Below are 57,671 nucleotides of genomic sequence, written 5' to 3' on the forward strand. Positions count from 1 at the left end.
AGAAAAACGTGACTTCAATTCAGTTTCGAGGCATGAGATATGATGAGAAAAATCCAGCATGGGCGATTGCTCTTTCTTTCGAAGCCAAAGAAAAGCTGAAAGCTGAACTCGCGAAAGGCAAAGTAGAAGTTCTGGTGAAAGCCGAAACGAAGATTTATGAATCGGAAGAACTCACCGTTGTCGCGAATGTGAAAGGATCGGATTTGCCGCTGGAAAGCCTTGTTTTCTCCGCTCACATCCAAGAACCTGGAGCAAATGACAATGCTACGGGCGTGGGGACCCAACTGGAAATGGCGAAAATCACTGCTGAGTTGATGAAGCAAGGCAAACTTGATCTGAAGCGAACCTTAACTTTCCTCTGGGGAGATGAGATCATTTCGACGAGAAGATATATCGAAGAAAAAGATAAACGAGAAGCTGAAATTAACTGGGGAATCTCCCTGGATATGGTTGGTGAAAATACGGTTGTAACTGGCGGTACATTTTTGATAGAAAAAATGCCTGACCCTAGCGCCATCTGGACACGTGGAGAAGACAAGCATAGTGAATGGGGCGGTTCTCCGATGACAGTTGACCAGATGAAACCTCACTATTTGAATGATTTTATCCTCACCAATTTCGAGGCTCAAGGAGAATATGCGAATTGGGTAGTAAAGACCAATCCATTCGAAGGAGGATCTGATCATACGCCATTCCTACAGGCTGACATTCCAGGGTTATTGCTTTGGCACTTTACTGATCAGTTTTACCACACGGATAACGATCGACTGGATAAAGTCTCTCAGAAAACCATGGTCAATGTGGGCACTGCGGCTTTGGTATCTGCTTTCACTTTGCTAAATGCTGATGATAGAACCGTAGATCAACTGATGCTTATGATCGCTGCACAGGCCCAAATAAGATTGATGACGGAAGTTCAGCTTAGCAAAAAAGCGATTGCAGACGGTGGGTCCAAAGAAGATGAGCAACTCATAATCGACACTTGGGCTGATTATTACGCGAAGGCAATGGATTCAATCAAGGATTTGGTGAATGCGGATGATGAAAAAACGCTGAGAAGAATTGTATTGGCGAGAGAAGGGATAAAGGCTCATGCACCGAAGCTTTAGTATTTACTCGCGGCGACGCAGCGGTGCAACGACACTTTCTTCATTGTTATTCTCTAAACCCTGTTTTATCTCAACCAAAACTATTGGTTCTCATTATTGGTCATTGAATTTGAAAATTGATCATTGAATTTGCTCGTTTCGAAAAGCTCGTTTCGGGTTCCCTACCAGCAGCAGATCCCAATCACTTTCATCAAAACCCTGAGCATTTAAAGTCGGCATCAGCTTTTCGAAGATATTAGTAAAGGGCACAAAATCTCCTCCATCAGGCTTGGCTGGATCATACCAACCTGCATCGTGGGAAATCAGTACTTGATCTAGAAAACCATTCTTTTTTGCAAAAAGTAATCGCTCAACATATTCATCTATACTCCAACCTATTCCATCCCAACTGATCCAAACTCCAAGTTTAGCAGCATCCAGATAATTCTGGAAATCCTGCTCAGCCTGCGCATGAACCCACACAAAAGCTGAAGGGTCCACACCCAAATTTTGAAGGATTTCCACTTCCTGTATCGCAGTCTTCCAAGTTCCCGTATGGGAATAGATTTTCAAACCCGTTTCCTTAAAAGTCAATCCAGCTGCTCTGACCAATTTCGCATCCATTTCCCTTAAAGGATCCTCCTCATTAACAGATATTTTGATAAAGCCGGGCTTGATTCCTGTTTTTTCTATCTCATTTTTAAATTCATCTATCCATCTCTCCGACAACTGCTCGGCCGTTTCAGTAAATGCATAATCAGGCAAAAACTTTCCATTTTGAGTGCCATAAAGTCCAGTATTTGTGATGAGTTGAATTCCGGATTTTTCAGTCAGTTTTTTAAGCAAAACTGGATCCTTTGCCAAATAAGAAGGTGTGCAGTCAAAAATGGTCTTTACTCCATATTTCTTCACTTCGAGTAAATAAGGCAATACTTTATCGATTACCTCCTCGTGGGAATAGCGATTTGGCGAAACAGAATCTGCCCCGATAAAATCCACCAGCATATGCTCATGAATCAATGTTAGCCCCATGGAATCTGTCGAAATCAAACCAGAAACAGTATTAATGTAACTGGTTTCAGAATTAGGCTTGGAGCAGGAAAAAGAAAGGATCAGTAGACTTAGTCCAACTAGTAGAGAATGCTTCATTTAATAAATCTAAGCAACTACTCCCCGCAATGCCAAGAGATTTACAGCTTGATTTACGCTAGACTCCTTATTTTAAAGAAGACATTCCTCCGTCTATGTGCAATATCTGCCCAGTGACCCAAGATGACTTATCATCCAAAAGAAACAAAGTAGCTTCTGCGATATCCTCAGGAGTACCTATTCTACCTAAAGGATGTCTCTTATCTGAAGCAGCACGTTTTTCATCACTGCTCACCAATTGCTTTGCTAGCGGAGTATCCGTCAGAGAAGGAGCGATAGCATTTACTCTGATGCTATTCGGTGCCCATTCTGCTGCCAAGGATCTAGCTAATCCTTCAATAGCTCCTTTTGCAGATGCTATCCCAGCATGAAACCCCATTCCAGTTTGCACTGCAACAGTACTGTATAAAACCACAGAGCCTTTACCTGATTTTTTCAGGCCTTTCATACAGGCCTGAAGGGTTTTGACAGCTCCAAAAAAATTAACATCCATCTCGGCTTTAAAATCCTCCATAGAGATTCTGTGAAATGGTTTCAAATTGATCGAACCCGGACAGTAAACAAGGCCATCGATTACTTCAGGCAAATCTTGCAGTTCTGCACTTTCATCTGTTATATCGATTTTATTTTTCCCTTCACCGCTTCGGGAATAGAGAAACAGATTTACTTCTTCCTTATCTGCTAATTCTGCTACAGCTTTACCGATTCCTGAATTCCCTCCGATGATGACAATATTCTTTCCTTTCATTGCTTTTTCTTTTCTCATTAAAGCAGTTTGAACGGACTATTGTTTGAAATTTATCCTATTTCAACTCATAAAAATAAATGGTCTGGACGTCCTTTTCCACAGCTTCTGGGTCCTCACCTGGCTTAGCATAGGAATACAGCACATTGCGTACAGAGTTGAGATTTACATCCCATGTTCCTTCCCAGAGTTTTTCTTCATCTTGAAATATCTGATAGTAAGTTCTGCTTTTATATTTTTTCTCCAAAGCCATATACCGCTCATCACCTATGACATTTCTCGGTAATGCATCTACCTCCTCTTGTGGCACAGCTCCTTCGAACATGGCAACTAAATGATCATTTGAAAAGGTGAAACCGATGTACTGAGAGCCTGCTAGGTCATTGAAGAAACTATCAAAATTTTGTGTGGAAGCTGTTGGCAAAGTCTGCTTATATTCTTTAGGAGGACTCAATTCCCATGAAGACTTCAATTTTAATTCAGGAAAATTATACACATATATTTCTGGGGAATTTGGGAAAAGCACAAACATTTCATCCTTTCTAAACTGTACAATTGGATCCAAACTAAGAAACATGCCATTATGAATTGCCGGCTGGCTTTCCTTGGGAAGAGAATCTGCACTTAAGCGCTCTAAAGAAGCTAAATCCCTTATTGTCAATAAGGGGTAGGAAATATTAAGGACTCCTGAATTATAAACTTTATCCATGTCCTCAACTTCCACAGAAAATGTATACAAATAATTTCCATATGATTGAGCAGCTCTATTTTTACCTGATTTTCTGGTTAACAACGTAAACTCCAAAGGATTGCTCTCCTTCAAGCTAAAGTTGAGATCATACCTGAAATATTCTGAACTTGTAGTCAGCAGAATTTCATCATTTCCTGAAAAATTCGCCGTATAGAAATACGATGACTTGTAATTATTTTTTCCATCCCCCGTTCGGTTAGCTCTCATCAATATTTCTCCTGAACTATCGACTCTCAAAAACTCATTGGTTTTGAAATCATAAAACAGATACTCGGAATGATCTTCCTTCACATCTATCAGAGCTAATTGGGTAAGGTTATCTATCACCAAACTATCGGTAATCACCAATTCGGGAATATAGGCTTTCGATTGCGTTTCTTGTGTCTTTTCGCTGCAGGCTAGAAGTCCTGCGAAAAGAAGTAGGAGTAAAAAGTTCTTCATAGGTGTGGTTTACTAACAATTTAGATTTTCCGATAATTCGCAGTAGGTAAAGTAGTCAAATTTTTGAAAAACTAGTTTATTACCTCTTCCATATCAATTCAATGAGTTATCACCGAGTCCAAAGCACACTGAGATTGCCCCAAAGTTGAAAAAAGCTCAGCCAAGATTCCCTAAAAATAATCAAATAAAAGGACCCCATTCATTAGGCCATTTTGACGAAATTAGAATATTCACAAATTAGCTGTTTTAGACTAAATCTTTGTGTCCGTTAATTGATTCACTAGATTTAAACTTCAATTTGAGTGCTACTTGTGTCTCATGATAAATCTCTGAGTTAAAAAACTCTCTAATAAAAATAAGCTTATAGCTATGAAAAAGTATATTTTTCACCTGTTAGTAATATTTTCATTTTCATGTAATTCAGATACTAGCGAGTATTTTGTCATCGATAAAAATTCATCCAACAGGTCCATTTTCATCAGCGAAGATTCCGATGAATTGGTGAAATGGGCAGCTAATGACCTTGCAGAGGACTTAGAGTTCATACTCGGAACAGAAGTTACAATTAGTTATACTGATAAATTCAATCCAGAGGACAAAGGAATTTATATAGGGAAGTTTGATGATCCATTAATTGAATCCTTACCCGAAAAGCTCAATAGAAATTTAAACGGTGAATGGGAAAAATTCCTTATCAATAAGCATGAGGAAAATCTCTTCATAGTGGGCAGCGACATTAGAGGCACTGTATATGGGATCTTTGAACTTGCAGAGCGAATCGGTATATCACCGTGGAAATGGTGGGCAGATGTCCATCCTGAGAAAAGTGAAGGGGTCGAATTGAAATTGCCTATCGGAGGAATTGAAGCTAGTCCATCCGTGCAGTACAGAGGGATTTTTTTGAACGACGAAGATTGGGGATTACAACCTTGGGCAGCTAATACCTTCGAACCAGAAACTGGAGATATTGGCCCCAAAACATACGAAAAGATCTTTCAATTGCTGCTTCGCCTGAAGGCTAACACTATATGGCCAGCGATGCATCCTTCCACTAAGGCCTTTTTTAGCATTCCAGGAAATCGGGAAATGGCCGAAAAGTATCACATTTCCATAGGTACCTCACATGCTGAACCCATGCTCCGAAACAATGTGGATGAGTGGGATGAGGAAATTTATGGTGATTTCAATTATTTCACCAACAGTGAAAACGTCAAGCAGTATTGGCAAGAACGAATTACACAAGCCAAAAATGGGAACAACATTATTAGCATGGGCATGCGGGGAATCCATGATTCAGGAATGCAAGGAAATGCTACTCAAAAAGAGCGAGTTGAACTTCTAGAACAAATTTTTCAGGATCAGCGGAGTATTTTGTCAAGCACAATCGATAAGGCCATCGAAGAAATCCCTCAGGCATTTACAATCTACAAGGAAGTATTGGATCTGTACAATGATGGCTTACAAGTTCCAGAGGACATCACGTTGGTATGGACCGATGACAATTATGGCTACATACGGAGATTAAGTGATGAGAAAGAACAAAGTAGAAAAGGTGGCAGCGGTGTATATTATCATTTGAGCTATTGGGGTAGACCTCATGATCACCTCTGGCTCTCTACCACACAGCCTGGTTTGATTTGGTATGAAATGACCAGAGCCTATCAAAACGGAGCCAAAAAACTATGGATTGCCAATGTAGGAGATATTAAGCCTGCTGAATACGATATAGAGTTTTTCCTAGACCTAGCCTGGGACATCAATAGCATCTCTGAAACTACCATAAATTCCCATTTGAAGGCTTGGAGTTCTCGAGAGTTTGGGGAAGCCCATGGGGAAGAGATCGCCAAGATCTTTGCGGAATATTATCGTTTGGCATTTCTACGCAAACCCGAATATATGGGATGGAGCCAAACTGAGCCGACCACCACAACAAGGATCACGGAGTTTAACTCCGAGGAAGCAAACCGCAGACTAGAAGCTTATGCTAAGCTGGTTGAAAAAGTAAATGCGATAAAGTCTTCCCTATCCAAAGAGCGTCTTAACGCCTATTTCCAATTAGTAGAATACCCAATAAAAGGCGCTGCGCTAATGAATGAGAAATTTATCCTTGCTCAGGAATCATACCTCAATACAACTAGTGAACTAAAGGATAAACTCGCGAAGCAATCGCAACAAGCATACGATAATATTGTTGTGCTTACCGAAGAATATAACCTTAAAATCAGCAATGGTAAGTGGAATAAAATGATGTCTATGCATCCTCGAGACCTACCTGTTTTCTCCATGCCAAACTATCATCAGACAGACCTCTTGCCTGAGAGCAAAAATACAGCAGGAGATCCCACTCTTTCTCCGCCTATTTTTATGCAGGGAAATGAATATTCTAACGCCCAAGGTGCAGCCAATTACCAATGGAAAGCAGTGGAAGGATTAGGCTATAGCAATGCCGCTATGACGCTATTCCCTTTTGCAAACCTGCTATTTGAATCAGAAAAACCATTCTTGGAATATCAATTTGACCTGCAAAATCCAGGAAAGTATGTGGTGGAACTGCGATTATTACCTACTCATTCAAACAATTTTGATCAGAAGATATGGGTATCAATCGATGATCAGGATCCCAAAGAGTACTCTTTAAATACTCGTGGAAGAACTGAAGAGTGGAAGGAAAATGTACTGAGGAATTTTGTAAAAGTGACTTACCCGATCCTCATTGATAAACCAGAGAAACACAGTCTGAAAATATCAGTCAATCAAGTTGGAATAGTACTAGATCAACTTGCTATTAGTCAAGAGGGGCAGGAGAAATTCTATGAAATAGTGAAATGACAGAATGACCAACAGCTTCATACAGCACCTACCTTAAAATCCCAACTTCGCCCAAAGGAATGTCTACCTTATTGACCAGAAAGGAATAGTATGATAGTACTATCTAGAGACAAAACCAGTCCTACCCCTTGCTAGGCAAGACAATAAACCCAGCGCTCCTTCGCGCTTTCTTCGAGTCCTTTGTTGTAAAAAAATAAAAAAACCGAGCCTCTTAGCTCGGTTTCATGTTGGTTCTTGCTTTCTAAATTATTTTTCAAGACTAATGTATTTCAAAAACTCATTTCTGGATTGCTCGTCCTTCTCAAATTTACCTGAATAGAAAGAGGTCAGAGTAGAACTTGTCGTATCCTTCACACCCCTAGAGCTCACGCACATGTGATCTGCATCCATGATCACGGCCACATCATCTGTGCCTAGCGCTTCTACTAGTTCGTTTCCGATCTGCATGGTCAGCCGCTCCTGAACTTGCGGGCGCTGCGAAAAATACTGCACAATTCGGTTGATTTTTGATAGTCCGATTACGCTTCCATTAGATATATAAGCGACATGAGCTTTGCCATGGATCGGCACGAAGTGATGCTCGCAGTGGGAAAAGAAGGTGATATTCTTCTCCACGAGCATTTCATTGTATTTATATTTATTTTCAAAAAGCTTTGCCAGTGGCTTATTCTTTGGATTTAATCCGCTGAAAACCTCTTTCACATACATCTTTGCTACACGATGTGGAGTTCCTTTCAGACTGTCATCAGTGAGATCCAATCCCATGATATGCATGATTTCTCTGAAATGCTTCTCAATCAATTCGACTTTCAGCTCATCATCCATTTCGAAAGCATCTTCTCGAAGTGGAGTTTCCAGGGAAGTTCCCACATGCTCATCTCCAATATCCTCAGCAGATGCTCTTGCGATATTAATTCCCATCGTATTCAACAAAGTTTCTTTCTGTTTCATAAAGTCGAATTGTTAACTCGAATTTTCGATCAATTTTTTCCCTTAAAATATTCCAAACAACCACTGCAATATTCTCAGCGGTTGGGTTAAGTTCTTTGAATTCATCGGTATCCAGGTTTAAATTTTTGTGATCTAATTTTCTTAAGACATGCTCTTTGATCAAATCGCTGAGCACTTTCATATCGTAAACATATCCAGTTCGCGGATCTACTTCCCCTCTCAATTTTACGATCAATTCATAGTTGTGACCATGAAAATGGGGATTATTGCACTTACCAAAAACAGATTGATTTTGTTCGTCAGACCACTCAGGGTTATGAAGACGATGCGCTGCGTTGAAATGTTCTTTTCTATAAACTGATACTTTCATTGATTGCTGAAACAGCCACTTTTCTGTTTTTGTTTGAATTATTTTTCTTTTTATCTGTTAGACAACTGGTATGGGTCTGCTTTACAGCTTATTAATTTTGGGAACGCAAAATTACAGAATAATATGTGGTACCAAAATCGACTGTAGAACTCATCAAGCCAAGACAAGAACGGATAAAGCTATTGAGAAGGTTCCCGAAACCAAATGATGAATTTAATGATCAAAATCATAAGAGACTGATCAATTCCTCGTTTGTCCTCATAGGTTATCCTCTTAACTTTACATTATTACCCAAATGCTTATGCTTTCACAAACTCTTGCGATTACCTTCCTCCTATTCATAGGAATTTTCCCCAATCCAGATTTCAAAGAAAACAGCTTATATCCAGTTACTTCCATCAACCCAGTCTCGGTGACTTATGATGCTTTAATTGCCAAAAATGGAGTTTTACCTTCTGAGGAAGTTTTCAATTTGGCTATCCAAGGATGGGACAAAATGAAAGATAATCTCAAGTCAAAAATACTGACAGTAATTGATTTCAGCCTTCCATCTACGGCAAAAAGAATGTGGATTATAGATCCTGAAAAAGGCGAAATTCTTTTAAATTCTGTGGTTTCTCACGGAAGAAACTCAGGAGATTTGATGGCAAAAACTTTCTCAAATATTCCAGAATCCTTCAAAAGTAGCCTTGGTTTTTACAAGACTGCCGAAACATATTCAGGTAAACATGGCTATTCTCTTCGACTTGATGGACTAGAAAAAGGCTTCAATGATCAAGCAAGAAACCGGGCAATTGTGATTCATGGTGCTGATTATGCCAAAGAGGATTTTGCTAAGTCTGTCGGTAGATTGGGAAGAAGTCTAGGTTGTCCAGCACTTCCTACCGAGCTTTCTGCACAAGCTATAGATCTCATCAAAGATGGTTCTTTACTTTTTATCTTCGGAAAAGACGACAATTACTTAGCCAAATCAAGCCTCATTAAGGCTTGATTTGGTGTTTTTTAGCGCTTTCAATAGGGCTGAATCTCTTTCATATACATCAGATCGGAAATTAGCTTTCCCATCTTTTCCAGCCCAAAAAGTCATGTAAACTAACACGACAGGGATTTCTCTATCCAACTCCACTACTTCCTCATTCATCTGATGCATGGCCGTTTGGATCTTTTCATCATCCCAAGAACTATCGTTCAATAAGATTTTCGCGAATTGATCTGGATTCTGAATTCTGATACATCCGTGACTTAGTGCTCTTGTTTCCCGCTCAAATAGGTTTCTGGCAGGTGTGTCATGTATGTAAATATTGTAATCGTTAGGGAACATAAATTTCACCAGACCTAGGGAATTATCTCCTCCTGGCTTCTGTCTTACTCTATAGCCAGTTTCTTTGGCCAAATTGACTTTTGAAGCCTTTACTACTTCTCCGCTTCCGCTAACTATCTCCATGTTTTTCTGAGCCAAATAATTTGGATTTTTTTCTATTGAAGGAATTATCTCATCATTGGTAATCGATTCAGGAATGTTCCAATACGGACTAAATACGATGTAACTCATCGGTGCCATGAATGTCGGTGACTCGTTGTATTCTTTTCCCACAATCACTTTTGCGGTGAAAGCAGTATCCTGTTTTTTCAAGTAGTCCAACTGGTAGTTGGCAATGTTCACGAGTACCATCTCCTGATCCCAATCCATCTTTGGCATCCAACGCAGCCGCTCCATATTTATGGAAGCAATATCGATGAGATTTTGAGGGCTATTGTTTAATGATTCTGCAACCAAAGAGCCGATCACCCCATCAGGATTCATACCATTTGACATCTGATACTTCTGAAGACCTGCAAACATAGTAGAATCAAAAAGTGTAGGGTCTTCCATATCGTATGGCTTCAATACATCCCAAAATATCAATCGCTTTCGCAAAGCTGGAATAGCTGAATGCTTCTCTCCTACTTTAATAGCTCCTTCTACTTTAGCAAAATCCCAAGTCAGCGTATCATTTTTCTGAATCTCATAAAGCTCCTCAATGGCTTCTCTTCCTTTGGCATACAACGCTGAACTTGGATATAAACTTTCAAAAGTCTTTTCAACGGAGCTTCCATTCGCAACCTCTTCAAGAAGTGCAGTATAACTCACATCGGTTTCTTTCTCCTCAAACTTCCAGTTAGGATCCAGGCTGGATGGGTTTATTTTTCCAAATTCCAAGTCATGGGCTAAGTTGAAAAATCCATCTGTGAGCAAAAGCTCCAACTTTACTTTTTCTTCTGAGGTTAAATTTCTGAATTTCTTATCCTCGTCATCTGGATTAGACGACTTAGCATAGATCTCATTAATATTGTAGTCATCTGGCAACAAGCCATCATATTTGGAGTTTTCTATCTGGGTGAGCATTTCTTCGCCAGCACCCGAAAGTGAGCCATTAAAAAGCCAAACCTCCATATATTCTCTAGAGGCATAAAAGCTTTGAATTTCGGAAGCATAATTCGAAGTGGCTAGAACACCACTCTCTCCTCCATTAAGATTTGCCTGCAGCTCATCTTTCAAGTCAGATCTACGCTGATTAAAAAACCAGACTGATCCGATGACTAGGATAAAGACTGCCACGATTGGGATAATTATTTTCTTATTCATAAAAAGCGATTTGTATCACCTTCCATTAGACAAAGTTCGTACGCTTAAAAATTCTAATCATTAAAAGCAGTAGATCTGAATACTTCTAATTCATTTTCAACACGTTAAGAAAAATTCAAATCATAAAGTAAAATCTGCTGAGACTGATCACTGCGACTGCAATTACCCAACTTGGGGTTCGAATTAGCTCTTTGTGTTTCCTTCGCGTGCTTTGTGGTTAAAAAACTACTTCCGAAGAGCTTCCAAAACCTCAGCATCTCTATCGTAGATATCCTGACGGAAATGACCTTGTCCTTTGGAATCAGCCCAAAATGTCAAATAAAGTAACACGACTGGGATTTTCCGATCCAGCGTAACAATCTGCTCATGAGTTTGATGCATGGCCGTGTTAATCTTCGCAGGTGTCCATGCAGCATCGCTTTTCAGCAACAACGCAGCAAAATCAGCCGGGTTCTGAATCCGAATACATCCATGACTGAGTGCCCGATCTTCCCTGGTAAACAGACTTCTGGCCGGCGTATCGTGAATGTAAACACTATGCTCATTTGGAAACATAAATTTCACCAATCCCAAGGAATTTGTAGCACCTGGCTTCTGCCTAACCATGTACGGGATGGATTTCCCACTCCAATTTACCGTCGATGGGTCAACGGATTTGCCAGAGAAAGTCACCACTTCCATATTTTTCTGAGTAAGATAATTCGGATTTTTTCGCACTGCTGGCATCACTTCATTTCTCACGATGGAAGTTGGAAGATTCCAATACGGACTAAAAACGATGTAACTCATCGCAGATGAAAAAATTGGGGATTCATGATATTTCTTGCCTACGATCACTCGTGTAGAAAAAAGTGTATCTCGGTTATTCAAGTAATCCAATTGATAGTTTGCAATATTAACCAAGATCATTTCTGCACTACGAAGCGTGTCGGGAAGCCAGCGAAGTCGTTCCATATTCACCGACGCCTTGTCGATCAAAGCTGAGGGTGATTGATTTAAGGTATTAATCGTGTTTTTACCCAATGCCCCGTCAGGTTCTAGGCCATTTCTTTGTTGGAATTTCTGAACAGCCAAAAACATGGTAGAGTCATACTGCTTTTCATCTTCAAAAACGTAAGGTTCCAAAAATTTCCAAAAAGCCAAACGCTCTCTCAAGTTTGGAATTCCTCCATGAGTCTCCCCAACTTTAATAGTTTTCGAGACTTTTACTGCTTTCCAGTTTAGCGTATCCTGCTTGCGGATTTCATCCAATGCTCGAATCACCTCACGCCCTTTTTTATAGATGGTCATAATTGGGTAGAGCGTTTCAAGCGTTTGTCTGATTTGCTTTCTCTCCGCTGCAATTTCAAGCAACTCATTGTAAGAGACTTTTGCCTCTTTAGCTTTGATTTCCCAATCTCCCGCCAGAGATTGAGGATTCACTTTACCAATTTCCAAGTTTGCAGCCAGTCTGAAAAAAGCGTCAGAAAGCAACAAGTCCAAGTCTGCCAAATCATCTAAGTCATTGGAAATCTTTTGCTTCTTGTTGTACTCAAATTGAGTGAAAAATACATTTATTAGGTTCAAATGGTAATCTTCTGGATTCAGTCCGTCAAACTTGCTTTGCATAATCTCAAACCGAAGTTCATACGCCAATTCTGTAAGCGCACCTCTTTCTATCCAAGCGGGGCTGAAAAGACGATTTGAATAAAATTGATGTATTTCGCCTTTGGCAAAAAGCTCATTCTGGCGCACATTTAATGGAACATCTGGCTGGTCTAGCTCTAACCTGATTCTGATATTATCCTGTAAATCTGTAGTTTGAGCAACACAAAAAAGCCCCGGAGCAAAACTCAGGAGCAGTAATAACAGCAGGTGCTTGTGCATAAATTTGAACTGATTATTCAACTTCAAAATCCTGATACTTTCTTCCCAGCGTCCAGGCTTCTTTTAGCATTTCCAGAAATCCGCCCATTTTATGCAGTGGGATCAAATTTGGCCCATCGCTCAATGCTTTGGACGGATCTGGATGTGTTTCTATAAAGAATCCATCGATGCCCGTAGCTGCCGCGGCTCTTGCCAAAATCGGAGCAAACTCACGCTGACCTCCACTACTTCCGCCTTGTCCACCTGGCTGCTGCACAGAATGGGTAATGTCAAAAACTACGGGTGCAAACTGACGCATGATCGGTAATCCTCGCATATCAACGACAAGATTATGGTAGCCAAGAGAAAAACCTCTCTCTGTAAGACAAACATTCTCATTTCCAGTTGACCTCACTTTGCTAACAGCGTATTGCATATCCTCGGGAGCCATAAACTGTCCACGCTTGATTTTGACAGCTTTTCCACTTTCGCCGGCCGCTAAGAGCAAATCCGTCTGTCGACAAAGAAATGCTGGAATCTGAAGCACATCCACCACTTCAGCCACATCCTTCACCTGATAGCTTTCATGAATATCTGTCACCAACGGTACGTTCAAAGCATTTCCTACGCGCTGTAAAACTTCCAGCGATTTATCCATTCCTATACTTCGAAATGAACCTGAAGAAGTACGGTTTGCTTTATCAAATGAAGCTTTAAAAACATAGGAGAATCCATGCTGTTCCGCCCATTCTTTTACTTTAGTTCCTATTTCGAGGCAAATATCAAAGCTTTCTACGGCACATGGCCCAGCGAATAAAACAGGTTTCTCTTTGCCTAAAATCACCGAATCAGTGATCCGCATAGGTTTATTATTTCTTGTCATTTTCCTTTTGGGATAAAGTGTTAATTAATGGAACTAGCTGCTCGTTGGCATGAAGGAGAATATCTCCCACTTCACGAAAAACACCTTCTCCTCCTTTAAATCTAGAAACATAGTGCGCAATCGGCTTCACGTATTCCATCGCATCGCTAGAAACTACCGCCAAGCCTACACGTGATAAAATTGGCAAATCAATCAGGTCATCGCCAATATATGCCACTTCCTCAGCCTGAAGCTCAAGGGTCTCTAACACCTCATTAAACTTTTTACCCTTATTCTTAACTCCGTGGTAGTGAAAATCAAACTTGAGTTCCTCGCAGCGGTTTTGTACCACATACGATTCTCTGCCGGTGATTGCGCCCACCATAAGGCCGCTTTTCCGAAGGTGGTAAACGATCAAGCCATCTTTGACATTAAATTTTTTGAACTCCAGCTTATTATCATCATAGATAATCCCACCGTCAGTCATCACACCGTCGATGTCAGTGATGATCAATTTTATTTTAGCGGCTCTTTCCCAAACATCTTCAGAAATGTGAGCGAAGTATTCAGCTATTATTTTTTCTGTTTCCATTGGATAGAATAAAGGTCGAGTCTTCTTTGCTCGAGGTTTCGTACACTTCCTGCTTTTCTCTGCTTAGTCAAAAGATCCAAGTCTACATCGGCAACGATAATAGTTTCTTCATTTTCTGAAGCCATGGCTACTACGGCATCGTGTGGAAAAGAGAAATCTGAAGGTGAGTAAATCGCAGCCTGAGAATACTGAATATCCATATTCTCTACTTTCGGTAGATTGCCTACAGATCCTGTGATGGCCACGTAGCATTCATTCTCAATTGCCCTAGACTTTGCACAGGTATTCACACGAAGGAAGGCATTCTTAGTATCTGTCCAAAAAGGAACGAACATAATGTCCATTTCCTGCTCAGCGAGGATTCTTCCCAATTCTGGAAATTCCACATCATAACAAATTAAAATTCCAATTCTTCCTGCATCGGTATCGAAGACATTGATCCCATTTCCACCCTGTAAACCCCAGTAGGAAGCCTCATCAGGAGTGATGTGAAGCTTGTATTGCTTATCTTGCGTACCGTCTCTGCGGCAGAGGTAACTCACATTTCGTAGCTTTTTCCCATCATACTCAGGCATGGAGCCAGCGACAATATTCACGTTATAAGAAACCGCCAGATCGCTCATTCTACTGATAATCTCGTCAGTATAATCTGCCAGATTACGGATTGCTTCAGAGGCATCCATATCGTTGAATTCAGCTAAAAGCGGTGCATTGAAGAATTCAGGTAGAAGGCAAAAATCCGATTTGTATCCAGAAACTGTATCCACGAAAAACTCCACCTGCTGCATCAAATCATCCACATTGGAGAAGCGACGCATCTTCCATTGAACTAAGCCTAAGCGTACGATCGACTTCTTATTACCGATTAGCTTCTCGTCCTTTTCATAATAAATATTGATCCACTCAAGTAGTGTGGCATATGCTCTTGAATCCGTATCAGAAGGCAAATACTTAGTAATTACTTTCCGTACGTGGAATTCATTTGCCAGCTGGAAAGACAAAACCGAATCAAAAATCTCCTTGTTTTTGACCAGATCTATGTATTTCCTCGGTGTCATCTCATCGGCATAATTGGTGTATCCGGGGATTCTCCCGCCAGCAATGATAGACCGCAGATTGAGGTTCTCACAAAGCTCCTTTCGCACATCATACAATCTACGTCCAAGTCTCATACCTCTATAGTCGGTATGTACAAAAACATCCGTCCCATACAGCGTATCGCCCTCCATGTCATGTGTGTCGAATTTGCCAAAACCTGTGATCTGATCGTAGGTATGGTTGTCCCCAAACTTATTGTAATCGACCACCAAACTCATGGCAGCTGCTACTACTTTGCCGTTATCTTCTATCGCAATTTGACCTTCAGGGAATGCTTTTAGTTGGTTTTTAAGCTCTTCTTTAGTCCAAGCCCCACCTTGATTTTTATATATGGAAACCATGATTTCCCGGATATCATCGTAATCCGAGAGTTTAATATTTCTAAGCTTTAGCCTATGCTCTAGCTCTTCTTTTTGCTTGCTCATGTTTCAAAATTAGCCAAATTCAATTAAATATCTCCATTCACTCCTATCCAACAAAAAGAAAGCGAACAATGCAAATGATTGCATGTTTTAACAGAATTATGGTACATTAAATGCAATTCTGGATTTGTTGTGCTAGAAGAAAAATCAAAGTAATGAAGATTTAAATGCAGCAAGAAATAAAAGATGTGGCTGAGGAAAAAGCGCAAGGCTTTATCGAATGGATAGAGCAAGTATTCAATTATAGCCTAGTCAACCTTGGTGATTCTAAGCTAACTGTTGGTCTCGTCCTCACCTTAATTATCTCATTTGTAATACTTTTTATTGTCACTGAATGGATCAGAAGACTACTCGTCCACAAGATTTTAAACCGCTATCAGATCGATTCGGGTACCAGAGCATCTATCGGGATGATCGTCAAGTACGTACTCATTATGGCAGGCGTATTTTCCATTCTTCAGACTAACGGAGTTGACTTAAGTGCTTTCGGGATCCTGGCTGGTGCTCTTGGTGTAGGTATTGGTTTTGGTCTGCAAAACATCACAAATAATTTTATATCTGGACTTATCATCCTTTTTGAGCAGCCCATAAAAGTCGGAGATAGAATTGAAGTGGGGGATGTTTCTGGAGATGTAATTAGAATATCTGCTCGATCCACCACCATTGTGACGAATGATAACATCACCATCATAGTTCCAAACAGTCAATTTATTGACAGTCCTGTGATTAACTGGTCTCATAATGACCGAAATATTCGATTCAATTTCCCTGTAGGTGTATCTTATAAGGAGAACCCTGAAAAAATAAAAGGCATCCTTATCGAAGCCGCTAAAGAAAATGCTGGGGTTCTCAACACACCTGCTCCAGATGTACTTTTTGACAGTTATGGAGACAATAGCATCAATTTCACGCTCCGAGTATGGTCTTCAGAGTATATTAACAGGCCCAAAGTGCTGAAAAGCCAATTATATTATACAATCTTCAAAAAATTTGGTGAGCAAGGAGTTGAGATACCATTCCCTCAACGAGATCTTCACCTTAAATCGGGGTTTGATAAGTTAGAAAATTAGCCTAATTTTCAGCAACAATCCCTTTGTTGAGAATATCATGTGAAGGCTTTCTATGAAAAAATTTCTATTCATAATTCTATTTCTTTCAACGACAGGAGCCTTCTCGCAAAGTTTTTATCGTTTTCGGTTTGAAGAGCCTTGGTCATTTTCTGCAAGTGCCGGAATGACGCAGTACTACGGAGAACTGTATTCCTTTTGGAAATATAACGAAGGTATCCAACCTGACTGGAATGCGAATATTGCAGCTCATTATATCTTCGGAACTAACCTTAAAGCAAGATTAGATTTTTCCTACATTAAAATGTCAGGTCAAGATCCGCCCTCAGACCCAAGAGCCTACCGAACACCTAGAAACCTACATTTCAGAGCCCAAAATTGGGAGGTTACTGCGATGGTGGAATACTACTTAAATCCGGTAAAAGTCCCAAATATCCATCGCTCCTTATTGAATCCATATATTTTCGCAGGACTCGGTATGTCCACTAATAATCCAAAGGCTGAGCTAGATGGGGAGTGGGTAGATTTGAGACCTCTGCAACTGGAAAACAACCCTTACAATCGATATATCATTACTTTCCCGATGGGTTTGGGGTTAAAATATAAGGCAAATGTTTATATGGATTTTTTCCTTGAGGGAAATTACAGATTCACCCTGACTGATTATATGGATGATATTTCAGCCTATAATGTCAGCGAGTTTTACCTTGACCTAGTGGATGATTATGTTACTGGAAACAACCCTGACCGTCTAAGGCTGGCTATTAGAAACCCAAGTTTTATCGATGATAACGGTCTACCAGACGTGGATAAGATCCTTAGAAATAACGGCAGAGTTCGCCGGGGCTCAGGACTTACTCATCGCTATGATGGCTACATGACGATCAACTTTGGTGTGGAGATATACTTTTCTCCTGATATTTGGGACAACTTCTTCTTCAGAAATAGAGTGTTTGAAAAAGCATTCAGATTCTGGTAAAGCTTAATTTGAGGTTTGAAATTTCAAATTTGATATTCAGAGGACTAACTCCATTTTTATATCACATCTGCAATACTTCCCTTCTTCAAGTTCTGCTGGCTTAAACCCTAATTTTTGATAGATTTTTAAAGCTGGTCCCAGTTTGGAATGGGTATATAGCACAACCTTCTTCCCTCCCATTTCTTTAGCTTTTTCTAAAATCGCACTAGCCAATATCATCCCTAGTCCCTTTCCTTGCGCGTTTCTAGAGACGCCCATTTTGATGAGTTCATATTCCTCATCGCTCACTTTGTGAAGCCCTACTGTCCCGACAACTTCTTCTCCTAATTTTGCAAAAATAATTGTTCCGCCAGGCTGGATAATTGTCTCCTCTGGATGGTCAAACTGAGCCTGATCAAATGGCTCGATAGAAAAATAGTCTTCCACCCAAGCTTGGTTAATAGATTTGAAAAACGGACTTAACTCCATTGAATACGGTACTATCTCGATCTGATCCATCAGGACAACTTTTTAAAATATGAATACCAAAAGTAAAAAGAATCACTTAGCTTAGAAAAGCTAAAATCACTGTTCCTTCTTATGAAATACAAGAACTTCATCCTCATACTTCCTTTACTTTTTGTCGCTTTTCTCGCAAACGCACAGACTCCAGAGCAAAATCTGGAAAAACTTGGACTACCCCTGCCAGAAGTCGGAGCCCCAATTGCAAACTATGTGAAGTGGAAACAAGTTGGTAATCTACTTTACCTGTCAGGAACAGGACCAGATGTCTATGGGAAAGTTGGCGCAGAACTCACTATTGAAGAAGGCTATCAAGCAGCTCGGGAGACCGGACTGGAAGTTATTGCTATCCTCAAGGCTGCAACAGGTGATTTGAGTAAAGTGAAGCAGTTTGTAAAAGTATTAGGAATGGTCAATTCAGATCCAAACTTTGATAAACAACCTGCCGTCATCAATGGCTTTTCTGATTTGATGGTAGAAATCTTTGGGGAAAAAGGCAAGCATGCCCGCTCAGCAGTTGGCGTAGCGGCTTTGCCTAAAAATATGACTGTGGAGATCGAGGTTATTGTGGAGTTGGAAGATTGATTATATCGATAAGATGAATTTTCTTTTTCAAAGTCCACGACTTGGATTTCGCCTCTGGCAAGCTTCGGATCTTCCTGCTTTTACTGAAATGAATGCAGATCAGGAAACCATGACTTTTTTCCAACATCCGCTCTCTATGAAAGAGTCAGAAGCCCTGATGGATAGAATGACAAAACTCTACAAGGAGCGTGGTCATTGTTATTTCGCAGTTGATCTACTAGAAAATGGAGAATTTTTAGGCATGATAGGACTTGGCACCAAGACCTTTAAAGCCAACTTTACTCCGTGCATAGATATTGGCTGGAGAATCAGAAAAAAATTTTGGAATCAAAGATATGCCAGCGAAGGCGCTGCAAGATGCCTTGAATTCGCCAAAGAGCTAGGCATCAAAGAAGTGTATTCTCTGGCATCCTCAAAAAACCTAGCTTCAATACGAGTAATGCAAAAAATAGGTATGACGTATGAATATGACTTTGAGCATCCTGATTTAGTAGAATATCCGAGATTGCAGCCTTGTAGTCTGTATAAGATTGAGCTATGACTGCTCAATCTGAATATTGTCAGCAAACATGTAATAAGCCGAAAAAAATCTACTGAAATCTGCGAATATCTAGGGGAAATTTTAAAAGACAACCAAATACAATTCAGCTTCAAGAGAAGAAGGCTAACGATAATAAAAAGCTGCGTTCTCTGCGTCACCCTTTGTGCTCCCTGCGGCTAAGGCAAAAAAAGATGCCACCCCGAAACGGAGGTGACATCTAACCACTTAACCCCAACTAATTACTACTTCTTATGCTAGGAAAAGCGATGCAATTCCCAACACTTGATCCTTGTTAAGCGGCTCATCCCATCCTTCAGATACTGCTCCAGCATCTATTCCAGTTAGATTTACCACATTTACACCCCCGTGTGTGACATTATCTTCACCGGCATAAATACCTTGGGTAACTGCTGGGAGAGAACCTATTGAACTATTAGTAATCCAACCTTTAATTTCATCCTGACCTTTCTTTGTTCTCAATCTTCTGACCATAGAGGCGTGTCTAGCTTCCACTGAGTGTATCGAAAGCGCGGCTGTCAATACTACATCACTTTCCATCACATTACCTGCCTGACCTTTGTACGCTCGTACTCCTGTGTCTTCAAAAGCTTGAGAAAGTGCCAAAAACGTAGGGTAATCAGAGAATGGCATAAAGTTGCCACCTGCTGTGAAATCGAATTCTGGTTCTGCAACCGGCGTCCCCATTAGCACATTTGAAATTACTTCTTGAAGAAAGTTTACGTGAGCCAATTCATGGTCTCTGATTTTGGTAAAAATAGCCATGTCAGCACCATCAATTACGCCTGACTCAATTCCCATCTGGTAATATCTGTACTCCAAATGCTCCAAGGTTAAGGCATAATTCAATACACCAATCAAACTTGCAGTATCCGCCTTTGCTACTTTCGGCAAAGCTGACAGAATTCCAAGTGGCACAGCGGCCATAGCTACTTTTTTACTCATGTCTCCAAACTGGCGGAAAGCCTCTCTTCTGGAGAAAAATAGTTCTTTCTCTTCCGAACTATTGGTGTCCGGGCACATTTTATCTAGCAATTTTAATAAGTTCATATCTAGTGTTGTTTAAAGTGGTTGATTAGGATGTTGGAAGTTGACTGAAGTCAATTGGTGTAGTCACGTAAGTACTTGCGGCAGTCAATACTTGACTAAAGTTTAGGGTGCGCTCCAGACCATTTGCATCGATCAAATCATCTCCTGCAAAATCAGCAGAACCTGGATTGATCAAATCTCTGATTGCTGCGGCATGTCTAGCTTCTACAGAAACTATTTTACCTGCAATCAATAAGTAATCTACGTTCTGGATAAACTGACCAGCACCATTATATGCCGCAACTCCTAGATCTTCAAAAGTTTTTGCTGCTCCCAACACAGAAGTTCTACTACTGAAATCAATAGAGCTAAAATCAACTGATAAATCAGCAATCGCTGCATCCCCTAAAGCCGCTTTGAAAAACTCTCGGTGAGCTCTTTCGTGTTTTTCCAAATCACCCATGATAGTCTTCTCCTCTGCGCTTGCATTCGCAAAGTAGCTTCCTTGCATTACCGCTGCATAAAATGCCGCTTCTAATTGCTCAAGAGCGTAGGCATAGTTCAAAATCCCGATATCTCCTGAGCCTAGCATTACGCCATCTCCCATAGGAGGCATTGGATTCACATCTTCAATATCTTTACAGCCTGCCAAGATCAATCCTGCGGCGGCTACTGAGAGAGAGCCTGTTTTTAGGAACTGTCTGCGATTCGCATTTTTCACCAGTCCTTGAGGCTTGATTAATTCGTTTTTCATTTTCAGAGTGTTTAGGTTAATAATCCGGTTATGGTTTTCAATTGAAAAGATTCAATCACACATCGAGATTCGAAGAGGTGATTTGAAAAAGATTTACGAAGTGATTATGCCAACTGGATTTAGAAGAGGAGTTAAAAAATGAAATCAATGCGTTTCAATGAGCAGTAGGTGTTATTGAAAAATACCATAAACGATTTGGTAAAAACCCACAATTTCAGTAAATTTTGTCATTAAATAATTGATATACAATCAATTAGTTTTCGGTACCCACCAGGGTTTATGAATTTTTATTATTTCTAACTTTTCAATAAAAACCTCAATAACAATGAAAAATTACATTCCAAATTCAATTGGAGGGCTTCTGCTGTTTGCGACAGTATTACTTTCCTTTTCAGGTTGCGTGACAGATGAAGCCAATCTCAATCAACCACTAGATCAAAACTCCAGTCTCGAGAAGGTCACGGAATACCCGGATCCCTTTCCACTAGAAAACCTGAGAATGGACCCAGAAACATTAAAAATGCTCGCAGATCTCCGAGCTGCCACGGCTAAATATCATAGTATTGAAGTGGCAATGGCCGATGGTTACGAACAAGGTTCCGACTGCGTTGCCTCAGAAGATGGAGGAATGGGTTATCACTTCGTTAATTTTGCGGCTGTAGATGGGACATATGACCCTACTATGCCTGAAGCACTGCTATACGAAATGAGTAAAAATGGACAGATGAAATTAGTAGGTGTGGAATTTGTAATTGTAAAAGAATTCTGGGATCAAGAAAATGATATGATTCCATATTTTGGCATGCAGGTGTTTGATGAAGCTTTTGCTCCAAACCCACTTCCTTTCGACAACTACCAGCTTCATGTATGGATATGGAAAAACAACCCATCAGGAATTTTCACCAAATTCAATCCAAATGTTAGTTGTAACTAACATCTCCTAACTAAAGATGTCAAAGAGCAGGAATTTGAATTCCTGCTCTTTTTTTGGCAATTTTTTTATTCCTATTTCTAAAACCATTGGAATCTTTTTAGTGATTTTGCGACCCTTTAAGTTTCCAGTCATGGATTTTTTCAGCAGATCTCCTAAAAAACTCCTATTTTGAAATAAAATCCTTTCATGCAAAAGCTTCTTTTTACTTTTATTTTTAGTGGTTTATCACTTTATACTTTCGCTCAAGCGTCGATTTCAACACGTGAAATGGATAGGATCAACTGGATGGAATTTGCAGAGTTTGTTCCTGAGAAAATCACCACCGTCCTTCTACCAACTGGAACACTTGAGCCACATGGCGTGGTCAACAACGGAGCAGATAATACAGCTCCATTTGCCATGGCAAAGGACATAGCGGATGATCTAAATGCATTGATCGCACCAACGCTTAATTATGGAATAACTGGAAGCATGGCGGCTTATCCTGGTGCATTTCAAATTACTGAAGCTGCATACAGACCTTTTATTAGGGATATTCTAAAAGGTCTTGCCAAAAACGGATTTAAAAATATCATAATTTTAAACGGCCATGGTGGAGGGCAAACCAAAGTTTTACAAGAAGTCGCCGGAGAAATAGCAAACGAACTTGGAGTTAGAACTTTAGTGATCAATTGGTGGTCATTTGCTTCAGATGTGACTTTGGAGGTTTTCAAAGAAGATGGTGGCCATGCCGGTCTGAATGAAACCGCATACATCCAGGCCATCGACCCTACACTCGTACATAAAGAAAAGTATATTCCAGACATGACAACTGCCTACCCAGAGGCTGGAACTTGGTCTGCCACTCCTTTTCCTTCTTCTATTGGATTATATCAACCGGGACAAGGATATCCAAACTTTGATCAGGATCAGGCAGATGAATACTTCCAAAAAGTAAATGCAAAAGTCTCAGCCTTTATTAAGGAGGTCATCAAAAAGTGGGATATGGCTGGTTTGTAGTCTTCAGCATTCGGAATTCTAAATTGAATGGAATAAATTATAACTACTTTAATCAGTGTCTTTTTATGAAACAGTTTTTCCATGAAATCAACTCTCTTATTAGTTTTTCTGGTTCTAATTATCGCCCTTTTTGGTTGCAGTGAATCTAGAAAATCGCTCTTTGATGGGGAGACCCTGGCAGGTTGGGAAGGAGATACTGAGAATACCTGGCGAGTGGAAGATGGAATGATCGTGGGCGGTTCATTGGAAGAAACTGTCCCGAATAATGAGTTTCTGGTAACTGACCGAAACTATGAGAATTTCATTCTGACCCTAAAAATTAAGCTAACGGGCACAGAGGGATTTATCAATTCTGGAGTCCAATTTCACAGCAAAAGACTAAGCAATCCAGCCTATGAGATGGAAGGCTATCAAGCTGATTGGGGAAATGGCTATTGGGCAAGTTTGTATGATGAATCTCGGAGAAATGTAACTCTGATCGCTCCAGATTCAGCTCAGGTACTGTCTTGGATCAACATCAATGATTGGAACGACTATAAAGTACAGGCTGAAAATGGCCGAATCCAGCTTTTTATTAATGGTCATCAGACAGTTGATTATACAGAAGCAGACCAAACTATTCCCCAGTCAGGTTTAATAGGATTACAAATTCATGGTGGCGGAAAAGCTCAGGTAGCATTTAAGGATATTTTTATTGAAGAACTGCCTCAAAAAGAATAGATTAAAGGTTGATTCAGTATCTACAGATTACCAATCAACCCAAAAGCCATGATCAAAAACTGGATAGCATTCGTTTTTTGCCTTATGCTGTGCGCTAATTCTTTTCCTTCCTTCGCTTCAACAGTAATTCTCAGCGATCCTCCGAATGAAATTGAGTTCAAATTGCAAGCAACCATTCTTGGATATTTTGCTCCTGACGGAACTAGAAATCCTACGTTAAGAGCCAAAAAAGGCGATCAAATCACCATTACCATCACCAATGGGGAGATCATGACTCACGATGTAGCCATGGAAAAGCTAGGGATTAAAAGTTCCACCATTTTGGACAAAGGGGCGACCACAAGCATCACTTTCGTAGCTGTCAGTGATGACATCTACTATTGCTCTATCCCAGGTCACCGAGCGGCGGGTATGGTTGGAAAATTTGAATTGATTGAGGGTGATGAAGTCCATACCAAAATAGCCGGAATTACTCCAAAAAAGGATGGAAAACCGCTGAATCTAAACTTTGAAACCGGCACTCTCAAAGATTGGACAGCTTCAGGTGATGCTTTTGCAAATCCAATTTTCACTACTGATCCCTCTCCAGTGCATGGTGAGGAAGATAAGATAAACTTTGAGGGTAAAGATTTCCTAAGCAGTGGAGGAACTAAGAACTACAAATTGACTGGGACACTTACCTCAGTTCCATTTGAAGTAACTCAGCCATTTGCGAGCTTTTTGGTTTCTGGTGGTGCATTAGCTGATACGCGAGTTGAGTTGGTTTTATCAGAATCTGACCAAGTGATATTTACATCAACCGGGCAGGGTCGCGCGACACTACAGCCAGTGGTAGTAGATTTAAGTGAATACTTAGAAAAGCCAATTTTCATTCGCATCATCGATAACGAAACTGGCATTTCCCAAATCCCTTACATCTCTGATGATAAATGGGCACATATCAATTTTGACGATTTTGAGTTTTATGCTAGTCGCCCAAGTTTTCCAAACGAACTGAAGCAGGAAGATATAATTATCTTGCCTCCACTTGATCCAGTTTTAAATTCTGGTCTTTCAGGCATTGATGCTGCCAAAGCTATGACCCTTCCTGATGGTTTTAAAATCACACTCGCAGCAGCTGAGCCTGACATTATCCGACCGATTAGCTTTACCCTAGATCCAAAAGGAAGACTTTGGGTTGTGGAAGGTCACACCTACCCTACTCCGGCACCTGAAGGTGAAGGAAAAGATAGAATTTTGATTTTTGAAGATACTGATGGAGATGGCACCTTGGATTCCAGAAAAGTCTTTACCGAAGGGCTCAATTTGGTTAGCGGAATCGAAGTTGGGATGGGTGGAGTATGGCTGGGAGCGGCTCCTTACCTCCTATTTATTCCGGCAGATTTTGAAAGTGACAAACCTACCGGTCCTCCTGTGAAACTCCTAGATGGCTGGGGAACAGATGATACTCACGAAGTGCTGAACAATCTAAGATGGGGACCGGACGGCTGGCTTTACGGTACTCATGGGGTTTTCACCCATTCCAATGTGGGCAAACCAGGTTCCTCAGGTGCAGAACGCACAAAAATTAATGCAGGAGTTTGGCGCTACCATCCCACCAGACACGAGTTTGAAGTTTTTGCCGAAGGCAGCAGCAATCCTTGGGGCATTGACTTCAATAGCTATGGTCATCCATTCATTACGGTTTGTGTCATTCCTCATATGTATCATGTCATTCAAGGCGCACGCTACCAAAGACAAGCAGGCAAACACTTCAATCCATATACCTATGACGACATCAAGACCATCGCAGATCATGTTCATTGGGTTGGGAATCGAGGTCCGCATGCTGGCAATTTCCGTTCAGCATCCGCTGGAGGTGGACATGCCCACGCCGGGGCGATGATTTATTTGGGTGGGAATACCTGGCCGGAAAAGTATAGAAACAACATTTTCATGAACAACATAAATGGTTCTCGTCTGAATATTGATCAATTGAATAGATCGGGTTCAGGCTATGTGGCGACGCATCAAAATGACTTTATGGCCATGAACGATTCTTGGTCCCAATGGCTCAATTTCAAATATGGACCTGACGGATCTGTCTTTGCCATCGATTGGTACGATCAAAACCAATGTCACAGTCCCAATCCAGATGTGCATGATAAATCTCTTGGCAGGATTTTTAAGATTTCCCATGAAAAAGATCAATGGGTAAAAGTTGATTTGTCCAAGGAAAGCAGTGTGGCCCTTGCCAACTACCAAACACATCAAAATGAATGGTATGCAAGACAGGCTAGGACACTATTGCAAGAGCGTGGCGCTACCCCTGAAGCAAAAGCAGTTTTGAAAAACATCCTGGCAAATGCCCCTGAAACTTCGAATAGACTTCGTGCACTTTGGACCTTGCAGGTAACGAATAGTTTGGAAGACGCTGATCTGATGGAGTTGATGCAAGATGATGATGAATACCTCAGAAGCTGGGCGATACAACTTGCAGCTGAAGATAAAGCAGTGTCTGATGAGATGTTAACTCAATTTGCTAGGATGGCTGAAAGCGATCAATCAGCTTTGGTTAGACTTTATTTAGTGTCGGCCATGCTTCGATTGGAACCGGAAAAAAGTTGGGATGTCATGGAAGCCTTGGTAAAAAGAACAGAAGATCTGGAGGATCATAATATGCCGCTTATGCTTTGGTATGCTGTAGAACCTTTGGCTAGTTTGGACCCTGATAGAGCCTTGGCTTTGTGCCAAAAAGCTTCGAATCCAATGATACTAAAATACGCCGTACAGAAACTCGGAGAGCTAAACACCCCAGCAGCGATTGCAGCTTTGCAAAAACTTAAAAACTCTCTTGAAGAATCAAATTCCCATAGCAATCATGAATTGAACATGCAATTGTCTAAATTGAACTTAAGGCCTTAAAACCATCTTCCTAAAATCAAGAAATATGAAAAATGGATTTTTTAAAAGTATAGCGTTGGGATTCACTGGAGTTCTAGCTCTTTCAGTTGTCACAAGCCCAGCATTTTGTCAAAATTCGGCAGAGCCAGAATTTACCAAAACGGTGATCACCCGAGATTTTCTCTCAGAAGGAGTGGCCGTCGGAGATATGAATAAAGATGGTCAGCTGGATATAATTGCAGGATACTATTGGTTTGAAGCGCCTGATTGGACGCGACATGAAATTTCTCCCTCTAAAGTTTTTGACCCAAGAAAAGAATACAGCAATTCCTTCTTGAATCTAGGAATGGATGTAAATCTCGATGGTTGGGATGATGTAGTTATTATAGATTATCCGGGTACGCCTGCATATTGGTTTGAAAATCCAAAAACTGAAAGCAACAGCTGGAAAAAGCATATCATCGCAGACTCTGTCGGCATCTCAAATGAGTCACCTGCTTTTGTGGATGTTGATGGAGATGGGAGACTCGATATCCTGTGTGGTGACTATGCCAAAAGGCAAATTATCTGGCTCCAAGCTCCAACTACTCCTGGCACAACTGCGTGGAAGCGCTTTAATATTTCAGAAGAAAATGTCGCTGGAACTGACCGTTTTTCCCATGGCTTAGGGTATGGCGATATCAATGGAGATAAAATTGATGATGTTGTTTTGGTTGACGGTTGGTTTGAAGGCAAAGCCGATAAGAAATCCGGAGACTGGGTTTTTCACCCTGTTTTAATCAGTGAACCAGCTGCCCATATGCAAATACTAGACGTCAATGGAGATTTGGATAATGACGTGATTAGCTCATCTGCACACTCTCTGGGTATATGGTGGCACGAGTATATAAATGATTCAACATTCAAAACTCATCTCATGAGTAACATAACTGCTCAGACCCATTCAACGATAATGGCTGATCTGAACGGAAATGGAAATCTAGAAATGATCACTGGAAAGAGATACTTGGCGCACAATGGAAATGACGCGGGAGACGATGACACTCCCTACTTGGTCTATTTCGAATTCACCCCCATGTTTGGTCCATTTTTCCGTGAACACATCATCGATAATGATTCTGGTGCTGGTTTAAATATTGCTGTCGAAGACATGAATAAAGATGGCAAACCTGACATCGTGATTGCAAATAAGAACGGAGTCTTTCTTTTCCAGAACCAGATAAAGTGAAAAAAACTTCATCTCATATTTATAAGCTATAATAGCCTCTGGAATAACTTGGTAAATGAGTCCTTCTTTAACCACTAAACCTATCAAATGAGCCAAAATTCACTGGAACTGAGCCTCTATTGATTTTAACTCCCCTTTTATCATTGATCCTAATATATTTGAGGGTGCAAACCGCATAACCCGAAATAATAAACCTCTAAATATATTTTAGCATGTCTAAAATTTCAATACCAATAATTGCCCTTGTTTGTTCTTTTCTAGCTTTTGGATGCTCAAGTCCTGACACCAGAAAAACCGATTTGGAAGAGCTTACCAATTACTATCCACAGTTCCCTCTCGATACTGCAAATCATGGTGCAGATAGTACCGAATTGATCATGACCAATTTTGCTGGTCCGGATATAGTCCCTAGTCCAGCTGCTTTGTCAGTGTCGGCCGATGGAAAAGTATTCGTAGGTGTGGATATGATGGGTTCTTTAGGTAAAGAGCCTGGAAAAGGAGCAATAGTTCGTCTAGTTGACAGCGATAATGATGGAGAATTGGACTCCCATACTGAATTTGTCAAAGTAGACAATCCAAGAGGAATCATCTCAGTAAGAGACCAAGTCTTCGTTCTTCACACCCAGTTTTCCGAAGAAACAGGAAAAGCTGAAGGCATGAATTTGGTTGTTTTTGAGGATAAAGACAATGATGGCATAGCTGATGGTCCATCCAAATTGCTGATTGAAGGCATATCTTCACCGGAATCTCTACGCTCCCGTGGAACAGACCACTCAACAAATGGTATCCGAATGGGCATCGACGGATGGATTTATATCGCTGTGGGTGATTTCGGCTTCCACAATGCCACAGACAGAGATGGTACGCAAATGACTATGCTTGGTGGAGGAATAGTTCGCGTTAGACCTGATGGCACCGAAATGGAAGAATATATCCACGGAACAAGAAACATCTATGATGTGGCGATTGATCCATTTATGAATATCTATACCCGTGGTAATACAAATGATGGTGGAGGCTGGAACATCCGTTTCATCCACTACACCCAGTCCGGTGAATATGGTTACCCTAATTTTTTCAAAAATTTCACAGAAGAAATTATCCCAGCCTTGGTTGATTTAGGTGGAGGATCCGGTACTGGTAGTTATTTTATGGATGATGATCGCTGGCCTGCCAAATACAATCATGTGCCGATGATGGCCGATTGGGGCAGAAGCCAATTGTATATTCATAGAGTAACTATGGATGGAGCTGGATTTACACAGCAAAATGAGGAATTTATCAAATTGGCTCAAATTACAGACATTGACTTAGATGCTTCAGGCAGAATGTACTTGGCTGCCTGGAATGGAGCTGGATATTTTGGTAGTCCGGAAAAAGGGTACGTGGTACGCGTAGTGCCAAAAGATTGGACTTATGAAGCTGCACCAGATTTAAATACAGCTACACTGGATGAATTGACAGAATTACTTAAAGCAAATAATTCAGTTTCCCGTTTTCACGCACAACGTGAAATGCTAGCTAGATTTCCGGAGGAAGCTGGTGCTGCGGCGCTTTCTGTAGCAACTGATAAGACCTTACCGCTGGAATCAAGAGTAGCAGGGATTTACACTTACGCTCAAGCTACTTGCGAGAGTGGAAATGATGAGTTAGTGAAATTGAGCCAAGAGGAGAAAATTAGAGAATTCGCTTTAAGAGCCTTGGCAGATCGAAAAACTTGCCTTCAAGGTGTTCCGCTGGATCCATTTATTGAAGGTGTAACTGATCCAAACGATCGAGTAAAATCTGCAGCAATAGTTGCATTGGGAAGAATAGGAAACCCTGAAGCAGCTGAGGAACTATTGAAAGTAAAAGTACCCGCTTCATTCAAACAGCCTGAAAAAGGTACCGAAGGGCCACATGCTACTCCTAATTCTGCAATTATCCTCCCGCACGTAGCTGTAAAATCACTTGTGAAGCTGAATGCAGTAGATGCTACTGTGGATGCTATTGGAACTGATAATTCACAGATTGCCTTGTGGGCGCTACGCTTCATGCATGATCCTAAGGCCGTGGACGGATTGATTGAAGCTTACAGAGACACAGATGATATGGAGCTAAAAGCAGAGATTTTAGGCACACTTTCCAGATTGTACAAGAAAGAAGCTCCTTATGACGGTTCTTGGTGGTGGGGCACACGCCCAGACACGCATGGACCTTATTATAAAGCCATCACTTGGGAATCTTCTGATCAGATCAAAGACTTCTTGGTAGGTGAAAGAAATGCTCAGGAAGACCCTACAAAAAGACAATTCTTTGCAGATCTGAATGAGCGAAATAGAATGGATATTGAAGATTTAGGTGTAGGAGAATCAAACTTGGTGATTCAAGAAACCGAAGTTGATTTGGAAAAAATCAAAAGCAAAAAAGGTCAGGTTGGTGCTTCGTCCATCGAAGATGTAATGATCGCGGTTCAAGATCTTAAAGGCGATCCTGTCAAAGGAAAAACGCTTTTCACCAGCCAAGGATGTATCGCTTGCCATAGCATAGAGAAAGGTCAGCCACTGAAAGGTCCTTTTATGGGGCAGATCGGCTCTATCATGAATCGTTCTCAGATCACTGAATCTATTCTTAAGCCAAACGCATCTATTTCCCAAGGCTTCGCTTCTGTACTTATTGACACCAATGACGACAAATCCTACATGGGTTTTGTGACTGCAGAGACAGCGGATGAGGTAGTAATTCAAGATATCACTGGTACAGCAACAAAACTTGACAAAAGCACTATCAAAACTCGTAAAGTAATGGAAACTTCCATGATGCCTCCAGGTCTTGCAAATGCACTTTCCTATGAGGAATTAGCTTCTTTAGTGACCTACTTACAAGCTCAGAAGTAAGTAAAGAACCCTGGTCTGTGTCTTGCAGACCGCAGGACAATTGCAAGCTTAATTGAGCATCAAAACACCTTGAGATTTTAAAAATCCAAGGTGTTTTTTTTATCACAAGATTTCAAAGCGGATCAAAAACGAATCATTAACTTTCTGTGAATTCTTACTAAAGGGACTATTCATATTCCTTGATTCTTTACTTTTAAGCAGCAAGTTTAAATCCTGAAATTAAAACAAGATGAAATCCATTCTATTCACACTACTTACTTTTTTGATGCTGAGCTCCATTTCATTCGCCCAGAAATCCTTCCATAAGAATATGGTTATCGCTCACCGAGGTGCCTGGAAAGCACAAGCCCATCCGCAAAACTCAATTGCATCACTTAAAGAAGCTGTGAAATTGGGTTGCGAAGGTTCTGAGTTTGATGTGTGGATGACTGCGGACGGAATTTTGGTCGTGAATCACGATTCGGATTTCGAAGGAATGGAAATCGAAACTTCCACTTATGAAGAGCTTTTGACCAAAAGACACTCGAATGGCGAGAAGCTTTCTACCGTAGAAGAATACCTAAAAGCTGGCAAAAAACAGAAAGGCACCAAGTTGATTTTCGAAATCAAACCTTCCAAAATCTCAGTAGAGCGAAGTAAAAAAATAGCAGAAAAATCTGTTCTAGCCGTGAAGAAAATGAAAGCTGAAAAATGGGTTGACTACATCACATTCAGCTATGAAGGCGGATTGAAAGTAATTGAAATGGACCCAAATGCAAATGTCGCGTACTTGAATGGTGACAAAACTCCAGCAGAATTGAAAGAAGCAGGCTTTTTTGGGTTGGACTATAATATCAATCTGCTGAAGAAGAATCCCCAATGGATCAAAGAGGCGCAAGATCTAGGACTAACCGTTAATGCTTGGACTGTGAATTCAGCGGAAGATTTGATTTGGTTTCTAGATCAAAACCCGGATTTCATTACTACGGATGAACCTGAGTTACTTTTCAGAATCATCAAGGATAGAGAGTAGAATTACCTAAAGTCAATTTTGATCAGAGATCACATTCCAGTACTTTTCTGTCAAACTTGAACTCTATGAATCAGTCCAATCACCTCAAAGTCGCTCTAGCGCAGATTTCCCCGATATGGCTAAACAAATCTGCAACTCTGGAAAAAGTAAAAACTTCGATAATAAAGGCAGCTGCACAAGGTTGTGAATTGGTTGTCTTCGGAGAAGGTCTTGTACCAGGATATCCTTTTTGGCTTTCCCTTACTAATGGTGCTGCTTGGGACAATAAAATTCAAAAGGAAATTCATGCCCATTACTTAAGGAATGCCGTGCAGATTGAAAAAGGAGACCTTTTGGAGATTCAAGAGTTGGCTAAAAGTTTGAAAATCGCCATTTATCTCGGCATCATCGAGCGGCCAATCGACCGAGGAGGCCATAGTATTTATTGCTCCTTAGTATATATCGATGCGGAGGGAGGAATTAAATCAGTACATCGCAAACTGCAGCCTACTTACGAAGAAAGACTCACTTGGGCTCCAGGTGATGGTCATGGATTGCAGGTTCATCCGTTAAAAGAGTTTACCCTTGGTGGATTGAACTGTTGGGAAAACTGGATGCCTTTGGCGAGAACTGCTTTGTATGGTATGGGAGAAAATCTGCATATAGCAGTTTGGCCAGGATCTGTCAGAAATACAGAAAACATCACCAGGATGATTGCCCAGGAAAGTAGGTCTTTTGTTATTTCCGTATCCAGTTTGATGAATAAAGAAGACTTTCCAGATGACACGCCTCATCTAGATTTAATCCGTGAAAATGCACCAGAAGTCTTGGCAGATGGAGGTTCTTGCATTGCTGGGCCGGATGGCAAATGGATCTTAGAACCGGTGGTAAATACGGAAGGTTTATTAATTGAGACACTGGATTTTAATCGGGTTCTGGAGGAGCGCCAAAACTTCGATGCAGTTGGACATTATTCTCGACCAGATGTGCTGCAGCTGAATGTGAATCGGGAGAGGCAGAGTAGTGTTAAATATAATTAAACTACTTACTGCAGATTTTTTTAAATACTATTTTTCTATAATAGGTTTTATTATTTTAATAGTAAGCCATACTTTTTATTTAGACAAAATATATATGCTTAAAAAACTAATACCACATTATTTTACTTTCACCTCTTTTATATATGAATATAGAAAAAAATTGAGATTAAAGGAACTATATTGTTTTAACATTTGTATTTAAAGTAGAATGGCGATATTATTTATCCGCCACTTGAAATAAAATAATAATTAACTAGAACTAAATTAAGAAGGGATAATATTATGAGTACACAGAATTTTATGAGTATTTTAACTAGAAAAAAACAGATAATTAAACCAATAACATTAACATTATCAATGCTTTTCGCTCTTGTAATGTTTTCAGCGCAAGCTCAGGACTACTTATTAACTAGCAGCGAGATAGAAATATTACAAGATCAAGACATGGAGTACATGAAGCAAATCCATGAAATCACCAAGGATTACCCAGCATTTTCTTATAACTACACTATTGAAGATGGTGAAGTAAAAGATGTCACGGTAACAGGCATTGACAATTTCAATGATAAAAAAAGACTTGAAGTTGTATTGTTTGATTTGAAGAGCAATAAAAACATGCTGAAAAATCAACCAAACAGAGTAGGTGTTTTCTACTCAGTTGATCAACCTGCTAAATACAATGGTGATTTAACCGAAGATTTATTGAGTAATTTGAAGTACCCTTCAGAAGCAAAAGATTGGGGTTTGGAAGGAACTATATACGTTAAATTTGTAGTCGAAGATGATGGAGAAATCAATTTTGCGAGTACGTCGAGTAATGTAGACACTTCAGTTGATATGTATTTAGATGATCTTCAAGAACAAGCCGTTTCTGCTGTTAAAGCTACATCCGGCAATTGGACACCTGCTAAAGTTGAAGGTGTTGAAGTTTCATCTCTGGAAATTGTTCCAGTTACGTTTGACTTTAAGAAAAACCCTACTCTTCCTGCTTTGATTAGATAAGAGTACAATTAATTAAAATCAGTTATAAGATCACTTAATAATGTTTCTAACTGATGATTTAAGAACCGGATGGATTATTCATCCGGTTTTTTTGTGTAACTGAAAAAAGCTAATTAATGAGAACAGCCACAGACTGTCAGAATAATTAGAACTGAAATGGACTAGATAAATCAAGCTGCCTTCTTACCGCGGTTAATCAAGATCAATTAACCTGTTAAAAAAACTCTATACAAATCACAAAATTTCGTCATCAAAACTGGCTGAGTGTAATTTAGTACCACTCCTTAAAATTAGATAACCTCCAGCAATTCCTAACGCTATTCGAAGAGCCATATTTCCTTTGGTTACTGCGAGTGACAACACATAAGTACCAGCAACTAAAGAGGTCAAACCCTCCGAATAGTTGGTAATCTTTTTTAGGCCATACATAAGTCTTTGTTTTTCGTTATTCATAGTGTTATGCAATAAAGTACTGTAAAACAGTCACAAAACAAATGCTAAAGCCTTAAAGTTGCACTAGGATTATTTTGCAAGAAGTATCAATGAGATTTTATTCCCAACGAACGGCGTCTTCATTTGCCTCATTGCGCGTTTTTTTCAATACAAACATACATACTTAGCTCCCACTTTGCCCCTTTGTTCTTACCATCAGAAGGACTATCTCCTTACAGGTGTCTAGCATAAGTCATAATTAATAAGCTATTTGGGGAAATAAATCCCAGATGCTCAACCTGTAAAAGAACTTCCTACGAGTCCTGTCAGGAGTATACTTTGGGCAAGTACTCTTAGAGACAATTGAATCTGGTCGCTCTCAAAAAGATGTTAACAAGCCACTTAATTTCCAGATAGGTAAGCTTTTCCCTAGATGTGACGGGAATTGAATCTATTTTTGACGTATGAACAGCATGACTGTGGACAGAACCATTTCCATCCGGGGACTTTTTAGGATCAGCAGACCTATCAATCTGCTGATGGTGGGATTCGCACAGTTTATGACCGCCTATTTTTTAGTTAAAACCACTGATTCTGGAATTCCCGTACTTCAGGATTACAAACTGTATTTGATCATAATTTCCACCCTATTGATCACTGCGGCTGGCTACATGATCAACGATTATTACGATGTCAAGATCGACTATGTCAATCGACCCGGCAATGTGGTGGTTGGCAAGGGAATCAAGCGCCGGGTGGTCATCATGCTACATACCATCTTAAACTTCAGCGCAATCGGACTTGGCTATCTTGTCAGTCCTAAGATTGCCTTGATCAATTTTGTCGCAGCTTTTCTCCTGTGGTTTTACAGCAATCAACTGAAAAGAGAGCCCTTAATAGGAAATGTAAGCGTTGCATTTCTAACCGCACTTTCCATTTATATTTTGGCAATTCATTATCAGAAAGCAGAATTACTGGTATTGACTTTTGCCATTTTCGCATTCTTTCTAAACCTTATCCGGGAAATCATAAAAGATATAGAAGACCGGCCAGGAGATAGGAAACACGGTTGCCGCACGCTACCAATCGTCCTAGGCTTCCGCAAAACCAAAGCTATTATATTCCTGATTGCGGCAATTTTTATCTGCGCTATATTGATAGTGATGTTCAAACTAGACCGCCAGATAATCTTCGCCTATTTCGGCGGTTTAGGATTCTTTTTCATGTATTTCATGTACAGAATCTATGTGGCTGATCGCAAAGACCATTTCACCCAACTGAGCACCATGGCTAAGATTTTGATGCTGATAGGAACGCTGAGCATGAGCTTTTTGTAACACACTTCAATATTCGAAATTCAGCATTCAGGTTTCATCGTTGATTATTCCTTACGAGTGTATAATAAAGAGTAACACGATTTGAAATAGTCTTTCTTTCGAAACTGTAAGACTCTCCATACAGGATATAATCATTGCTTATTGATGAAAAATTATGATTTCTGGTAAAAGCAAGACCCATTCTCCAATACTCTAATGAGAATCCATATAGATAATTAGTATGGTATTTCTTAGGGATCGTTTCCACTGCGTTCAAAGCATCCACAATTTCCTGGGTCCAATCAATGCCATCAGGGATTTCGTCGAAATGAGGGCTGGAGGAAAAACTAAAAACCGGTACTATTCCCGCGATCAAATTAAATTTCAAAAGATTAATGTCAAATAAATTCAACGATCCACCAATTGGAAATTCAAAGTTATTACTCCTTAAGGAAGTCACCTTTTTAGAGTCAATAGGCACTCCTTCAATTGGAGTGGTCACAAATATAGAAGCATAAGATTTATAATATTGTGCGCCAATAGTTCCTTTAAATCTGCTTCCACAAGAATGTGCATATTGAACATACAGCATCAATCTAGGTTCTTCTGCCCTCAGATTTCCTTCATACACCGACAAAGTATCTATCTCAATCAAGGAATTATTAAACTTTTCTTCACCTGAGACTATACCCATTCCCACCTTAAACTCTTGGCTCCAAGTCACTATTGGACTGAATAATAAACAGATAAATATTAATTGAGGTCTGTAGTTCATAAAAATAAAAAGACAATAAAACAGATTTTCATTTTCGCACATTATGTCATGCGCTAATTAAAAGTCAATATGGCAAGACGGTATTATAAACGTAAGAATTAAATTTAAAAAAAGATATATTCTATTATTTCAGATTTTGAAATATCCTATTTCTGGGTTTTCCATCCGAATTTTAGTGTTATATGATGAAAACAAAATACAACCTTAGTTCATCTCCTCTCAATCCCTTTTCAGATGAGTGAACAGGGCCGTAAATCGTAATTCCAAAATCATAAGTCGTAAATCTTCCTTATTTTCACCCAAATTTTTCAATCATGCTAGATAGCAAATTACTTGTAATCAAGATCGGGTCAAATGTGCTCACTCAGGAAAATGGACTTCCTGATTTGGAGCGTATGGAAGAGTTGGTTGCGCAGATCCAAGAGTTGACTGCTCTAGGAAAGAAAGTTGTCCTCGTCAGCTCAGGTGCAGTGGCTTTTGGGAGACAGACAATTCCCTTACCGGAGAAACTCAACCCGGTTTTCAAAAAACAAATCTGGGCCTCCACGGGTCAAATCCGCCTGATCAATCAATACCAGAATTTCTTCGAAAAACATAAGCAGCCTGTTGCCCAAATCTTGGTAACAAAAGAAGATTTTCGAGACAGAAAGCATTTCTTGAATATGAAAAACTGCGTTCAGGCGTTGCTTTCGCAGGGCATCTTACCAATCATCAATGAGAACGACACAGTTACAATTACAGAACTGATGTTCACCGATAACGATGAACTGGCAAGCTTGACCGCTGCGATGATCAATGCGGACACCATGATGCTGCTTACAAATGTAGATGGGATTTTCACTGGAAATCCGTCTGACCCGGATTCCGAACTCATCGAGAAAGTAGCATCCAAAATGCCAGAAGTTTCCAAATACATCTCTGCTTCCAAGTCCTCTTTCGGTCGTGGTGGGATGCTGACTAAATATGCCATGGCAAAGAAATCTGCTGATTTAGGCATACAGGTGGTCATTGCCAATGGAAAGCGGGAAAACGTCTTGGGGGAATTTGCAGATAAGACATTGAGATGCACTTGGTTTGAACCACAGAAAGCTAAGCACGGTGCGAAGAAATGGCTGGCTCACGGGGAACATTACTACGTAGGAGAAATCACCATTAATGAAGGTGCAAAAAGCTCACTGACAGCTGAGGTGATCCGTAGTCTTTTGCCAATTGGAATTATTAAACTCGAAGGAGAGTTTTCCAAAGGAGACATACTTCTGATAAGAGACGAAACTGGCCATAAAATCGGCTTGGGTCGAGCAGAGTATTCCTCTAAAGTAGCCAATGAACGTGTAGGCCAAAAGAACCAAAAAGCTTTAATCCATTACGATTACCTCTATATTTTCGATCATGACTGAGTACCAAGATATATTTGAAGGAGTAAAACAAGGGTCTAGAAAACTGACTGGACTTAGCAATGAAAAAGTAAATCAGGTCCTGCATAACCTAGCAATTCTGGCTGTTGAAAACACAGATTTCTTATTGGAAGAAAACCAAAAAGACCTGGACCGCATGGAGCCAACAAACCCTATGTACGATAGGTTGTTGCTGACTGAAGAGCGCATTCAGAATATCGCCGGAGAAATTATTCAGGTGAGTGCCTTGCCAAGTCCTCTTCATCATGTCTTGGAAAGTAAAACCCTTGAAAACGGACTTTCCTTAGAGAAAACCACCGTGCCGCTTGGTGTGATTGGGATAATCTATGAAGCTAGGCCAAATGTCACTTTTGATGTGTTTACGCTTGCCTTAAAATCTGGAAATGGTCTCGTACTGAAAGGCGGCTCTGATGCCGACTTTTCTAATCGTGCGATCATGAGTTTGATTCATCAGGTTTTGGAAGTCAATGAGCTTCCAACTTCTGCTTTCCAACTTTTACCTGCAGATCGAGCTGCGACAAAAGCACTTTTAGAAGCTGTAGGTTTTGTGGATGTGATTATCCCACGTGGCTCGCAAGGATTGATTAATTTTGTTAGAGAAAATGCAAAGGTCCCTGTGATAGAAACTGGAGCTGGTATTGTGCATACTTATGTCGATGAATCCGCAGATTTGGCGAAAGCCAAGGAAATTGCCTTCAATGCTAAAACCCGTAGACCCAGCGTCTGCAACTCGCTCGACTGTCTCATAATTCATGAAGCCCACTTACCAGTTTTAAATGACTTGATTCAGCCTATGCTGAAAAGTAAGGTTCAGGTTTTTGCAGATGAAAAAGCATTTGCTGCGTTGAATGCAAATGAGTTAATATCAAGAGCTGATGAATCACACTTTGGAACAGAATTTCTCGGACTGAAAATGTCCATCAAGACTGTAGCTAATCTTGATGAAGCACTAGATCATATCGCAGCTTATTCTTCTAAACATTCTGAAGCGATTGTCGCAGAAAATCAAGAAACTATTGATCGCTTTTTGCTCGAAGTTGATGCAGCAGCAGTTTACGCAAATGCCTCCACAGCTTTCACCGACGGTGCTCAATTCGGTTTGGGAGCTGAAATAGGAATAAGCACCCAAAAACTCCATGCACGAGGACCAATGGCACTGAAAGAACTTTGCAGCTATAAGTGGATCGTGAGAGGAAATGGACAGGTTAGACAATAGTTTTCAGTTTTCAGTGATCAGCTTGCAGAGTTAGTCACTCTGAGTAAAGTTGACGTGCCAACCCAAATTTTGCTTCTCCGTTTGCCCTCAGGATAGACTTTGAACACTAAACTCCATCTTTAAAAACAGGTTGCCTCTTCGCGCCATTGCGGGAGATTTACCTTAATTTCGCAGTAACCCATCAAAACAACAATACATTGAAACGCCTCGCAATCTTAGCTTCTGGATCTGGCAGCAATGCCGAAAAGATCATGGAGCATTTTCAGAATTCCGAAATAGCAGAAATCGCATTAGTTGCCTCCAACAAGGCTGATGCATTTGTACTGGAGCGAGCCAAGAAGTTTGATGTTCCCACGTTTACTTTTTCGCGAAAGGAAATGGATGCAGGCCTTTTGCTGGAGAAACTAAAAGAAGAAAACATTGATTGGGTGATTCTGGCTGGCTTTTTACTGAAAATCCCAATAGAACTCACCAAAGCTTTTCCAGACCGGATGGTAAATATTCACCCTGCGCTTTTGCCAAAATATGGAGGAAAAGGGATGTATGGAAGCTTCGTGCATGAAGCTGTAAAAGCTGCCGGTGAAACCGAAACGGGCATCACCATTCACTTGGTCAATGAAAATTATGATGAAGGGAGGATTGTATTTCAAGCCTCTACCCCACTGACTTCAGAAGACACCCCTGATTCTATCGCCGAAAAAGTCCATGCACTAGAGCACAAGCATTTTCCGGAAGTGATTGAAGGACTTTTGTAACTTGATTATATCAATATCCATTCTCCTTTTTTTTAAAAGTAAGCAAGCCAATTTGTTTAAAAATCTAACCTAGCAGAACTGTACCGAAAACTATTCGTTTGGACATGTAATCCCCCTTGCAGATAGCTTCGTTACTTATTCAAAGCAAATGTGAGGCTTCAGTTTACTTTCTCACATTTGTAAAATATCACTCCTAAATACTCCTCATGAAATATCACTTTTCTCTAGGCCAAATTATCGGATTTATCCTAGTGTCGATACTTAGCTTTTCTTCCATAAACGATTCAAAGGCACAGGGAATCACGATTCCAAGTAACACGGAAATTAATTCCGGCATAAAGGAAGCATTGGAAAAAGCTACCGGAATAAGTGCCGAGCGCTTGGGTGCCAAAGATGGATACCTAGGAAATCTAGACGTGAAAATCCTTTTCCCGGAAGAAGCTAAAAACATTGAAAAAACCCTCCGCTCTCTTGGACTGGACAGCATGGTAGATCAGGTGATCACCAGTGTGAACCGTGCTGCGGAAGATGCTGCTTTAGAAGCAAAACCCATCTTTACTGATGCGATCAAGCAAATGAGCATTGCAGATGTGAAAACCATTCTTTTAGGCGAAGAAAATGCGGCTACTAGTTATTTCAACACCACTACTTCCCCTGCGCTCACAGAGAAATTCTCCCCTATCATAGACAGCAGTCTGAAAAAAACTGACGCGACGAAATACTGGCAAGATGTAATGACCAGGTACAACAAAGTCCCTTTTGTGAAAAAAGTAGATACCGATCTCACCGCCTATGTGACCAAAAAAGCGATCGACGGCTTATTTGTAGAAATAGCTAAGGAGGAGTTGAAAATCCGGGAAAACATTTCGGCCAGATCCTCTCCATTGCTCGAAAAAGTCTTTGGTTTTGCTAAGCAAGCTGGAAAGTAATAACATACAAACCTGGAGAGGCAAACTTAGAATGTAATTGCGAAGTCTGGTTCACCTTAACCAGCTTTGCTTCAGTTGTTTTCGTATCACTTTAAAGTAATCTCTTTTCGGAATATCAAAAAGAAATTGCCGCATTCCTGCAATGTTTGCAAAAAGGAAATCATTAATAGTAAACTTTTGCTGAGCGAAGTCGAAGCCTCATCTGACTTGCATCCACTTTTTACTTTCCCGGTCCACAAAAGTGATTGGAACAAACTTATCCGTAGGTGCTCCGATAAAGTAAACCGTCCAGTTAGGATCATGCTTCGCTAGCATTTCGGAGATGCAATCTGCTCGATGCGAAGTGGGATTCTTGCAATCATCCCAGTAGAACAACTCTACTTTATAGTGAAGTGACTTCACCTCATTATTGATGATCACCTGGATGTCAATGTTTTGTTTTCCAGGTAGGTTTGGGATTGGAATAGCGATGTGACTCATGGGTTTGTGTGCTTTGGGTAAGGATTAATTCATGCAATGGTGATAAAGTGGAAGTTGCAAAGTTGGAGATTTCTAAAATTGAAAGGTTTTGAAGCTCGTATGGTAATCTTGACTTTTGATTCTTGCTTCTGGATACTAGCTACTTTCATCTTCTCTATTCCTCCACATCCCATGCCATCTAAAAACCCTCAAAACGGATCTGATTGGCATTAACCAGTCATATTAAAGGTAAATCAGCGAACAATTTTGCCCGTACTTGGACAAAGTGCTTTGAGCGCTAGTATATTGTACCATCAAAACCAAACCTCAAAGTAGTATGAGCAGCACCAGTCATCACGATGATAAAATAGCAAAAATGACCTTCTCTTCTGTCTACCCACATTATCTCACCAAGGTAGAGCGCAAAGGAAGGACGAGAGAAGAATTGCATGAGGTGATCACCTGGCTAACCGGCTTTGATGAAGAAGGAATACAGCAGCAGATCGATGCAAAATCAAGTTTTGAGCAATTCTTTGCAGAGGCAGAATTAAACCCCAACGCTAGCCAAATTACCGGCTCCATCTGTGGCTATAAGGTGCAGGAAATAGAAAACCCACTCACCCAGAAAGTACGCTATTTGGATAAAATCGTAGATGAGTTAGCTAAAGGGCGTAAAATGGAAAAGATACTGAGGCAGGGCTAAGAGTTTACTATTTGTATGAAAGTACGGGTTGAGCGAAGTTTATAAGGTAGCTAGGTTTTAAAGAGTTACTCTGAGCAAAGTTGAAGGGGTTTCATAGTCATAGCTGCCTCATCTTGGTTCTTGATTCTAGGCTCCACTATCTTGATACTTATGTCTTGCTACTTGCTACTCTATTCACTTTTCAAACTCTTCACCGGATTCATTCTTGCTGCTCGAAAGGCTTCGATTCCCACAGTCAGCATCGCGACCCCTATTCCCAAAACTGCCGTGAGAGCAAAGAACCACCATTGAATTTCGATCTGATAAGCGAATTCCCTTAACCAGATCTGTACCCCGAAATAACTAACAGGAAAAGCGATCAGAATGGCAATCAAAACCATCTTAATAAAATCCACAGACAGCAACTTCACAATCCCAAATATGGATGCGCCTATCACCTTACGGACTCCTATTTCCTTCACTCTGGATTCCGTATTGAAAGCAGCTAGTCCAAATAGTCCTATGCAAGAAACAAAGATGGAAAGCACTGCTCCTACAGTCACCATTTCCTTCCATTTTGCCTCACTTTCGTAGCGTTTAAAATTATTGAGATCTTCAAAGCTGTAATCAAAAGGCATGTATGGAACGTGCTTTCTGAAAACTTCCTCAATACCTTTTAAGGTCTCACCCGTATAAGTCGGATTCAACTTTAGGAAAAAAGACTGAAGCCTGTAGTCTGGATCTTGAGTAAGTACAAGAGGTGCAATTTTCTCCCTTAGCGAGGCGTAATGATAGTCTTTAATCACACCCACTATGGTCATTTTCTTATTCTTCCATTCGAAATTAACCTCCTTCCCTACTGCTTCATTCCATCCCATTTCCTGTAGGAAAGCCTCATTCACTATGATAGATTCCGTAGGATCTGAAGGGAAATCTGAAGAAAAATTTCTCCCCTCCACCACAGGTATTTCCATAGTGGACAAAAACTTTTCGTCCACACCTATATACCCAAAATTAACTGATTCCTCACCTATTTTAGCTCCTGTACCATTATAATTACCATTGAAAATGCCTACGGATTCTATTCCCGGCAAGGCTTCAAATTCCTGTTGAATGACTTTCAGGTCAGTTTTCACACCTCTGAAACCATTGAGGCGCACAAGATTTTGGTCATTGTAGCCTAAGTCAACTGTAGTGAGGTAATTGAACTGGGAGAAAATCACGATGGTACCCACCACCAGGCAAATCGACAAAGTAAACTGAAAGACTACCAACCCCTTACTGATGAAGCTTTGCCGTACCAGTTTCCCCCTTTGATACAGGCTTTTTGAAGGACTAAACCCAGATAGAACTACCGCTGGATAAAAACCTGCAATCAGCGCAGTAGCCAAAAAAAGAGCAGTAAACAAGCCTATTAACTTGATATTCAACAAATAAGAAAAAGCCAGGTGTTTATTGGAAAGTTCATTGAAAGTCGGTAAGACTAGCTGCGTCAGTATAAATGCCAAAAGAAAAGCAATAAATGTGAGAAAGAAAGACTCGGTCAAAAATTGGGATATCAATTGCTTACGCTTGCCGCCCACGACTTTCCTGATTCCAACTTCTTTGGCACGCTTGAGCGATCTCGCCACGGCAAGATTGATGAAATTGATACAGGCAATTGCCAAGATGAACAGACCGATTGCTCCCAATATGTAAGAATAGATCGGGTTACTGCCATAGGTCAGTCCGTTACGATGCCCTGCTAAGTTGGCATCGAGATGAATATCCAAAAAGGGCTGAAGGCCAAAACTCACTTGCTGTCCCTCCCCAGGAGCATCCCCTTCCGTTGTATTGGCAGCGAAAACCCGATCCATTTTCGCACCTAGTTCATGATAGTCCGCCCGGTGATCGAGTAAAACAAACGTATTCATATAAAATCCCATCCAAGCGGAATCCGTCCAGCCTTTTGATTCCTGGAATTGAAAGGATATAATGCTGTCAAACTGAATGGAGGAGTTTTGGGGAATGGATTTGGCTACTCCGGATACGGTAAAAGGCTCAAAATCATCTCCCAATTTGATCTCTATAACTTTACCAATCACGTCCATCGTACCAAAATAAGATTCAGCCATATCTTCCGTCAGCACGATCGATCCGATATCAGACAGCACTCTATCTGCATCCCCGATTAACAAGGGAAAACTGAAGACCTTGAAAAAGCCAGGATCAGCAAAAAGCACCTGAGAGGAAAGCAATTCCCCATCCTTTCTGAAGACAGTCTCCTGAGACTGTGTCCGGATGGCTTCTCTGATTTCGGGGATCTCCATCTTGAAACTTGGTCCGTGGATAGCATTGGTACTGGCAATGGTTGAGGTATCCTGGTCCGAGGCAAAGGTCACCTTGATTCGGTAGAGGTCAGCTCCCTGCTCCTGAAATCGATCAAAACTTGCTTCATCCGTGATATACAGTAGAATTAGCATACAGCAAGTCAGTCCTAATGCCAATCCTCCTACATTTATCAAAGAAAAGACCTTGCTTCTAAGCAAGTTTCTCCAGGCGATTTTCAGGTAGTTTTTCCACATTTGTTTTAAGATTGAAAGATTGGAAAATTAAAATATTGGAAGATTAGGAGTTCAGACAGTTTTAAGGTGTCATCCTGAACAAAGTAGAAAGTTGTAAAGTGTTTCAGACTGAGCGAAGCAGAAGTCTTGATTCTTGGTTCTAGACTTTTGACTCTTGGCTCTAATCTTGGTTCTAGACTCTTGCTCCTTATGTCTTGATACTATCTAATTGCTACTATAATCACTCGCTCTTCAGCGTCCTTGCCGGATTCGTCAGCGCTGCTTTGATCGATTGGAAGCCTACCGTAAACAATGCGATAAGCATCGTGACCGTACCTGTGGCGACAAAAACCCACCATTCAATTCCCACACTGTATTGATAATCCTGGAGCCATTGATCCATAATATACCAAGCAATAGGAACAGAAAGCAGAAAGGCAATCCCGACAAGCTTTAGGAAATCCTTAGAAAGCAATAGAGATATACTGCCCACACTCGCTCCTAAGACTTTTCTTACTCCTATTTCTTTCAGACGGTTGGCCGTCATGTAAGTAGAAAGTCCAAATAGACCCAAACAGGAAATAACTATAGTCAGAATGGTAAAGACTAAGGAAAGCTTCGCCGTTCTAGCGGTATCATCAAATTTCCTAGCATATTGCTCATCGGCAAATTGGTATTCAAATGGAAAATTTGGATTGAACTCTTCAAATACACCCTGAACTTTCGCTAGATTATCAGCGACAGGCTGATCGGGATTGAGACGGATATGCAGCGAAGTGAACCAGGAAGATGGCCCAAATACCATCAAAGGATTCACAGGATCATAAGGGGATTCAAAAATAAAATCCTCAATAATCCCTACGACGGTATAGTTATCTTCTCCATCTGAGACTATTTGACCTACAGGATTTTCCAATCCCATTTTTCTTACCGCTGTTTCATTCAATAAAATTGCAGTAGAATCACTAGCGAATTCATAAATATCTATATCCCTACCTTCTACTAACTTGGTCCCCATTACTTTCATGAAATCAGCATCTGCACTAAACCGTATGAAATCAAGCTTCTCATCTTCAGGCGTGCTTCCTTCCCACGAGTATCCCCAGCCATCGCTGTAGCGCTGGGTAATCGGACTCATCGATTTCGTGACTGCAAGACTGGAGCCACTAGAAAGAAGGGCTTGTTTGATTGCTCCATAATGCTTCTCTATATCACCTTGCATGGAGATGTAGATGAGATTGTCCTGGTTATAACCCAACTCACGGTTTTGAGCATGACTTATTTGACGCTGGATGATAATCGTAGAGACGATTAGAATAATAGCAAAGCTAAACTGGATCACGACCAGTATTTTTCTTGGATTCACCGCCGAGGCAGCAGAACGAAAAGTTCCTTTCAGCACATTCACTGGACTAAAAGACGATAGAAAAAATGCAGGATAACTGCCAGCCAAAAGCCCAGTAAGCAATATAAAGCTGATCAACTGAAGCCAGAAAATCATATTGCTGTATGGAAGAAATAGCTGCTTGCCAATCAGGGTATTAAAGGAAGGAAGTGCCAGCTCTACCAAGAGAATTGCCAGAACACCTGCAATCAACGCTATCAGCGTGCTTTCTCCGATGAACTGTGCGATAAGAGAAGTTTTTCTGGCACCGACCACTTTTCTCAACCCTACTTCCTTGGCTCTCTTTTCACTTCTAGCCGTGCTCAAATTCATAAAGTTGATACAGGCAATGACCAGAATAAACAATGCGATAAAGCCAAACATGCGAACAGTTACAATCCTACCCCCTACGAGCTTGCCATTTTCGCTTTTTCCATATAGATGTATCTGTGAAAGCGGGTAGCTAAACACATCTGCGGTGTTCTCCCCGTTGGTATGTTCCTTGGTGATATTTATGACCTTCTCGTTGAATGCCTCATGGGAAGCATTTTCTGTGAGCAACACATAGTTTTCGACGGAATTATTTCCCCACCATTCATCATCCCAGCCAAGTTTTTTCATGTAGGCCCAAGACAGAAAGTAGTCCGACTGAAAGCGGGTATTGTTTGGTAAATTCTCCAGCACTCCTGTTACGGTGAAAATATCCGTACTATCGATCTTGACCGTTTGCCCCACCGCCATCTCAGTACCAAACAGTTTTTTGGCAAAATCTTCCGTGACCACCATGTTATACGGGTCTTCCAAAGCAGTAGAACTATTGCCTTGCAGCATAGGGAAATCAAAAACCTCCAAAAACTCAGGATCGATAAAAGAACCTGATTCGTTCATTTTTTTATCTCCAACAGTAAATAGGAAATTGGCAAAATTGATCCGAACTGCATGCTCTACTTCAGGATAATCCTTCGCTAAGGTTGGACCCATTATTTTGGGAGTCGTTCCCCATGCCCATAGTTCACCGCTAAATGTATCTCTGTTATACATTCGATAGATTCGGTCTGATTTGGGATGCTCCCGATCCATGCTAACCTCATTTTGGATCCATAGCAAAATCAGAATAGCAGACGCCATCCCAATACCCAATCCTCCGATATTGATGAAAGCATAACCTTTACTTCTAAGGATATTTCTCCAGGCGATTTTAAAGTAGTTTTTGAGCATTTTTTAGGAGGATTGGAAAATTTTAAAAATTGAAGATTGGAAGATTTTGGGTTTAGAAGTTTAAGGTTGGAAGGAGGGAAAGTATTCCTAGTCTTAGTTTATCCTTCTTATTGTCCTAATATATAATGTCTCATGTCTTGACTCTTGATACTTGTGTCTTGATACTAGCTACTTAATCTACTTTTGTGCCACTAAAAAATTACTCTAGATCGCTCAAAAAGGGCTTTTTGTTGATTTTATGATTTTAAAGCACGGACAGTTTTGTCCGCTGGTGGGCAAATGTACCAATGAGGAAAGTGGCGAGGTTTTAAGGTTGTAAAAAACCCTTAGCCTCAGGTTACCCTGATTCTCCTCTTTATTTCTAAAATCTGAGGTCTTGAATCTTGGTCCTTTGTTCTAGAACTTTTGCTACTTGATGCTTCTTACTCAAACAATCTCTTCAACTTCCTTATTCCCCTGAAAACTATACAAAAGATAAAAAAGCGAAGGCAAAATAAACAAGCTCCCAATCAGAAGTGCCCAGGCCAAGGTATCAATTGGTTTGCCAATAGCCGCGGAATTAAAAACAGACAGGTTCTCTCCTGATTTGGTAATAATAAGGTCCGGAAAATAATGATAGCCGAAAGCAAGCAAAATTGCAGTGACCACAAACCCACTTAGAAAGCGAACGAGAATCGTATTTCCCTCTCCTAATTTCACCCAAAGTAAAGCTATTGCCAGAGTGGCCAAGACCAACGTAACTAAAGTAATCCATTCTGTAAGAATCAAGCCAACCAAAGGCACATCATCAATAATCGAAGCAGCAAAAACCAATCCGCCTGCCAGCACTGTGAATAGGATAAATAGCTTTGCTTTTCCTACAACCACATTCTTGACTTCATGCTTTTTGGCCTCGCCAACCAAGAATACAGAAGCTAAAAATCCACAAATAGCCACGGTAAAAATAGCAACAGCTACACTGAATAAATTGAACCAAGGTTGAATGTAAGCTTCATAAAATCCATCAGCTTCTGGATCTATCTGCCCGCCAACTGCAGCTCCGAAAATCAACCCAAGAAAGAAAGGCGTGATAAAGCTGGAATAAGTGAAAATGAAATTATAGACTTTCTGCATTTCATCCTGATATGCATCGTAATGTCTGAAAACGAAGGCTGTTCCACGACCAATGATCCCGATCAGCATCAGTGCCAGTGGAATATGCAAATGTACCGAAAGAGTTGTATAAATAGGCGGAAAACCCACAAATAGAATCACAATGGCAATAATCAGCCACATGTGGTTGGCCTCCCAAATCGGCCCGATCGTCTTGTAAGTTGTATTTCGAAGCTCATCCCGAAAAGACGCAGGTGTGAAAATCTCCAAAATCCCAGCACCAAAATCTGCTCCACCCAAAATCACATAGAGTAGAATTGATAAAAAGAGAAAAATGATAACTACGTAAAGCATAAGTTCAATTTAATAGTCAATCGATACGTTAGAATTCTCTTTCAAAGATGCTGGCACGGCTTTGATCTGTCTATAGAGCAAGAAAGAAACTATTGCCGCAAGCGAAACATAAATAGCCGTAAATATGAAAAAGGAATATTTGATACCAGGAATAGGCGTTACGGCATCCTTGGTCAGCATGATTTCATAAATGATCCAAGGCTGTCGTCCCACTTCAGTCACTGTCCAACCTGCCTCCAAAGCAATAAATCCCAGCGGTGTCGCCACTACAAATAGCCAAAGGAACCAACGCTGAACTTGCCAGTTTTTCTTTTTCCAAAGGGAAATAAAATAGAGCAAACTCAAGCCAACCAACATCATCCCCAGCCCCACCATGATTTGGAAAGCATAATGAACCACGGCTACTGGCGGGTGATGTTCCTCAGGAAACTGATCCAAACCAATCACTTCCGCATCAAAATCCCCATGGGCCAAGAAACTTAAGGCTCCGGGAATCTCAATCGCATAATTCACTTCTTTCGCTTCTTCATCAGGAATCCCTCCGATGATCAAAGGCGCGGACTTACTTGTTTCAAAATGAGCTTCCATTGCCGCTAATTTCGCAGGCTGACGTACCGCAATATCCTTAGCAGAAATATCTCCGGAAATAGGCTGAAGCAAGGCCGCAACAGCTCCAAAGACTAATGCGATAGTAAAAGCTTTACGGTGAAATTCCTGATTCTGACCCTTCAGAATCATGTAGGCGTGAATTCCAGCAACCGCAAAACCTGTGGCTGTGAATGCTGCCAATGTCATGTGTAATGCTTGAGTAAACCAAGCATCGTTGAACATGGCAGCGATCGGATCTATATTGAGAAACTTGCCGTCCACATAATCAAAACCGCTTGGACTATTCATCCAACCGTTCGCAGCGACAACCAAAATCCCAGATGCGAGTCCGCTTACTCCCACCACTACTCCAGTAAACCAGTGAAACCAAGGTTTAAATTTGCCCCAACCGTAAAGAAAGAATCCCAAGGCAATCGCTTCAATAAAAAATGCCGTTCCCTCCAAAGAAAAAGGCATTCCGAAAATAGGTCCTGCATGAAGCATAAATTCCGGCCAAAGCAAACCCAGTTCAAAGGAAAGCATGGTACCGGACACTGCTCCTGTCACAAAGAAAATAGCAACTCCTTTGCTCCAAGCCTTGGTCAGATCCTTGTAAAGTGAATTTCCTGTTTTTAAATATTTAAAATGGGAAGTCGCCATGAAGAATGGCATCACCATGCCAATACAGGCGAAAATAATATGGAAACCCAGAGAAAGAGCCATCTGGGAACGAGCAGCAAAAAGATCTTCCATGCACACTACTTGGTTTGATTCAGTCAACAATAATAGACTGAAAGTGTAAAACTAGTCATAGAATTGACGCTGAAATAAGGCGATTAGTTCAAGTTTGATGAATTAAAATTCACCTATAGATGAACCCCAGCAGTCCCTCACAGATATACAATTATTTGGGACCAAAATAAGAAATAAGCTTCTGTAGATTTTTCACTTTTTATCCATAATCAGTGGTCTGAATAATGGATTTTTGACATTATTCTGTAGATTAATTGCAAAAAAATATTTTTATGTACGTAAAACGGTATTACAGTTTTTGGATGACAGTTCGCTGGTCCAAATATTCATTAATGTATGGAGTACTTTATTCTTTCGTAGTCATCGTATTGTATGAGATTACCTCGATACCATTTTCTCTCCCCTGGCAGCCGATATCAGTCATCGGTATTGCAGTAGCCTTTTTCTTGGGCTTCAAAAATAACAGCTCCTACGATCGAACTTGGGAAGCAAGAAAAATCTGGGGAGCAATAGTCAATGACAGCAGAACTTTTGCCACTGCTATTCTCAGTCTGCCCAATCCTGATTTGCCCAAAGAGGAAAGAAAGAAAATTATATACAGGCACCTCGCTTGGCTTCTTGCTCTGAAACATGTGATGCGGAAGGAAAAAACTTGGGAGCATAATTTACCTGTAGAAAAACTGGTTTTCATTCCTGGTTTCATCAAGGAATATTATGACGGCATTTTTGCTGAAATCGAAAAATACCTCTCTGAAGAAGAGCTAACTACCATCAGGGACAATTCAAACATTCCATCTCAGTTGCTAAAAATCCAAAGCAAGGAAATCGCTGAATTGAAGGAAAAAGGCTTTATCTCTGATTATAAGCAAGTTTGGATACATCAGATAATATCGAATTTCTACACACATCAAGGCATGAGTGAGCGGATCAAGAATTTTCCTTTTCCTAGACAATATGCTTCCACTGGACTTTGGATTACTTATATATTTTGTGCGTTGATTCCCTTTGGTTTACTAGATATTTTCGCCCAAAGCACCGCATTGCATTATTGGTTGACTATCCCATTTTCTGCTATTATTATTTGGACATTCTTTGTAGTAGATAGAATCGGTGATTACTCAGAAAATCCATTCGAAGGAGGCTACAATGATGTTCCTATTTCTTCCATTTCCCGAGCAATAGAAATTGATCTGCTCGAAATGCTGGATGAGGAAAATATCCCAGGTCCATATCAGTCAGAAAATGGGTTTTTGATGTAAGTAAGTTGAGAGGTTGGAAAGTTAAAAGGTTGGAAAGTGGAAGGTGAAAAAGTGGGAAGATATAATGCACTCTTCAAGTATTTCGGCGTACCCTTCGGTTAAAAAAAACGAATAAAAAAAGTCCCTCAAACTTTGGCTTGAGGGACTTTTGCTTTGATCTAAGCTTTTTATCTTTTTGTAATGCTACTTGAGCCTGATGTTCTAATATTTCCCAACTGTGGAGAACCTGTGTATGTCACATCTCCAGATCCTGAAGAGCTCACTGATAATTTGCCCAAGTCACCTACATGGGTGTCTCCGGAGCCAGATTTGCCTACAGCCAGCTCCCCTATTGCGAGGCGCTCTCCATTAAAATCACCTGAACCGGATTGCTTGATTTCAGCTTGATCCACTGACCCGCTTTTGATGGCTATATCTGCCGAACCCGAAATACCTACGGATAGCTTCTTTGCTTCCAGTTTTTCCAAAATAATATCTCCAGAGCCAGAAAGTGCCGCGTAGAAAGAATCTGTCATCACAGGTGAAGTAACCTCCATAGATCCTGAACCAGAGCATTTTACTCCTTCAAGTTCCTTATAAGTGATGAAAAATTTCAATTTGACATTGTTGTAATTTCCTTTTACCAAGCCCACACTGAGGACATCTCCGTCGATTTCAGTTTTCACTTTACTTAGGTCAACACCTTTAGCTTCGATTCTAACTTCCTCAGAATCACCCTCGGTTAGAATAACTTCCCAGCTTCCGCCAGAGTGAACTTTGGTAAAATGTCCCGGAGTTCTCGTTTCTGTAGATTGTGCCTGCACGCAGGATGCCATCACCAAAGCGGTCAATGCAAATGCGAAGATTTTTGAATAGATTTTCATGGTAATTGTATTGAAAGATTGGAAAATTGAAATAGTGTAAAATTATGTAGTTGTAAAGTTGAAAGTTGGAAAGTAGAAAACGAACTAAAATCCAAGCCCCATTTAGTAGATGCAGCAACTATTCAAATGGTTGCATCTACAACCTATATTCTAGGCTCTCTGCTCTTGATTCTTGATTCTTGATTCTTGGCTCTAGATACTTTGTACTTGATACTTAATACTTCCTACTCACTCTTAATACTCTTCACCGGATCAGCCCAAGCTGCTTTTAATGATTGCGCCATTACGGTGATTGCTGCTATTGCTCCGGCTATTAACCCTGCCCAGAGAAACACGGTCCAACTGATACCGATCTTGTAGGCAAAATCCTCCAGCCAACTGGACATTCCAAACCAGGAAATAGGGATAGCAATCAAAAACCCTATTAAAACAAGCTTTAGAAAGTCTTTTCCTAAGAGTATCAAGATGTTTGTTGTCTCTGCTCCCATCACTTTTCGGATCCCGATTTCGCGTGTACGCTGAGCTGTCGCAAAGGTGACCAAGCCCAATAATCCCAAGATTGAAATCAGAACCGCCAATCCCGAAAAGAAGGTGAAAATCGTTTTCACCCGCTGCTCCGCGGCATACTGTTCGTTAAATCCTTGGTCAACAAATCTTGGCTCAAAAGGAAAATTAGGTCTAAGTGCTGCCCACTCTTCTTTCAAATAGGCCAAAGTTTCTTCACGATTGTCAGCGTCTATCTTCAGGCTCACCAAATTATTCCGATCTAAACTAACCATGAATACAATAGGAACAATCGGCTGATGCAGGCTTTCGAAGTGGAAATCCGACATCACTCCAGTCACAAAACCTCTTCTGCCTCCATACAAAAATTGCTTTCCAATTGCTTCCTCAGGATTAGCCCAACCAATCTCCCGAATGGCTGTTTCATTGAGAATAAAAGCCTCCGTAGAGTCACTGGCAAGGTTTTGATCAAAATTTCTTCCCGCAACAATCGGTATCCCATAAGTATCCACGAAGTTGTGAGTAACATGTATATCGGCTATTCGAATCTGTAGTTGAGTCATCTCACCGTTAATTTCGGCAGTCCCGCCTTGTGAGTCCAACAACCTTCCAGATGGTGCTCTACTCGAAATGGAAACTGCCTGGACTCCGCTATACTTCTCCAGCCGATCCTTTACGATTTGATAGTTTTCCTCAATTGATGGACTGGTAGGAAGTAGAACAATATCCTCTTTCTTAAAACCCAAATCCTTGCTCTGCATGAAATTGAGCTGATTGACCACAACCAACACAGCCACAATCAAAACCACTGAAATAGCAAATTGTCCTATCACCAAAAATGACCTGAATTGCTCATGACTTTTCCCTGCCTTAAAGGCTCCTTTTAGGACTGACGCAGGCTGAAATCCCGAAAGGAAAAGCGCTGGATAACTACCTGAAATGATTCCTACAAAAACCACCAGCCCCACGAGTCCAAGAAGAAATTCCGGATTATCCACGAAGTTCATACTCAATGCTTTCCCGGTAAAATTTGAAAAAGTTGGTAAAAACAAATAGACTAAAATCACAGCCAAAATCATAGAAATGGATGTTAGCATAAAGGATTCACCCATAAATTGTCTGATAAGACGCCCCTTATCTGCCCCCATTACTTTGCGAAGCCCAACTTCCATAGACCTAAGCGAAGATCTTGCAGTAGAAAGATTCATGAAATTGATGCAAGCGATCAGCAAAATAAAAAGTGCTACGGCAAGGTAGATGTAGACGTAAGCAATGTCACCGTTGGCCTCGATCTCTGTGTCCAAATTAGAATAAAGGTGAATGTCTGTGATTGGCCAGAGGAATAGCTTAGTTCCTGTCGACATAGGGGTCCCCGCTTGAGTTTCACCCATGTATTTGTCGATCAAGTTGGGAAGTTTGGCCTCGAAATTCGCCCTGTCTACCCCTTCGTTGAGCAAGAGATAGGAAGAGAAATTATTCCCTCCAAAGTTGCTCATGAAAGCTTCCTGCCCACCATAAAACATCACAACAGGAAAAATGGAAGCGAAAAAGGTCGGATGAAAATGAGAATTATCCGGAAAATCCCGAAATACACCCCTAACCTGATAAGTGAATTCCTGCCCTTGGAGGTTGATCAACATTTCCTTTCCCAAGGCAGATTCTGATCCAAAATATTTCTTGGAAGTGGCCTCGGAGATGATCAAGCCATCATTTTCCTTGAGCCCAGCTTTAGGATCTCCCGCAAGAATGTCAATGCTGAAAATATCAAAGACTTCAGGATCAGCAAAAGTAAAATGGTCTTCAATAAATTTATTCTCACCTACTGTCACCAGCGGATTTCCTTCTAGCATTCTTCCTGCAAATGCCACCTCGTCTGGATAGTCGGCAGCGATCAAAGGCGCAAATGGAGGTGCAGTATGCCCAAGATGAAGGCTTACTTCTCCGTCTGGATTAAACCAAGCCCGAGAAACCCGTACGATTCGATCCGCATTTCCGTGAAATCTGTCGTAGCTCAACTCATGCTGAACAAACAAAAATATCAAAATACTTACTGCCATTCCCACTGCCAACCCAAACACGTTGATGAACATGTAGAGTGGACTTTTTCTAGTATTTCTAAGTAGGATTTTTAGGTAGTTTTTGAGCATGATTTTGTGGGATTGGAAAATTGTAAGATTGGAAAATTATGTCATGAAGGTCGAAAAGTCGTAAGGTGGTAAAGTTTGATTATCCGTTTTCTCAAGGACTAAACACCCTACAATTGATCTCTTTTGTGTCATATATTCTCTTAACAAGTGGTTCTAAAGTCTTATGTCATGATACTTGCTACTTATCTCTTAATCACCTTAGTAGAGCCTAAGTTGCCTTTGGTAATATCTGTCGGGGTTCCACTGTAATACACGTTTCCAGATCCAACTGAGCCTACAGTTAGCTCTCCTTCTACGCCAACATGAATATCTCCGGAGCCAGCTTTACCTATTTTGATATCTCCACAAAGCAGGTCAATTCCCTTAAAATCGCCAGAGCCTACTTGACCAATATTAACATCACTAGCTTTTCCTTTGGAAATAACGACATCTCCAGTTCCACTCATCCCAACATTCAAACTCTTTGTCTGTAACATTTCCAATTCGACATTTCCTGATCCTGCCTGACCTATGCTGAACTCATCAGCATAGACATCAGATCGAACCATGATATTCCCTGAGCCAGCCAATCCTAAAGTTTCTAGTTTCTTGATGGTTACATAAACTGTAAAGTCTCTATTGTCATCGTCATCGTCTTTGAGTTCGATCTCAAGATTTCCATTATCCACTTCTGTGATGACCTCACTCAAGTCAAATCCTTTGGACACTAGCTTGACTTGATCTATATCACCAATAGTGATTATTACATCCCATGAGCCTTCGGAACTTACTCCTGTAAATTTCCCTGGGGTTCGGGTTTCGGTTTGAGCCTGAGCGGAGAAACCTAAGAAAAATAGAAAGAGGACTAGGGAAGTGATTTTTGAGAAGTTCATAATGGATTTGGTTTTATTTCCTGTACTTACTTTTCAGACATTGTGCCAAGGGAAAACAATGCCTTTAAGCACGTTTGAACAGCACTTACAAATTACAATCTGTCCGAGTAAGCGATGTTTTGTTCGAATGCGGACAACAAAATCTAGATTTCATCCTCAAAATTGTAATCAAAAAACATAGGAAAAACAGCTATCTACCCTCAACTAATAAAAATGTTGTTGGCAATTTAATTTTAGGCATTTGATTTTCAGGCGAGCAGATGCATCTTTACCCAATCATCCTTTTATCCTTGTTGGATAGATTACTTTCAAAAACCTACCTATGATTCCTTACTTACTGGTTTGGATTTTACCTTTCGTTTTGCCAGTCCAACAATCACAGACAGATAGTCTGAAAAAGATTATAGAAACGACTGATAATGATTCTCTAAAAGCTTCGAGTCTGTATAACTTAAGTAAACTCTATTACACCTTTGATCAGGACACAGCGATACTTTATGGAAAAGAAGCCATTGCAATAGCAAAAGAAAGAGGTTTAAAAATAATAGAAGCTAATGCTATGAATATTGTAGGGGTATCGTATTTGATTCAATCAGATTATGAAAGCTCCTTAAGTACTCATTTGGAAGCACTTGGTATTCGGGAAACGTTACAGGATACTACTGGGATCATCGAATCCACCATGAATCTTGGAAATATTTATTACCGTCTTCATGAACCCGAGAAAGCAGTTGTCCAATACCAAAAATCCCTAACACTGGCCCAATTGATCAATCATGAGCGGGCTATGAGCTTGCTTTACAATAACATTGGTAGCTTTTACCTGGATAGGTGGCTGTCATTCAAAGAAGCCGAAGACTTCAATAAGACCAAGGAATATCTGGAGAAATCAAAGGCTATCAAGGAAAAACTAAACGATAAACGCAGTCTTACCAATACCCTACTTCAGCTGGGAGAACTCTACTATGAATCAGGGGAAAAGCAGAGAGGAATCCGCCTACTGACACAGGCACTTGACATTGCCGAAGAATTGAATAATACCGAAGGGAGATTATCAGCCCTGGGAACACTTTCAGATTACCATCGAGACAACAAATCCTTGGCTCAAGCACTAGATTACGCCGCTCAGGCCTATGAACTGGCACAACAAACCAAATCAAATTACCAGATAAGTATAGCCGCGAGCAAGATGGCTCACCTCTCTGCCTTGAATAAGGATTTCGAAAAAGCCTACGAATTTCAACGGGTCAAGGAAGCTAGCAATGATTCCATATTCAATGATTCGAGACAGAAAATCCGGACTGAACTGGAAATTCAATATGAAAGCGAGAAAAAAGAACTCGAGAATCAAAGGCTTATAAAAGATCAGGAACTATCCGAATTAGCCATCACAAGGAAAAATGAGCTACTGTTCACCTTTATCATCGTAGCTATTCTCTTAATAGGACTTGCTTGGTACCAGTTGAACACCAATCAAAAACTATATGCAGCCCATAGAGCGCTCAAAGAAATAAACTCAAAAGTACAAGCTCAAAATCAGCGGATACAGCAGCAATCTGATCAATTATCCAGTACTAATCTTGAGCTGAAACAAGCTAATAGTTTCCGGGATAAGTTATTCTCAATTATTTCACATGATTTACGTGCGCCATTTTCATCTCTCAGCACCTCTCTCGAACTCTGGGAATCAGGCGACCTCAGTAAGAAGGATATGGACTTTGTTCTTTCATCTATTGCCTTAGATGCAAATGCAGCTTCTAATCTCCTTTCAAATCTGCTTACCTGGACACGTACGCAGATGAGTTCAGATAAAGTGAAAAATTCAGGGATTGCTCTTGCTGACTTAATCACGGAAAATAAAAACTTGTTTGCTAAGCAACTTGAACAGAAAAACCTAAAGCTGAACAACAAGATCCCTTCAGACTTCACCATCACTACAGATCGGGATAGACTGAATTTTATTTTACGAAACATTCTATCCAATGCGATCAAATTCACTCCTCAGGGAGGAGACATTTGTGTGGAAATTGCCCCTAACCATCTTTCAACAATCATAATTCGCGATAGTGGTGTAGGAATGAATCAGTCACAACAAGACAGTCTATTTAACAACAAACAATATTCCACCTCAGGAACCAATGGAGAACAAGGTACTGGAATAGGACTAATGCTATCCAAAGATTTCGCGGATAGCATCGG

Annotated in this window: 47 protein-coding genes (2 of these 47 running past the window's edge); 24 read left to right on the top strand and 23 right to left on the bottom strand. The window is 40.6% G+C overall.

Going from position 1 to position 57,671, the window contains the following annotated elements; all coding sequences use genetic code 11:
• Positions 1-1,109, top strand: the 3' portion of a protein-coding gene (locus LV83_RS13130; protein WP_111612002.1) for a M28 family peptidase. 601 nt of this gene lie to the left of the window's left edge; 1,109 of the gene's 1,710 nt are visible here — the last part of the coding sequence; its start codon lies off the left edge, out of view; the stop codon is at positions 1,107-1,109.
• A 120-nt stretch (positions 1,110-1,229) separates the two neighbouring features.
• Here LV83_RS13130 and LV83_RS13135 read toward each other — a convergent pair whose 3' ends face one another.
• The 3 genes from LV83_RS13135 to LV83_RS13145 all read right to left on the bottom strand — a co-directional run bounded on the left by LV83_RS13135 (position 1,230) and on the right by LV83_RS13145 (position 4,174).
• Positions 1,230-2,237, bottom strand: a complete 1,008-nt coding sequence (locus tag LV83_RS13135; RefSeq protein ID WP_111612003.1) for a phosphotriesterase family protein — start codon at positions 2,235-2,237, stop codon at positions 1,230-1,232.
• Between the two features lie 67 nt (positions 2,238-2,304).
• Positions 2,305-3,003, bottom strand: a complete 699-nt coding sequence (locus LV83_RS13140; protein WP_394335804.1) for an SDR family NAD(P)-dependent oxidoreductase — start codon at positions 3,001-3,003, stop codon at positions 2,305-2,307.
• A 37-nt stretch (positions 3,004-3,040) separates the two neighbouring features.
• Positions 3,041-4,174, bottom strand: a complete 1,134-nt coding sequence (locus tag LV83_RS13145) for a hypothetical protein (protein ID WP_111612004.1) — start codon at positions 4,172-4,174, stop codon at positions 3,041-3,043.
• A gap of 369 nt (positions 4,175-4,543) precedes the next feature.
• Between LV83_RS13145 and LV83_RS13150 the strand changes: the two genes are divergently transcribed.
• Positions 4,544-7,003: a glycosyl hydrolase 115 family protein gene (locus tag LV83_RS13150; RefSeq protein ID WP_111612005.1), complete on the top strand. Its 2,460-nt coding sequence runs from the start codon at positions 4,544-4,546 to the stop codon at positions 7,001-7,003.
• A 246-nt stretch (positions 7,004-7,249) separates the two neighbouring features.
• Here the strand turns inward: LV83_RS13150 and folE are convergent, their stop codons facing one another.
• Positions 7,250-7,954 (bottom strand): GTP cyclohydrolase I FolE, encoded by a 705-nt coding sequence (gene folE / locus LV83_RS13155; RefSeq protein ID WP_111612006.1) that lies wholly within the window; start codon positions 7,952-7,954, stop codon positions 7,250-7,252.
• On the bottom strand, positions 7,914-8,324 hold the full coding sequence (locus LV83_RS13160; protein ID WP_111612007.1) for a 6-pyruvoyl trahydropterin synthase family protein: 411 nt from the start codon (positions 8,322-8,324) through the stop codon (positions 7,914-7,916). Before LV83_RS13160 ends, folE begins: the two co-directional genes overlap by 41 nt.
• A 301-nt stretch (positions 8,325-8,625) precedes the next feature.
• Here LV83_RS13160 and LV83_RS13165 point away from each other — a divergent pair, with 301 nt between their 5' ends.
• Positions 8,626-9,315, top strand: a complete 690-nt coding sequence (locus tag LV83_RS13165) for a murein L,D-transpeptidase catalytic domain family protein (protein ID WP_111612008.1) — start codon at positions 8,626-8,628, stop codon at positions 9,313-9,315.
• Here the strand turns inward: LV83_RS13165 and LV83_RS13170 are convergent.
• From LV83_RS13170 to LV83_RS13190, 5 genes are all read right to left on the bottom strand, one after another.
• Entirely contained in the window at positions 9,295-10,950 is a 1,656-nt protein-coding gene (locus tag LV83_RS13170) for a L,D-transpeptidase family protein (RefSeq protein WP_111612009.1), read from the bottom strand. The genes LV83_RS13165 and LV83_RS13170 overlap by 21 nt on opposite strands.
• Before the next feature lie 225 nt (positions 10,951-11,175).
• Positions 11,176-12,816, bottom strand: coding sequence for a L,D-transpeptidase family protein (locus tag LV83_RS13175; protein WP_111612010.1), 1,641 nt, complete (start codon positions 12,814-12,816; stop codon positions 11,176-11,178).
• 13 nt (positions 12,817-12,829) lie between these two features.
• A complete protein-coding gene (kdsA, locus tag LV83_RS13180) occupies positions 12,830-13,678 on the bottom strand; it encodes a 3-deoxy-8-phosphooctulonate synthase (RefSeq protein WP_111612011.1) in 849 nt (282 codons plus the stop codon).
• Positions 13,665-14,249 carry a KdsC family phosphatase gene (locus LV83_RS13185; protein WP_111612012.1) on the bottom strand — a complete coding sequence of 195 codons (585 nt, stop codon included), beginning with the start codon at positions 14,247-14,249 and terminating at the stop codon, positions 13,665-13,667. Before LV83_RS13185 ends, kdsA begins: the two co-directional genes overlap by 14 nt.
• Positions 14,231-15,772, bottom strand: coding sequence for a carbon-nitrogen hydrolase family protein (locus LV83_RS13190; RefSeq protein ID WP_111612013.1), 1,542 nt, complete (start codon positions 15,770-15,772; stop codon positions 14,231-14,233). The genes LV83_RS13185 and LV83_RS13190 overlap by 19 nt, the downstream gene beginning before the upstream one ends.
• Positions 15,773-15,936: 164 nt before the next feature.
• Between LV83_RS13190 and LV83_RS13195 the strand changes: the two genes are divergently transcribed.
• Both LV83_RS13195 and LV83_RS13200 read left to right on the top strand, forming a co-directional pair.
• On the top strand, positions 15,937-16,839 hold the full coding sequence (locus LV83_RS13195) for a mechanosensitive ion channel family protein (RefSeq protein WP_111612014.1): 903 nt from the start codon (positions 15,937-15,939) through the stop codon (positions 16,837-16,839).
• 52 nt (positions 16,840-16,891) lie between these two features.
• Positions 16,892-17,815, top strand: a complete 924-nt coding sequence (locus tag LV83_RS13200) for a hypothetical protein (protein WP_111612015.1) — start codon at positions 16,892-16,894, stop codon at positions 17,813-17,815.
• A gap of 36 nt (positions 17,816-17,851) precedes the next feature.
• On the opposite strand, the gene LV83_RS13205 is transcribed toward LV83_RS13200, so the two are convergent.
• Complete coding sequence (locus tag LV83_RS13205) at positions 17,852-18,313, bottom strand: GNAT family N-acetyltransferase (protein ID WP_111612016.1); 462 nt, start codon at positions 18,311-18,313, stop codon at positions 17,852-17,854.
• A gap of 81 nt (positions 18,314-18,394) precedes the next feature.
• On the opposite strand from LV83_RS13205, the gene LV83_RS13210 reads away from it, so the two are divergent.
• The gene (locus LV83_RS13210; RefSeq protein ID WP_111612017.1) at positions 18,395-18,901 is read left to right on the top strand and encodes a RidA family protein; all 507 of its coding nucleotides are present in this window, start codon (positions 18,395-18,397) and stop codon (positions 18,899-18,901) included.
• A gap of 13 nt (positions 18,902-18,914) precedes the next feature.
• Positions 18,915-19,442 (top strand): GNAT family N-acetyltransferase, encoded by a 528-nt coding sequence (locus LV83_RS13215; protein WP_146613719.1) that lies wholly within the window; start codon positions 18,915-18,917, stop codon positions 19,440-19,442.
• Positions 19,443-19,691: 249 nt separating this feature from the next.
• On the opposite strand, the gene LV83_RS13220 is transcribed toward LV83_RS13215, so the two are convergent.
• Positions 19,692-20,510, bottom strand: coding sequence for a ferritin-like domain-containing protein (locus tag LV83_RS13220; RefSeq protein WP_111612019.1), 819 nt, complete (start codon positions 20,508-20,510; stop codon positions 19,692-19,694).
• 25 nt (positions 20,511-20,535) lie between these two features.
• Positions 20,536-21,243, bottom strand: coding sequence for a ferritin-like domain-containing protein (locus LV83_RS13225; RefSeq protein WP_111612020.1), 708 nt, complete (start codon positions 21,241-21,243; stop codon positions 20,536-20,538).
• Between the two features lie 325 nt (positions 21,244-21,568).
• Here LV83_RS13225 and LV83_RS13230 point away from each other — a divergent pair, with 325 nt between their 5' ends.
• From LV83_RS13230 to LV83_RS13270, 9 genes are all read left to right on the top strand, one after another.
• Complete coding sequence (locus LV83_RS13230) at positions 21,569-22,177, top strand: hypothetical protein (protein ID WP_111612021.1); 609 nt, start codon at positions 21,569-21,571, stop codon at positions 22,175-22,177.
• A gap of 186 nt (positions 22,178-22,363) precedes the next feature.
• Positions 22,364-23,176 (top strand): creatininase family protein, encoded by an 813-nt coding sequence (locus LV83_RS13235; protein ID WP_111612022.1) that lies wholly within the window; start codon positions 22,364-22,366, stop codon positions 23,174-23,176.
• Positions 23,177-23,257: 81 nt separating this feature from the next.
• Positions 23,258-23,896 (top strand): 3-keto-disaccharide hydrolase, encoded by a 639-nt coding sequence (locus LV83_RS13240; protein WP_111612023.1) that lies wholly within the window; start codon positions 23,258-23,260, stop codon positions 23,894-23,896.
• A 48-nt stretch (positions 23,897-23,944) separates the two neighbouring features.
• Positions 23,945-26,800, top strand: coding sequence for a PVC-type heme-binding CxxCH protein (locus tag LV83_RS13245; RefSeq protein ID WP_111612024.1), 2,856 nt, complete (start codon positions 23,945-23,947; stop codon positions 26,798-26,800).
• A gap of 25 nt (positions 26,801-26,825) precedes the next feature.
• On the top strand, positions 26,826-28,007 hold the full coding sequence (locus LV83_RS13250) for an FG-GAP repeat domain-containing protein (RefSeq protein WP_111612025.1): 1,182 nt from the start codon (positions 26,826-26,828) through the stop codon (positions 28,005-28,007).
• Positions 28,008-28,219: 212 nt separating this feature from the next.
• On the top strand, positions 28,220-30,883 hold the full coding sequence (locus tag LV83_RS13255; RefSeq protein ID WP_111612026.1) for a DUF7133 domain-containing protein: 2,664 nt from the start codon (positions 28,220-28,222) through the stop codon (positions 30,881-30,883).
• A gap of 229 nt (positions 30,884-31,112) precedes the next feature.
• The gene (locus LV83_RS13260) at positions 31,113-31,895 is read left to right on the top strand and encodes a glycerophosphodiester phosphodiesterase (protein WP_111612027.1); all 783 of its coding nucleotides are present in this window, start codon (positions 31,113-31,115) and stop codon (positions 31,893-31,895) included.
• Positions 31,896-31,960: 65 nt separating this feature from the next.
• A complete protein-coding gene (locus LV83_RS13265) occupies positions 31,961-32,914 on the top strand; it encodes a carbon-nitrogen hydrolase family protein (RefSeq protein WP_111612028.1) in 954 nt (317 codons plus the stop codon).
• Positions 32,915-33,196: 282 nt separating this feature from the next.
• Positions 33,197-33,916 (top strand): energy transducer TonB, encoded by a 720-nt coding sequence (locus LV83_RS13270; RefSeq protein ID WP_111612029.1) that lies wholly within the window; start codon positions 33,197-33,199, stop codon positions 33,914-33,916.
• A gap of 234 nt (positions 33,917-34,150) precedes the next feature.
• Here the strand turns inward: LV83_RS13270 and LV83_RS13275 are convergent, their stop codons facing one another.
• A complete protein-coding gene (locus LV83_RS13275; protein ID WP_146613720.1) occupies positions 34,151-34,345 on the bottom strand; it encodes a hypothetical protein in 195 nt (64 codons plus the stop codon).
• A 467-nt stretch (positions 34,346-34,812) separates the two neighbouring features.
• On the opposite strand from LV83_RS13275, the gene LV83_RS13280 reads away from it, so the two are divergent.
• The gene (locus LV83_RS13280) at positions 34,813-35,685 is read left to right on the top strand and encodes a geranylgeranylglycerol-phosphate geranylgeranyltransferase (protein ID WP_111612031.1); all 873 of its coding nucleotides are present in this window, start codon (positions 34,813-34,815) and stop codon (positions 35,683-35,685) included.
• 34 nt (positions 35,686-35,719) lie between these two features.
• Here LV83_RS13280 and LV83_RS13285 read toward each other — a convergent pair whose 3' ends face one another.
• The gene (locus LV83_RS13285) at positions 35,720-36,439 is read right to left on the bottom strand and encodes a hypothetical protein (protein WP_146613721.1); all 720 of its coding nucleotides are present in this window, start codon (positions 36,437-36,439) and stop codon (positions 35,720-35,722) included.
• Between the two features lie 314 nt (positions 36,440-36,753).
• Between LV83_RS13285 and proB the strand changes: the two genes are divergently transcribed.
• The 4 genes from proB (at position 36,754) to LV83_RS13305 (ending at position 40,754) form a co-directional block, all read left to right on the top strand.
• Positions 36,754-37,836: a glutamate 5-kinase gene (proB, locus tag LV83_RS13290; RefSeq protein WP_111612033.1), complete on the top strand. Its 1,083-nt coding sequence runs from the start codon at positions 36,754-36,756 to the stop codon at positions 37,834-37,836.
• Entirely contained in the window at positions 37,829-39,070 is a 1,242-nt protein-coding gene (locus LV83_RS13295; RefSeq protein WP_111612034.1) for a glutamate-5-semialdehyde dehydrogenase, read from the top strand. The genes proB and LV83_RS13295 overlap by 8 nt, the downstream gene beginning before the upstream one ends.
• A 197-nt stretch (positions 39,071-39,267) precedes the next feature.
• The gene (gene purN / locus LV83_RS13300) at positions 39,268-39,825 is read left to right on the top strand and encodes a phosphoribosylglycinamide formyltransferase (RefSeq protein WP_111612154.1); all 558 of its coding nucleotides are present in this window, start codon (positions 39,268-39,270) and stop codon (positions 39,823-39,825) included.
• 206 nt (positions 39,826-40,031) lie between these two features.
• Positions 40,032-40,754, top strand: coding sequence for a DUF4197 domain-containing protein (locus LV83_RS13305; RefSeq protein ID WP_111612035.1), 723 nt, complete (start codon positions 40,032-40,034; stop codon positions 40,752-40,754).
• A gap of 198 nt (positions 40,755-40,952) precedes the next feature.
• Here LV83_RS13305 and LV83_RS13310 read toward each other — a convergent pair whose 3' ends face one another.
• Complete coding sequence (locus LV83_RS13310; RefSeq protein ID WP_111612036.1) at positions 40,953-41,234, bottom strand: hypothetical protein; 282 nt, start codon at positions 41,232-41,234, stop codon at positions 40,953-40,955.
• A 316-nt stretch (positions 41,235-41,550) separates the two neighbouring features.
• Here LV83_RS13310 and LV83_RS13315 point away from each other — a divergent pair, with 316 nt between their 5' ends.
• The gene (locus tag LV83_RS13315; RefSeq protein ID WP_111612037.1) at positions 41,551-41,916 is read left to right on the top strand and encodes a DUF2200 domain-containing protein; all 366 of its coding nucleotides are present in this window, start codon (positions 41,551-41,553) and stop codon (positions 41,914-41,916) included.
• Positions 41,917-42,086: 170 nt separating this feature from the next.
• Here the strand turns inward: LV83_RS13315 and LV83_RS13320 are convergent, their stop codons facing one another.
• The 4 genes from LV83_RS13320 to LV83_RS13335 form a co-directional block, all read right to left on the bottom strand.
• Positions 42,087-44,459: an ABC transporter permease gene (locus tag LV83_RS13320; RefSeq protein WP_111612038.1), complete on the bottom strand. Its 2,373-nt coding sequence runs from the start codon at positions 44,457-44,459 to the stop codon at positions 42,087-42,089.
• A 220-nt stretch (positions 44,460-44,679) separates the two neighbouring features.
• On the bottom strand, positions 44,680-47,040 hold the full coding sequence (locus tag LV83_RS13325) for an ABC transporter permease (protein WP_111612039.1): 2,361 nt from the start codon (positions 47,038-47,040) through the stop codon (positions 44,680-44,682).
• Between the two features lie 426 nt (positions 47,041-47,466).
• Positions 47,467-48,486, bottom strand: coding sequence for a cytochrome d ubiquinol oxidase subunit II (locus LV83_RS13330; protein ID WP_111612040.1), 1,020 nt, complete (start codon positions 48,484-48,486; stop codon positions 47,467-47,469).
• Between the two features lie 9 nt (positions 48,487-48,495).
• Positions 48,496-49,827: a cytochrome ubiquinol oxidase subunit I gene (locus tag LV83_RS13335; RefSeq protein WP_111612041.1), complete on the bottom strand. Its 1,332-nt coding sequence runs from the start codon at positions 49,825-49,827 to the stop codon at positions 48,496-48,498.
• Positions 49,828-50,099: 272 nt separating this feature from the next.
• On the opposite strand from LV83_RS13335, the gene LV83_RS13340 reads away from it, so the two are divergent.
• Positions 50,100-51,086 (top strand): bestrophin family protein, encoded by a 987-nt coding sequence (locus LV83_RS13340; RefSeq protein ID WP_111612155.1) that lies wholly within the window; start codon positions 50,100-50,102, stop codon positions 51,084-51,086.
• Between the two features lie 167 nt (positions 51,087-51,253).
• Here LV83_RS13340 and LV83_RS13345 read toward each other — a convergent pair whose 3' ends face one another.
• The 3 genes from LV83_RS13345 to LV83_RS13355 all read right to left on the bottom strand — a co-directional run bounded on the left by LV83_RS13345 (position 51,254) and on the right by LV83_RS13355 (position 55,472).
• Positions 51,254-51,949, bottom strand: coding sequence for a head GIN domain-containing protein (locus LV83_RS13345; RefSeq protein WP_111612042.1), 696 nt, complete (start codon positions 51,947-51,949; stop codon positions 51,254-51,256).
• A gap of 224 nt (positions 51,950-52,173) precedes the next feature.
• Positions 52,174-54,600, bottom strand: a complete 2,427-nt coding sequence (locus LV83_RS13350; protein ID WP_111612043.1) for an ABC transporter permease — start codon at positions 54,598-54,600, stop codon at positions 52,174-52,176.
• A 182-nt stretch (positions 54,601-54,782) separates the two neighbouring features.
• Entirely contained in the window at positions 54,783-55,472 is a 690-nt protein-coding gene (locus LV83_RS13355) for a head GIN domain-containing protein (RefSeq protein WP_111612044.1), read from the bottom strand.
• Between the two features lie 322 nt (positions 55,473-55,794).
• On the opposite strand from LV83_RS13355, the gene LV83_RS13360 reads away from it, so the two are divergent.
• A protein-coding gene (locus LV83_RS13360) for a tetratricopeptide repeat-containing sensor histidine kinase (RefSeq protein WP_111612045.1) crosses the window boundary here: on the top strand, positions 55,795-57,671 show its 5' portion. It continues 61 nt past the right edge of the window; the window shows 1,877 of its 1,938 coding nt (coding positions 1-1,877); the start codon lies at positions 55,795-55,797; its stop codon lies beyond the right edge, outside the window.

The organism is Algoriphagus yeomjeoni (assembly GCF_003259505.1).
GTDB classification, from domain to species: domain Bacteria; phylum Bacteroidota; class Bacteroidia; order Cytophagales; family Cyclobacteriaceae; genus Algoriphagus; species Algoriphagus yeomjeoni.

What these genes read in the sequence shown, in the direction of transcription:
- LV83_RS13135 (WP_111612003.1), bottom strand. Translation starts at nt 2,237, where the DNA reads ATGAAGCATTCTCTACTAGTTGGACTAAGTCTACTGATCCTTTCTTTT.
- LV83_RS13140 (WP_394335804.1), bottom strand. Translation starts at nt 3,003, where the DNA reads ATGAGAAAAGAAAAAGCAATGAAAGGAAAGAATATTGTCATCATCGGA.
- LV83_RS13145 (WP_111612004.1), bottom strand. Translation starts at nt 4,174, where the DNA reads ATGAAGAACTTTTTACTCCTACTTCTTTTCGCAGGACTTCTAGCCTGC.
- LV83_RS13150 (WP_111612005.1), top strand. Translation starts at nt 4,544, where the DNA reads ATGAAAAAGTATATTTTTCACCTGTTAGTAATATTTTCATTTTCATGT.
- folE (WP_111612006.1), bottom strand. Translation starts at nt 7,954, where the DNA reads ATGAAACAGAAAGAAACTTTGTTGAATACGATGGGAATTAATATCGCA.
- LV83_RS13160 (WP_111612007.1), bottom strand. Translation starts at nt 8,324, where the DNA reads ATGAAAGTATCAGTTTATAGAAAAGAACATTTCAACGCAGCGCATCGT.
- LV83_RS13165 (WP_111612008.1), top strand. Translation starts at nt 8,626, where the DNA reads ATGCTTTCACAAACTCTTGCGATTACCTTCCTCCTATTCATAGGAATT.
- LV83_RS13170 (WP_111612009.1), bottom strand. Translation starts at nt 10,950, where the DNA reads ATGAATAAGAAAATAATTATCCCAATCGTGGCAGTCTTTATCCTAGTC.
- LV83_RS13175 (WP_111612010.1), bottom strand. Translation starts at nt 12,816, where the DNA reads ATGCACAAGCACCTGCTGTTATTACTGCTCCTGAGTTTTGCTCCGGGG.
- kdsA (WP_111612011.1), bottom strand. Translation starts at nt 13,678, where the DNA reads ATGACAAGAAATAATAAACCTATGCGGATCACTGATTCGGTGATTTTA.
- LV83_RS13185 (WP_111612012.1), bottom strand. Translation starts at nt 14,249, where the DNA reads ATGGAAACAGAAAAAATAATAGCTGAATACTTCGCTCACATTTCTGAA.
- LV83_RS13190 (WP_111612013.1), bottom strand. Translation starts at nt 15,772, where the DNA reads ATGAGCAAGCAAAAAGAAGAGCTAGAGCATAGGCTAAAGCTTAGAAAT.
- LV83_RS13195 (WP_111612014.1), top strand. Translation starts at nt 15,937, where the DNA reads ATGCAGCAAGAAATAAAAGATGTGGCTGAGGAAAAAGCGCAAGGCTTT.
- LV83_RS13200 (WP_111612015.1), top strand. Translation starts at nt 16,892, where the DNA reads ATGAAAAAATTTCTATTCATAATTCTATTTCTTTCAACGACAGGAGCC.
- LV83_RS13205 (WP_111612016.1), bottom strand. Translation starts at nt 18,313, where the DNA reads ATGGATCAGATCGAGATAGTACCGTATTCAATGGAGTTAAGTCCGTTT.
- LV83_RS13210 (WP_111612017.1), top strand. Translation starts at nt 18,395, where the DNA reads ATGAAATACAAGAACTTCATCCTCATACTTCCTTTACTTTTTGTCGCT.
- LV83_RS13215 (WP_146613719.1), top strand. Translation starts at nt 18,915, where the DNA reads ATGAATTTTCTTTTTCAAAGTCCACGACTTGGATTTCGCCTCTGGCAA.
- LV83_RS13220 (WP_111612019.1), bottom strand. Translation starts at nt 20,510, where the DNA reads ATGAACTTATTAAAATTGCTAGATAAAATGTGCCCGGACACCAATAGT.
- LV83_RS13225 (WP_111612020.1), bottom strand. Translation starts at nt 21,243, where the DNA reads ATGAAAAACGAATTAATCAAGCCTCAAGGACTGGTGAAAAATGCGAAT.
- LV83_RS13230 (WP_111612021.1), top strand. Translation starts at nt 21,569, where the DNA reads ATGAAAAATTACATTCCAAATTCAATTGGAGGGCTTCTGCTGTTTGCG.
- LV83_RS13235 (WP_111612022.1), top strand. Translation starts at nt 22,364, where the DNA reads ATGCAAAAGCTTCTTTTTACTTTTATTTTTAGTGGTTTATCACTTTAT.
- LV83_RS13240 (WP_111612023.1), top strand. Translation starts at nt 23,258, where the DNA reads ATGAAATCAACTCTCTTATTAGTTTTTCTGGTTCTAATTATCGCCCTT.
- LV83_RS13245 (WP_111612024.1), top strand. Translation starts at nt 23,945, where the DNA reads ATGATCAAAAACTGGATAGCATTCGTTTTTTGCCTTATGCTGTGCGCT.
- LV83_RS13250 (WP_111612025.1), top strand. Translation starts at nt 26,826, where the DNA reads ATGAAAAATGGATTTTTTAAAAGTATAGCGTTGGGATTCACTGGAGTT.
- LV83_RS13255 (WP_111612026.1), top strand. Translation starts at nt 28,220, where the DNA reads ATGTCTAAAATTTCAATACCAATAATTGCCCTTGTTTGTTCTTTTCTA.
- LV83_RS13260 (WP_111612027.1), top strand. Translation starts at nt 31,113, where the DNA reads ATGAAATCCATTCTATTCACACTACTTACTTTTTTGATGCTGAGCTCC.
- LV83_RS13265 (WP_111612028.1), top strand. Translation starts at nt 31,961, where the DNA reads ATGAATCAGTCCAATCACCTCAAAGTCGCTCTAGCGCAGATTTCCCCG.
- LV83_RS13270 (WP_111612029.1), top strand. Translation starts at nt 33,197, where the DNA reads ATGAGTACACAGAATTTTATGAGTATTTTAACTAGAAAAAAACAGATA.
- LV83_RS13275 (WP_146613720.1), bottom strand. Translation starts at nt 34,345, where the DNA reads ATGTATGGCCTAAAAAAGATTACCAACTATTCGGAGGGTTTGACCTCT.
- LV83_RS13280 (WP_111612031.1), top strand. Translation starts at nt 34,813, where the DNA reads ATGAACAGCATGACTGTGGACAGAACCATTTCCATCCGGGGACTTTTT.
- LV83_RS13285 (WP_146613721.1), bottom strand. Translation starts at nt 36,439, where the DNA reads ATGAACTACAGACCTCAATTAATATTTATCTGTTTATTATTCAGTCCA.
- proB (WP_111612033.1), top strand. Translation starts at nt 36,754, where the DNA reads ATGCTAGATAGCAAATTACTTGTAATCAAGATCGGGTCAAATGTGCTC.
- LV83_RS13295 (WP_111612034.1), top strand. Translation starts at nt 37,829, where the DNA reads ATGACTGAGTACCAAGATATATTTGAAGGAGTAAAACAAGGGTCTAGA.
- LV83_RS13305 (WP_111612035.1), top strand. Translation starts at nt 40,032, where the DNA reads ATGAAATATCACTTTTCTCTAGGCCAAATTATCGGATTTATCCTAGTG.
- LV83_RS13310 (WP_111612036.1), bottom strand. Translation starts at nt 41,234, where the DNA reads ATGAGTCACATCGCTATTCCAATCCCAAACCTACCTGGAAAACAAAAC.
- LV83_RS13315 (WP_111612037.1), top strand. Translation starts at nt 41,551, where the DNA reads ATGAGCAGCACCAGTCATCACGATGATAAAATAGCAAAAATGACCTTC.
- LV83_RS13320 (WP_111612038.1), bottom strand. Translation starts at nt 44,459, where the DNA reads ATGTGGAAAAACTACCTGAAAATCGCCTGGAGAAACTTGCTTAGAAGC.
- LV83_RS13325 (WP_111612039.1), bottom strand. Translation starts at nt 47,040, where the DNA reads ATGCTCAAAAACTACTTTAAAATCGCCTGGAGAAATATCCTTAGAAGT.
- LV83_RS13330 (WP_111612040.1), bottom strand. Translation starts at nt 48,486, where the DNA reads ATGCTTTACGTAGTTATCATTTTTCTCTTTTTATCAATTCTACTCTAT.
- LV83_RS13335 (WP_111612041.1), bottom strand. Translation starts at nt 49,827, where the DNA reads ATGGAAGATCTTTTTGCTGCTCGTTCCCAGATGGCTCTTTCTCTGGGT.
- LV83_RS13340 (WP_111612155.1), top strand. Translation starts at nt 50,100, where the DNA reads ATGTACGTAAAACGGTATTACAGTTTTTGGATGACAGTTCGCTGGTCC.
- LV83_RS13345 (WP_111612042.1), bottom strand. Translation starts at nt 51,949, where the DNA reads ATGAAAATCTATTCAAAAATCTTCGCATTTGCATTGACCGCTTTGGTG.
- LV83_RS13350 (WP_111612043.1), bottom strand. Translation starts at nt 54,600, where the DNA reads ATGCTCAAAAACTACCTAAAAATCCTACTTAGAAATACTAGAAAAAGT.
- LV83_RS13355 (WP_111612044.1), bottom strand. Translation starts at nt 55,472, where the DNA reads ATGAACTTCTCAAAAATCACTTCCCTAGTCCTCTTTCTATTTTTCTTA.